The sequence below is a fragment of the Pseudomonas sp. Sample_21 genome, from assembly GCF_004307525.1.
GTDB lineage: Bacteria > Pseudomonadota > Gammaproteobacteria > Pseudomonadales > Pseudomonadaceae > Aquipseudomonas > Aquipseudomonas atacamensis.
On record NZ_RCNZ01000078.1, the window covers coordinates 1 to 45,993 of the forward strand.

Annotated in this window: 39 protein-coding genes and 1 pseudogene; 18 read left to right on the forward strand and 22 right to left on the reverse strand. The window is 60.8% G+C overall.

Annotated elements, in window-relative coordinates:
* Nucleotides 1-365 (forward strand): annotated as a pseudogene (locus tag D8U71_RS13640) (SAM-dependent methyltransferase); the annotation flags it as partial.
* A 133-nt stretch (nucleotides 366-498) separates the two neighbouring features.
* Here D8U71_RS13640 and pcsA read toward each other — a convergent pair.
* Nucleotides 499-1,221 carry a phosphatidylcholine synthase gene (gene pcsA / locus D8U71_RS13650; RefSeq protein WP_016775154.1) on the reverse strand — a complete coding sequence of 241 codons (723 nt, stop codon included), beginning with the start codon at nucleotides 1,219-1,221 and terminating at the stop codon, nucleotides 499-501.
* A 409-nt stretch (nucleotides 1,222-1,630) separates the two neighbouring features.
* On the opposite strand from pcsA, the gene ligD reads away from it, so the two are divergent.
* Complete coding sequence (ligD, locus tag D8U71_RS13655; RefSeq protein WP_130887967.1) at nucleotides 1,631-4,255, forward strand: DNA ligase D; 2,625 nt, start codon at nucleotides 1,631-1,633, stop codon at nucleotides 4,253-4,255.
* Here the strand turns inward: ligD and D8U71_RS13660 are convergent, their stop codons facing one another.
* Complete coding sequence (locus tag D8U71_RS13660; protein WP_174823844.1) at nucleotides 4,256-4,657, reverse strand: hypothetical protein; 402 nt, start codon at nucleotides 4,655-4,657, stop codon at nucleotides 4,256-4,258. It abuts the gene before it with no gap.
* Nucleotides 4,658-4,737: 80 nt separating this feature from the next.
* Nucleotides 4,738-5,052, reverse strand: coding sequence for a DUF2388 domain-containing protein (locus tag D8U71_RS13665; RefSeq protein ID WP_016775151.1), 315 nt, complete (start codon nucleotides 5,050-5,052; stop codon nucleotides 4,738-4,740).
* A gap of 161 nt (nucleotides 5,053-5,213) precedes the next feature.
* Between D8U71_RS13665 and D8U71_RS13670 the strand changes: the two genes are divergently transcribed.
* On the forward strand, nucleotides 5,214-5,867 hold the full coding sequence (locus D8U71_RS13670; RefSeq protein ID WP_130887968.1) for a DUF2238 domain-containing protein: 654 nt from the start codon (nucleotides 5,214-5,216) through the stop codon (nucleotides 5,865-5,867).
* Between the two features lie 4 nt (nucleotides 5,868-5,871).
* Here D8U71_RS13670 and sodC read toward each other — a convergent pair whose 3' ends face one another.
* The gene (sodC, locus tag D8U71_RS13675) at nucleotides 5,872-6,393 is read right to left on the reverse strand and encodes a superoxide dismutase family protein (protein ID WP_110600990.1); all 522 of its coding nucleotides are present in this window, start codon (nucleotides 6,391-6,393) and stop codon (nucleotides 5,872-5,874) included.
* Between the two features lie 243 nt (nucleotides 6,394-6,636).
* On the opposite strand from sodC, the gene D8U71_RS13680 reads away from it, so the two are divergent.
* Complete coding sequence (locus D8U71_RS13680) at nucleotides 6,637-8,250, forward strand: methyl-accepting chemotaxis protein (protein ID WP_130887969.1); 1,614 nt, start codon at nucleotides 6,637-6,639, stop codon at nucleotides 8,248-8,250.
* 159 nt (nucleotides 8,251-8,409) lie between these two features.
* Here the strand turns inward: D8U71_RS13680 and D8U71_RS13685 are convergent, their stop codons facing one another.
* Nucleotides 8,410-8,841, reverse strand: coding sequence for a nuclear transport factor 2 family protein (locus D8U71_RS13685; protein ID WP_024013304.1), 432 nt, complete (start codon nucleotides 8,839-8,841; stop codon nucleotides 8,410-8,412).
* A gap of 529 nt (nucleotides 8,842-9,370) precedes the next feature.
* On the opposite strand from D8U71_RS13685, the gene mqo reads away from it, so the two are divergent.
* A complete protein-coding gene (gene mqo / locus D8U71_RS13690; RefSeq protein WP_024013303.1) occupies nucleotides 9,371-11,017 on the forward strand; it encodes a malate dehydrogenase (quinone) in 1,647 nt (548 codons plus the stop codon).
* Nucleotides 11,018-11,086: 69 nt separating this feature from the next.
* On the opposite strand, the gene D8U71_RS13695 is transcribed toward mqo, so the two are convergent.
* On the reverse strand, nucleotides 11,087-11,515 hold the full coding sequence (locus D8U71_RS13695; protein ID WP_024013302.1) for a nuclear transport factor 2 family protein: 429 nt from the start codon (nucleotides 11,513-11,515) through the stop codon (nucleotides 11,087-11,089).
* A 486-nt stretch (nucleotides 11,516-12,001) separates the two neighbouring features.
* On the opposite strand from D8U71_RS13695, the gene D8U71_RS13705 reads away from it, so the two are divergent.
* Complete coding sequence (locus tag D8U71_RS13705) at nucleotides 12,002-12,760, forward strand: OBAP family protein (protein WP_016775145.1); 759 nt, start codon at nucleotides 12,002-12,004, stop codon at nucleotides 12,758-12,760.
* A gap of 1 nt (nucleotide 12,761) precedes the next feature.
* On the opposite strand, the gene D8U71_RS13710 is transcribed toward D8U71_RS13705, so the two are convergent.
* Entirely contained in the window at nucleotides 12,762-13,628 is an 867-nt protein-coding gene (locus tag D8U71_RS13710; protein WP_125926928.1) for a CAP domain-containing protein, read from the reverse strand.
* 250 nt (nucleotides 13,629-13,878) lie between these two features.
* The gene (locus D8U71_RS13715; protein ID WP_125926929.1) at nucleotides 13,879-14,649 is read right to left on the reverse strand and encodes an alpha/beta fold hydrolase; all 771 of its coding nucleotides are present in this window, start codon (nucleotides 14,647-14,649) and stop codon (nucleotides 13,879-13,881) included.
* Nucleotides 14,650-14,760: 111 nt separating this feature from the next.
* Here D8U71_RS13715 and D8U71_RS13720 point away from each other — a divergent pair, with 111 nt between their 5' ends.
* Complete coding sequence (locus D8U71_RS13720; protein ID WP_177434906.1) at nucleotides 14,761-15,720, forward strand: aldo/keto reductase; 960 nt, start codon at nucleotides 14,761-14,763, stop codon at nucleotides 15,718-15,720.
* 6 nt (nucleotides 15,721-15,726) lie between these two features.
* Here the strand turns inward: D8U71_RS13720 and D8U71_RS13725 are convergent, their stop codons facing one another.
* Nucleotides 15,727-16,620: a LysR family transcriptional regulator gene (locus D8U71_RS13725; protein WP_125926930.1), complete on the reverse strand. Its 894-nt coding sequence runs from the start codon at nucleotides 16,618-16,620 to the stop codon at nucleotides 15,727-15,729.
* Nucleotides 16,621-16,716: 96 nt separating this feature from the next.
* Here D8U71_RS13725 and D8U71_RS13730 point away from each other — a divergent pair, with 96 nt between their 5' ends.
* Nucleotides 16,717-17,193, forward strand: coding sequence for a cupin domain-containing protein (locus D8U71_RS13730; RefSeq protein ID WP_125926931.1), 477 nt, complete (start codon nucleotides 16,717-16,719; stop codon nucleotides 17,191-17,193).
* Nucleotides 17,194-17,530: 337 nt separating this feature from the next.
* Here D8U71_RS13730 and paoC read toward each other — a convergent pair whose 3' ends face one another.
* The 4 genes from paoC to D8U71_RS13750 form a co-directional block, all read right to left on the reverse strand.
* Nucleotides 17,531-19,729, reverse strand: coding sequence for an aldehyde oxidoreductase molybdenum-binding subunit PaoC (gene paoC / locus D8U71_RS13735; protein ID WP_125926932.1), 2,199 nt, complete (start codon nucleotides 19,727-19,729; stop codon nucleotides 17,531-17,533).
* Nucleotides 19,726-20,682 carry a xanthine dehydrogenase family protein subunit M gene (locus tag D8U71_RS13740; RefSeq protein WP_125926933.1) on the reverse strand — a complete coding sequence of 319 codons (957 nt, stop codon included), beginning with the start codon at nucleotides 20,680-20,682 and terminating at the stop codon, nucleotides 19,726-19,728. The genes paoC and D8U71_RS13740 overlap by 4 nt, the downstream gene beginning before the upstream one ends.
* Complete coding sequence (paoA, locus tag D8U71_RS13745; protein WP_016775137.1) at nucleotides 20,679-21,302, reverse strand: aldehyde dehydrogenase iron-sulfur subunit PaoA; 624 nt, start codon at nucleotides 21,300-21,302, stop codon at nucleotides 20,679-20,681. Before paoA ends, D8U71_RS13740 begins: the two co-directional genes overlap by 4 nt.
* Before the next feature lie 269 nt (nucleotides 21,303-21,571).
* Nucleotides 21,572-23,326, reverse strand: coding sequence for an L-lactate permease (locus D8U71_RS13750; protein WP_056789178.1), 1,755 nt, complete (start codon nucleotides 23,324-23,326; stop codon nucleotides 21,572-21,574).
* A 244-nt stretch (nucleotides 23,327-23,570) separates the two neighbouring features.
* Between D8U71_RS13750 and D8U71_RS13755 the strand changes: the two genes are divergently transcribed.
* Nucleotides 23,571-23,777, forward strand: coding sequence for a hypothetical protein (locus D8U71_RS13755; protein WP_016775135.1), 207 nt, complete (start codon nucleotides 23,571-23,573; stop codon nucleotides 23,775-23,777).
* A gap of 51 nt (nucleotides 23,778-23,828) precedes the next feature.
* On the opposite strand, the gene D8U71_RS13760 is transcribed toward D8U71_RS13755, so the two are convergent.
* Nucleotides 23,829-24,110: a hypothetical protein gene (locus D8U71_RS13760; RefSeq protein WP_125926934.1), complete on the reverse strand. Its 282-nt coding sequence runs from the start codon at nucleotides 24,108-24,110 to the stop codon at nucleotides 23,829-23,831.
* Nucleotides 24,111-24,390: 280 nt separating this feature from the next.
* On the opposite strand from D8U71_RS13760, the gene D8U71_RS13765 reads away from it, so the two are divergent.
* Nucleotides 24,391-25,413, forward strand: coding sequence for a hypothetical protein (locus tag D8U71_RS13765; RefSeq protein ID WP_125926935.1), 1,023 nt, complete (start codon nucleotides 24,391-24,393; stop codon nucleotides 25,411-25,413).
* 90 nt (nucleotides 25,414-25,503) lie between these two features.
* A complete protein-coding gene (locus D8U71_RS13770) occupies nucleotides 25,504-26,124 on the forward strand; it encodes a TetR/AcrR family transcriptional regulator (RefSeq protein ID WP_024013291.1) in 621 nt (206 codons plus the stop codon).
* A 202-nt stretch (nucleotides 26,125-26,326) separates the two neighbouring features.
* Here D8U71_RS13770 and preA read toward each other — a convergent pair whose 3' ends face one another.
* From preA to hydA, 3 genes are all read right to left on the reverse strand, one after another.
* Entirely contained in the window at nucleotides 26,327-27,601 is a 1,275-nt protein-coding gene (gene preA / locus D8U71_RS13775) for an NAD-dependent dihydropyrimidine dehydrogenase subunit PreA (protein WP_125926936.1), read from the reverse strand.
* Nucleotides 27,602-28,969 (reverse strand): NAD(P)-dependent oxidoreductase, encoded by a 1,368-nt coding sequence (locus D8U71_RS13780; RefSeq protein WP_130887970.1) that lies wholly within the window; start codon nucleotides 28,967-28,969, stop codon nucleotides 27,602-27,604. It lies immediately after the preceding gene.
* A gap of 164 nt (nucleotides 28,970-29,133) precedes the next feature.
* Nucleotides 29,134-30,573 carry a dihydropyrimidinase gene (gene hydA / locus D8U71_RS13785; protein ID WP_122698661.1) on the reverse strand — a complete coding sequence of 480 codons (1,440 nt, stop codon included), beginning with the start codon at nucleotides 30,571-30,573 and terminating at the stop codon, nucleotides 29,134-29,136.
* A 624-nt stretch (nucleotides 30,574-31,197) separates the two neighbouring features.
* Here hydA and D8U71_RS13790 point away from each other — a divergent pair.
* The 4 genes from D8U71_RS13790 (at nucleotide 31,198) to D8U71_RS13810 (ending at nucleotide 36,198) form a co-directional block, all read left to right on the forward strand.
* Nucleotides 31,198-32,682 (forward strand): NCS1 family nucleobase:cation symporter-1, encoded by a 1,485-nt coding sequence (locus D8U71_RS13790; protein ID WP_125926938.1) that lies wholly within the window; start codon nucleotides 31,198-31,200, stop codon nucleotides 32,680-32,682.
* 136 nt (nucleotides 32,683-32,818) lie between these two features.
* Nucleotides 32,819-34,102, forward strand: coding sequence for a Zn-dependent hydrolase (locus tag D8U71_RS13795; RefSeq protein ID WP_125926939.1), 1,284 nt, complete (start codon nucleotides 32,819-32,821; stop codon nucleotides 34,100-34,102).
* A gap of 201 nt (nucleotides 34,103-34,303) precedes the next feature.
* Nucleotides 34,304-35,800, forward strand: coding sequence for a helix-turn-helix transcriptional regulator (locus D8U71_RS13805; protein WP_016775127.1), 1,497 nt, complete (start codon nucleotides 34,304-34,306; stop codon nucleotides 35,798-35,800).
* A 140-nt stretch (nucleotides 35,801-35,940) separates the two neighbouring features.
* A complete protein-coding gene (locus tag D8U71_RS13810) occupies nucleotides 35,941-36,198 on the forward strand; it encodes a DUF1652 domain-containing protein (RefSeq protein WP_123442222.1) in 258 nt (85 codons plus the stop codon).
* A 995-nt stretch (nucleotides 36,199-37,193) separates the two neighbouring features.
* Here D8U71_RS13810 and D8U71_RS13820 read toward each other — a convergent pair.
* From D8U71_RS13820 to D8U71_RS13835, 4 genes are all read right to left on the reverse strand, one after another.
* Nucleotides 37,194-37,961, reverse strand: coding sequence for an SDR family oxidoreductase (locus D8U71_RS13820; RefSeq protein ID WP_024013283.1), 768 nt, complete (start codon nucleotides 37,959-37,961; stop codon nucleotides 37,194-37,196).
* 37 nt (nucleotides 37,962-37,998) lie between these two features.
* Nucleotides 37,999-39,066 carry a phosphotransferase family protein gene (locus D8U71_RS13825; protein ID WP_122698659.1) on the reverse strand — a complete coding sequence of 356 codons (1,068 nt, stop codon included), beginning with the start codon at nucleotides 39,064-39,066 and terminating at the stop codon, nucleotides 37,999-38,001.
* A gap of 163 nt (nucleotides 39,067-39,229) precedes the next feature.
* The gene (locus tag D8U71_RS13830; protein WP_125926941.1) at nucleotides 39,230-40,198 is read right to left on the reverse strand and encodes a 2-hydroxyacid dehydrogenase; all 969 of its coding nucleotides are present in this window, start codon (nucleotides 40,196-40,198) and stop codon (nucleotides 39,230-39,232) included.
* A 156-nt stretch (nucleotides 40,199-40,354) separates the two neighbouring features.
* The gene (locus D8U71_RS13835) at nucleotides 40,355-40,738 is read right to left on the reverse strand and encodes a tautomerase family protein (protein ID WP_123442224.1); all 384 of its coding nucleotides are present in this window, start codon (nucleotides 40,736-40,738) and stop codon (nucleotides 40,355-40,357) included.
* A 227-nt stretch (nucleotides 40,739-40,965) separates the two neighbouring features.
* On the opposite strand from D8U71_RS13835, the gene D8U71_RS13840 reads away from it, so the two are divergent.
* The 3 genes from D8U71_RS13840 (at nucleotide 40,966) to D8U71_RS13845 (ending at nucleotide 42,915) form a co-directional block, all read left to right on the forward strand.
* Entirely contained in the window at nucleotides 40,966-41,160 is a 195-nt protein-coding gene (locus D8U71_RS13840) for a hypothetical protein (RefSeq protein WP_130887971.1), read from the forward strand.
* 52 nt (nucleotides 41,161-41,212) lie between these two features.
* Entirely contained in the window at nucleotides 41,213-41,383 is a 171-nt protein-coding gene (locus D8U71_RS28380) for a hypothetical protein (protein WP_016775119.1), read from the forward strand.
* Between the two features lie 251 nt (nucleotides 41,384-41,634).
* Nucleotides 41,635-42,915 carry an HAAAP family serine/threonine permease gene (locus D8U71_RS13845; RefSeq protein ID WP_024013278.1) on the forward strand — a complete coding sequence of 427 codons (1,281 nt, stop codon included), beginning with the start codon at nucleotides 41,635-41,637 and terminating at the stop codon, nucleotides 42,913-42,915.
* A gap of 190 nt (nucleotides 42,916-43,105) precedes the next feature.
* On the opposite strand, the gene acnB is transcribed toward D8U71_RS13845, so the two are convergent.
* Nucleotides 43,106-45,715 (reverse strand): bifunctional aconitate hydratase 2/2-methylisocitrate dehydratase, encoded by a 2,610-nt coding sequence (gene acnB / locus D8U71_RS13850; RefSeq protein ID WP_024013276.1) that lies wholly within the window; start codon nucleotides 45,713-45,715, stop codon nucleotides 43,106-43,108.
* Nucleotides 45,716-45,993: the final 278 nt, after the last annotated feature.

A 45,993-nucleotide genomic window follows, 5' to 3' on the forward strand; every position in this document is an offset into this window, starting at 1 on the left:
CGGAGGGCTTCGTCGGGCAGATGTTCAAGATTCTCGGCCAGCATCTACCACCGCCCGCGGTTGCTCAGCCGCCATCGAACTGGGGCTCGGATGCGTGGCTGCACAAGCATTTCGATGACCGCGATTTTGTCGTACGCGTGACCCGCAGCCACTTCAATTTCCGCTACCGCTCGGCGGCGCATTTCATTGACATCTTTCGCCACTGGTACGGGCCGGTGCACAAGGCTTTTGCGGTGTTGTCGGCGGAGGCCGGACAGGCGCTGGAGGATGATCTGACGGAGTTGCTCAACCGGTCGAATCGCGCCGGGGAGGCGTCGCTGGTGGTGCCGAGTGAGTATCTGGAGGTGGTGATTACCAAGCGCTAGCCCACCTCGGATCTCCTGATCGATGAAGATCTCTGTGGGAGCGAGCCTGCTCGCGAAAGCGGTGTGCCAGCCAACCTTTATGTTGATGGAACCACCGCATTCGCGAGCAGGCTCGCTCCCACAGGGGATGTGCTTATTTCAAATGGCTGCGATCAAACCACTCCAGCGCCGTGCGCCAGATGCAGATCCCCAGGAAATAAGCCGACATCAGCAACCACAAGCCCATCACCAGCGGGTTGATCACCGGGTGATTGAGCACCAGTGACAGGCTGCACAACAGCCAGATCGCCGTCACCGCGATATTGATTGGCATGAAACGCCGCACGCGGAACGGGTGCAGGAATTTCATCCGCGTCACCGTCAGCAATGCCAGCCCGATCACGGTGAGAAAGGTAATCCACGGCCCCGGGCCAATGATGTACAGGCACAGCGCAACCACGTTCCAGGCCGCGGGGAAGCCGACAAAATAGTTGTCCTTGCTCTTCATGTTGACGTTGCAGAAACAGAACAGCGACGACACCAGAATCACCGACACCGTCAGCAACAGGGTGTAATCGGGCAGGGGAATGTAGCGGTAGATAAACAGTGCCGGGATGAATACATAAGTCAGGTAATCGATGACCAGATCAAGGATCGAACCGTCGAAACTCGGCAGCACCGATTGCACATTGACCTTGCGCGCCAGTGCGCCATCGAGGCCGTCGACAATCAGCGCCACGCCCAGCCACATCAGGCAATGAATCGGCTGGTTTTCCAGCAGGGCGAGGGTGGCGAGGAAGGCGGTGACCACGCCAGTCGCGGTAAAACCATGGGCGCCCCATGCTTTGAGCCTGGCGATGTGTACGGTGGATATCACGGGGGCGTTCTCCAGAAAGTGAAGCAAGCCGGGTATCGCCCATCGTCAGAAAGGGCGTCGGCAAACCGGGTCGGGTTGCAGCTATCGACCGGTTTGGCCGGGATAAGGTTCACCACCCATGAATCTTAGCTGGCTCGCGGAAAATTTCTCGAGTGCGATTTCATCGGTTACCCGGCGTCAGCCCAACGGTGCTGGCGCTATGGCTGCGTCGGTCTATCGTTGCCAGACGCAATCAGGCCGGAAAAGCCTTAGCGTCTGCACTCTGTTTAGCCAGCCCCAGCCAATTACTGGATGTGTCGTTACAAGCCCCGGCCGCTCCATCCGTCCGGGGCTTTTTGACCTCGATTGAATTTTTCCGCCGCCGTGTCGCTCTTCTGCATAACAGAACCCGTCTGCCATCGGTGTGCTCATGAACAGGAACCTCGACGATTACAACCGCATGCGTGATTTTTCCGCGACGTCGGAGCCGGCCGCAGTCAAGCGCTCGGGCCGTAAGTCGGCCAAGGATCATGCTTTGCAGTTCTGCATCCAGAAGCACGACGCTTCGCACCTGCATTACGACTTTCGCCTCGAACTCGACGGCGCCCTGAAGAGCTGGGCGGTGCCGAAGGGGCCGTCGCTGGACCCGTCGGTCAAGCGTCTGGCGATTCATGTCGAGGATCATCCGCTCGATTATGCGACGTTCGAAGGCAGCATTCCCGAGGGGCATTACGGCGCCGGTGATGTGATCGTCTGGGATCGCGGCGTGTGGATTCCGCTGGACGATCCGCACAAGGCCTATGCCAAGGGCCGACTGAAGTTCGAGCTTCAGGGCGAGAAGCTCGGCGGCGTTTGGAATCTGGTGCGTACGCACATGCCGGGCAAGAAAGAACAATGGTTCCTGATCAAGCATCAGGACAACGCCGCGCGACCGCAGGATGATTTCGACGTGCTGGTCGCCGAGCCCGACAGCGTGCTCAGTGAGCGCACGATTGTCGGCAAATCGGCGGCTGCTGCCGATAAAGCCAAACCGGTAAAAAAGGCCCCGGCCAAGCCGCGCAAGCAGGCGTCCGGGCAGCTCACCGGCGCGCGCAAGGCCAAGTTGCCGGCACTGATCAAGCCGGAACTGGCGACGCTGGTCGACAGCGCACCCGAAGGGCAGTGGAGCTACGAGATCAAGTTCGACGGCTACCGGATCATGGCGCGGATCGATCACGATGAGGTGCAGCTGTTCACCCGCAATGGCCACGACTGGACGCACAAACTCCCGCAGCAGGCCAAGGCACTGGCGGCGTTGGGTCTGGAATCGGCATGGCTGGACGGTGAAATGGTCGTGGCCAATGAGCAAGGCGTGCCGGACTTTCAGGCGTTGCAGAATGCTTTTGATGCCGGGCGCAGCGGCAACATTGTTTATTACCTGTTCGACGTGCCGTATCTGAATGGCGTCGACCTGCGGGACGTGCCGGTGGAAGAACGCCGCGCCGCGCTGAGCACCATCCTCGGCGCACAGAAAGAATCGTCAACGCTGCGCTTCTCCGAAGCCTTCGAAGAAACCCCGGACGCGCTGCTCAACAGCGCCTGCCAAATGCAGATGGAGGGCCTGATCGGCAAGCGGCTCGGCTCGCCTTATGTGTCGCGGCGCAGCGGCGACTGGATCAAGCTCAAGTGCAAACATCGCCAGGAATTCGTCATCGTCGGCTACACCGATCCGAAAGGCGCGCGCAGTGCCTTCGGTGCCTTGCTGCTCGGCCTGCACGACGCTGACAGCGGCGAGTTGCGCTATGCCGGCAAGGTCGGCACCGGTTTCAACGAAACCACATTGAAAAGCATCCTCGCCCAACTCAAGCCGTTGCAGACCAAAAGCGCCGCAGTGGTCAATCCGCCCAGCGGTTTCGAGGCCAAAGGTGTGCACTGGCTCAAACCCAAACTGCTGGCCGAAGTGGCATTCGCCGAGATGACCAAGGACGGCTCGGTGCGCCACGCCGTATTCCATGGTTTGCGCGATGACAAACCGGCCAAGGACATTACCGAGGAGCGAGCGAAGCCTGTGAAAGCTGCCAAGTACGAAAAGAACGAAAAAACCGAAAAGACCAAAACCGCCGACAAGCAGCCGGCAAAGAAAACCGCCGCCAGCAAAAAAGCCGAGACCGCACCGTCGCAATCAGGACTGGCCGGCGGCAAGGTACGCATTACCCACCCGGATCGGGTGATCGACGCCGTCAGCGGCACGACCAAAATGCAACTGGCGCAGTATTACGCCAGTGTCGCCGAATACATCCTGCCGCAACTCAAGGATCGCCCCGTGGCGTTGGTGCGTGCACCGGACGGCATTGCCGGCGAATTGTTCTTCCAAAAGAACGCCGAACGCCTGGCTATCCCGGGGATTACTGCACTAGACAAGGACATCACCGGCCAGCCAGTGATGATGATCAACAATCCCGAAGCGCTGGTCGGCGCGGTGCAGATGAGTACCGTCGAGCTGCACACCTGGAACGCTACAAAGGTGGATCTGGACAAGCCCGATCGTTTCGTCCTCGATCTCGACCCGGATCCGGCGCTGCCATGGAAAAGCATGGTTGAAGCCACCGCGCTGACCCTCACCGTGCTCGATGAGCTGGGCCTCAAAGCCTTCCTGAAAACCAGTGGCGGCAAAGGCATTCACTTGGTGGTGCCGTTGACGCGCAAGCATGGCTGGGACGAAGTGAAGGACTTCAGCCACGCCATCGTCAGCCATATGGCCAAGTTGCTGCCGGATCGTATTTCAGCGGTGTCCGGGCCGAAAAACCGCGTCGGGCGGATCTTCATCGATTACCTGCGCAACGGCCTCGGCGCCACCACCATTTGCGCCTACGCCGCACGGGCGCGGGAAGGCATGCCGGTGTCGGTGCCGCTGTACCGAGAGGAAGTCGCTGAAATCAAGGGCGGTAATCACTGGAACATCTACAACGTTCACGAGCGTCTGACCGAAGTCGGTGATGAGCCTTGGGCGGACATGAAGAAAACCCGCCAGACCATCACCGCCGAGATGCGCAAACGCGTCGGCATGAAAAAGTGATCAGGTGTCGCGCAGCAAGTCGTGGGCGTTGAGCAGTTCGAAGGCGATTTGCGGGTGGTTTTCCAAGCCCTTGCGAATCGCCGCCGGAATTGCCGCGCGAGTCTTGCGACACAGGCCTGGCAGCTCGTCGATCTGAATGGCGATACCGCGCATGGTGCGCACTTCGTTGAAACCGGGGGCGACGTCGACACGGATGCCGAGTTGCTCGTACATACGCTGTTGCAGGCGTTTGAGGTCGGCGAGGTCTTTGAGTTGTTCCAGGCGCGCCAGAAGAATTTTTTCCTCAGCGCGAGTCAAGCGCAGGATGCGCACATCCGCGCCGGGCGTTTCCAGCAACGGATCGCGCCCGCAGATGCAGGCGCCGGGAGGGCAGGGTGAGCGCAAGGGCACGGTCGTCGTCATGGCCTCCATCATAGAGGCCGTCGGACATGTTTGCCTATGCGCACTCAGCGGCCGTCCATCGGCCGCTGCGTCCCTCGTGCCTACTGCTGCACGCCTTCGTATTGCACCAGAATGGCGTTGGCCAGGTCTTCATCACTGGCGTTCAAGCCAGGGTTGGCCTGACGCACCTGTTGCAGTACCGACTCAAGATAAACCCCACGAATGGCCCCGCCGCTTGCAACGAACGCAGACACGTCGTCACGGGCCGGAATCACCATTTTGTCGTCCTTGAAGGTCGAGTACAGCGACGCGGACACACCTGCCGAAGTGGCGACATCACCCGCGTCAACGCGGGCCAGCGCCGAACCGACCGGCAGGCAAAGCATAAGAGAAGAAATCAGGACTAACTTGCGCATGACGTGTTCCTCCACAAGCGCTAAGCAAAAAGGGAAGGGACTACATAACCTCAGAGGTGAACGGCGCGCGGGAGTTCCGTAGGCCGCAAAAACGTAGCGGCGAGGAACCGGGCAAAACCGGCAAGGGTCTACCGCTTGCCTGTATTGCCGAGAATCGACCCATGCTCGTCAGAGTCAGCGACAACGTTGCCCAACCGGCAGATACGCGAATCGAAGCGCTTTTGCTCGCTGGATTTATCTGCCTGACCATCGCGCTCGGCCTGTTCCCGCGCAGCCGCGTCGACTGGCTATTGGAAAATATCCTGGCGTTGGCGCTGGTGTTGACCCTGCTGCTGGCGCATCGGCGTTTTCGCCTGTCGACGCTGTCGCTGGGGATGCTCTTCGCCTTCCTGTGCATTCATGAAGTCGGCGCGCATTACACCTATTCGCGGGTGCCTTACGATCAGTGGGGCACGCTGTTGGCCGGGGTGAGCGTCAACAAAGTGCTGGGTCTTGAACGCAATCACTATGATCGGCTGGTGCACCTTAGCTATGGATTGCTGCTGGTCTGGCCGATTCGCGAAGTGCTGCTGCGCCTGACGCCGTTGCGCGGCGCGTGGCTGGCGCTGTTGACCCTGAATGTAGTGCTGGCGACGTCGGCGTTGTACGAATTGATCGAATGGGTCGGCGGCGCTTACCTGGGCGACGACACTGGCCAGGCCTTCGTCGGTGCGCAGAATGATCCTTGGGATTCGCAGAAGGACATGGCCCTGGCGCTGTTCGGCGCCGGGCTGTCCTTGCTGGTATTGACGCGCTGGCGCCGAGCGCCGCGGTGAGGGATCAGATCACCCCACAGGCCATGCGATCACCGCCACCGCCCAGAGGCTTGGGCATGTCGGAATGGTTATCGCCGCCGGCGTGAATCATCAGGGCGTGGCCCTTGATCTCGGCGATCTTCTTCAGGCGCGGCGCCAGCACCGGGTAGTTGGCGACACCATCAGCCATCACATATACCGCCGGCAGATCGCCCAGATGCCCGTTGGCGTAAGGGCCAAGGTGCTTGCCGGTTTTCGCCGGATCGAAGTGTCCGCCAGCGGCCAGTGCTGCGCCTTTGACGCCATCCTTGGTGCCCGCTTCGCAGCTGCCGTTTTCATGGACATGGAAACCGTGAATACCCGCTGGCAACGATTTCAAGTCCGGGGTGAACAACAGGCCGTACGGCGTCTCGCTGACAGTGACCGAGCCGATCGCCTGCGGCGCGCCGTCGGCGCTGACCAGATTGATTGCGACTTTCTCCGTTGCTGCCTGTGCGGTGCCGATTGCCAACGTGCCGAGCAGACCAAACCACAGTGCGCGTTTCATAAGCGTTTCCTTCAGCTGCATGAATGTTCGAAGCGCTGGATTGATAGCCTGCCGGGGTTAACCGGCGATGAAGGCAGTATCCAGCGGCGCTGCAAGGTGTGACCGGGTTCACGCTTGAAAAGTTTTGCCGGATTCAAGTCGCCGCTGACATCAGCCGATACGCTCTGTGTCGGCAGTTCCCTGCACATAGGCTTAACTGAAATCCGACAAGCGCAATCCAGCGTGCCCACGGGAGATTCAACGGTGTCGATCAAACTGCGTTTGGTGTTGCTGATTGCGACCAGCCTGCTGACGGCGCTGATCGTGAGTCTGGTCAGCTACGTCGGCAACCTGCGAATGGCCACGGCGGTCGGCGATAACACGGTGAGCATGAGCGCGCTGCGCAATCACATGGAAGCGGACATGATGCACGACGCCCTGCGCGCCGATGTCTATTCGGCGATGCTGGTCGGCCTGGGCAAAAGCACCGCCACCGCCACCGAGGTGCGCGATTCGCTCACCGAGCACGCCGGGCATTTTCGTGAAGTGCTGGATGACAACCTGAAGCTGCCGATCAACCCGCAGTTGCGCACGGCGCTGGAGCAGATCAAGCCGAGCCTCGATACCTACATCAAATCCGCCGAGCAGATCGTCGGCGTGGCGCTGGACAAGCCGGATGCCGCCCAACAGCAGCTCGGCACGTTCAATAGCGCGTTTACTCAGCTCGAAGAGCAGATGGGCGCGCTCAGCGAACTGATCGAAAACAACACCCTGCACACCAGCGAAGGCACCGAAGCGGCCATCCGCCACGCCAATCTTGCGCTGGCAGTGGTGCTGGTCGTCAGTCTGTTGCTGCTGCTGATTCAGGGGCGCTGGGTGATCCTGAGTATCATGGGGCCGCTCAAATCCGCCAGCCGCATCGCTGAAAGCATTGCCCATGGCAATCTCAGCGAACCAATTGTCGAGCCCGCCGGCAAGGACGAAGCCAGCGTTTTGATACGCACATTGGCGACCATGCAGCGCGATTTGCGCAACATGATTGACGTGGTCCGGCGCAACGCTCACGGCGTCAGTGGCATGAGCGAGCAGCTCAGCCAGGGCTGCCATCAGGTCGCCGACAGCAGCCAGCAGCAAAGCGTTGCCGCCGGCACCATGGCGGCCGCCGCCAGCCAGATGACCGCCAGTATCGAAGAAATCACCCGCCACGCCGAACGTGCCCTGAGCATGGCCAATCAGGCCGAAAACCTGGCCAAGGAGGGTGGCGGGGTGATTCATCAAGTGGTCAGCGACATGGACGACATCGCCCGCTCGGCACAGCAGTCGGCGCAGGTGATCCGCACGCTGGATCAGGAATCCGAGGCAATCTTCAACATCATTCAGGTGATCAAGAGCATCGCCGACCAGACCAACCTGCTGGCGCTCAACGCGGCGATCGAGGCAGCGCGGGCGGGTGAACAGGGCCGTGGTTTTGCCGTGGTCGCCGATGAAGTGCGCAGTCTGGCCGCACGCACCAGCGCTTCGACCCAGGAAATCGCCGCCATGGTCGCGCGCATCCAGAACAGCACGCGCGAGGCGGTCAGCAGCATGGAGGCGGGCGTGGCGCAGGTCGACAAGGGCATGGCGGTGACGGCGGAAGTCGAGCGGGCGATTCGCGAGATCCTCGACGCCACGCTGAACACCACGCAACTGGTCAACGACATCACCCGCACGATTGGCGAACAGAGCCAGGCCAGTAACGAGATCGCCCATCAGGTGGAAATGATTGCGGGAATGAGCGAGGGCAATAGCCGGGTGATCGGGCAGACGGCGACGACTACGGATGAGTTGTCGAATCTGGCGGGGCAGTTGGCGCGGTCGGTGGATCGGTTTCGGTTGTGATGTTGAGGTAGACCAGCTGGTTTTCCATTGCCTGAGCCAGCGCTTTCGCGAGCGGGCTCGCTCCCACAAGGTTCGCCAGTGTCGAGTCCTTTGTGGGAGCGAGCCTGCTCGCGAATAGGCCAGCTCGGGCAACACTGAATCAGGCCAATGTGCCCTCAATCAAAACCTGAACGCCTGCCGCCCAACCAACAACCATTTCCCACCCTGTTTCTGCCAGATCTGGAAATTCTCGATCTCGGTCGGAATCACCTCGGTCCCTTTCAACGCCTGTGCGGAGAAGTGGTGGCGCACTAATGCGGTATCGCCGGACATCGTGATGGTCTGCTTTTGCATCTCCAGGGTCTTGAATGCGCTGCGGCCGGTTTCGATGTCGGCGATGAATTCCTGCTTGTCCTGAATCTTGCCGCTGGAGTGGCCGTAGGTCAGGTTCGGCGCGGTCAGAGCGTTCAACTCGGCGATGTCTTTATGCAGCATCGCCTGAGTCAGGTGATCAACTGCTTGGGCAACGTCCTTTTCCGCTGGGGCAGGGGCGGCCATGGCACAGGCGCTGAACGCGCAGAACAAGCCAATGAGGAGGCAGGATTTGGTCATGTTGGTTCCTTGTTGTTATTGGGTTTGGATGACTGGTTTATTTCGTCAGTCATCGTACAACTTAGCAGGTAATTTTCTGCATGAACAACGAGCGGTTGGCACTGATTTATCAAGTTGCGAAGCACATCGCGCAAAAAAGTTTGCAGGCCGATGCCTGATCGCCATCATGTTTGGTGCCCGATGGCCGATAAGCCCCTGAGCGGAAAAAGACGTTCAAGTCGGGAACAGACGCGCGGGTTCGCCCTGACGTGATATTCTCCGCGCCAAATTTGCTTTGACTTAATTCGGTTGGCTGGCCTTTCGGGCGGGCCGACGGGATCCCTGTCGCTCAAGCAGCTGAAGCCAATAACGATAAGAAGTCAGTTCAGAAGGGACATTAACTGAGGTCGATGCCACATGTCGGCCTTGTGTGCCCACCCGTCAATATTGAAGTGTGCCGGATTGCGCGACGCCAGCCTGAGCGTCAACACAGCGCAACGCAGACTGATAACAACGACGGGCGGAAGGCGTTTTATCATAGGTGCAACAGATGTTTAAGAAAGTGAACACAGCCTTGCTCGGTCTGGCTTTGGCGATGGGGATGTCGTCTGCCAATGCTGCCGAAGCCAAGAAAGTTGACGTCCTGCTGATCGGCGGCGGCATCATGAGCACCACCCTGGGTGTGTGGATCAATGAGCTGGAACCGACCTGGTCGATGGAAATGGTCGAGCGCCTCGATGGCGTCGCCCTGGAAAGCTCCAACGGCTGGAACAACGCCGGTACCGGTCACTCGGCTCTTGCCGAGCTGAACTACACCCCGGAAGACGACAAGGGCAACGTAACGATCCCGAAAGCTGTCGAGATCAACGAAGCGTTCCAGGTTTCCCGTCAATTCTGGGCCTGGCAGGTTCAGCAGGGCGTGCTGAAGAACCCTCGCTCGTTCATCAACACCACACCGCACATGAGCTTCGTGTGGGGCGATGACAACATCAAGTTCCTGAAAAAGCGCTACGAAGCCCTGCAGGCGAGCCCGCTGTTCGCCGGCATGCAGTACTCCGAAGACCCGGCGGTGATCAAGAAGTGGGTACCGCTGATGATGGAAGGGCGTGACCCGAACCAGAAAATCGCGGCCACCTGGAGCCCGCTGGGTACGGACATGAACTTCGGCGAAATCACCCGCCAGTTCGCCGCTCACCTGCAAACCAAACCCAACTTCGATCTGAAGCTGTCGAGCGAAGTCGAAGACATCACCAAGAACGCCGACGGCACCTGGCGTGTGAGCTACAAAAACCTCAAGGACGGCAGCAAGACCGAAACCGACGCCAAGTTCGTGTTCATCGGCGCTGGCGGCGGTGCCCTGCACCTGCTGCAGAAGTCGGGCATTCCGGAAGCCAAGGAATACGCAGGCTTCCCGGTTGGCGGTTCGTTCCTGGTGACCGAGAACCCGACGATTGCCGAGCAACACCTGGCCAAGGCCTACGGCAAGGCTTCGGTTGGCGCGCCACCGATGTCGGTTCCGCACTTGGACACCCGTGTTCTGGATGGCAAGCGCGTCATTCTGTTTGGCCCGTTCGCGACCTTCAGCACCAAGTTCCTCAAGGAAGGTTCGTACTTCGACCTGCTGACCAGCACCACCACCCACAACATCTGGCCAATGACCAAGGTCGGCATCAAGGAATACCCGCTGGTCGAGTACCTTGCCGGTCAGTTGATGCTGTCGGATGAAGACCGTCTGAACGCGCTGAAGGAGTACTTCCCGAACGCCAAAGCCGAAGACTGGCGTCTGTGGCAAGCCGGCCAGCGCGTGCAGATCATCAAGCGTGATGAAGCCGCTGGTGGCGTGCTGAAGCTGGGCACCGAGATCGTTGCTTCGCAAGACGGCTCGATCGCCGGCCTGCTGGGCGCATCGCCGGGCGCGTCGACCGCTGCACCGATCATGCTGAGCGTGCTGCAGAAAGTCTTCAAAGACAAAGTCGCATCCCCTGAGTGGCAGACCAAGCTGCACCAGATCGTGCCGAGCTACGGCACCCAGCTGAACAGCGATCCGGCCAAAGTGGCTGCAGAGTGGGCTTACACCGCGAAAATCCTCGAACTGCCGACGCCTCCAGCGATCGGTCAGGTAGCTGCTCCGGCGGCACCTGCGGCTGACAAAGCCGTAGCGCCGAAGGAAAACGCTGCACGTGACATGGCTCTGTAAGCAGAACCCTGACACACAAAAACCCACTGAACCGGCGACGGTCAGTGGGTTTTTTTATGCAGGGTGGATTCAGGCTTTTGCGGACGCGAGATAGGCACCGAGGCGCCGACCCATTTCTTCGCCCAGTGCCTGCAAGCCGCTCAGCGGCCGCACCATCACTTCGAACTCGACAATCTTGCCGTGTTCATCGAAGCGAATCATGTCGATGCCCTTGAGTTCCTTGCTGCCGACCCTGGCGCTGAATTCGAGAATCACATTCAGGCCATCCGCCGTCGCCAACTCGCGGTGATAGGCGAAATCTTCAAAGACTTCGAACACGGTGTTGAGGATCATCGCCACCACCGGCGCGCCGGGGTAGGGCGTGTGGGCCATGGGCGAGCGGAACACAGCTTGCGGATCGAGCAGTTCGGGCAGGGCTTTGAGATTGCCGCTGCGGATCATCCCGTGCCAGCGCTCGAGGGACGCGGCGACGTTGGGCTGCAAGGCGAGGTCGGGCATGGTCACTCCGGTTTTTTATTGTTGTCGGTCGGCATGACTGTAGATCAACCGCGCCGAAAGTGGATCCTCAAGTCTCAGCCTGAATACCGCTTCATGCCCGAAGCGGATCAGATGCGCATCTGATCCGTATTTTTCTGTTTCATCTGCCTCTGTATTCAGTACAGCCACAGGCTCAGAATGCCCCGGCAGTGTGGCCAATCACCCTCCGACCTCATCCCGCAGCGTCCGGTGCACCGCACACCCAGCCTCAAGGAGCGCAACATGTACAAGATGGCGATTTTTCTCGGCGGCTTTCTGACCTTGACCATTCTGATCGGCGTGCTGGCGACGATCTCTCCAGTCTGATCCGCACGCAGCTTTTTCGAACTCTGCCGATCTCCTGCTTTCAGTTGCAGAACAGGGCCAGCACGCGCCCGTCACTGAAAGTTCGAGGAGTGAAACATGCGTACGACAACCTCACAGGGACGTTGGGTTCCTATCGGTTTGATGGTCGCCGCATTGACCGGTTGCGCCATGAGCAACACCGATTCGCCGGTGCAGACACCCGGCCAGGCCAAGGCGTCCGACACGGAAATGCTCGAAGTCGGCGCACAGTGGTTGCAGGACAAACCGCCGATCCGCGCGTTGAACATGTACCTCGATGGTTTCCATTTTTACAACGGTCATCCCGGCGCGCAGATGGAAGCGCACCACTACTGCTCGGCGCTCAACGAAGAAGTGTTCCAGTGTGTGATCTACGACGGCAACACCGCTGAAGCCAAGCTGATGGGCGTCGAATACATCATCAGCCAGCGCCTGTTCACGCAATTGCCGGCAAAAGAGAAAGCCTTGTGGCACAGCCACGCTCACGAAGTCAGTTCTGGCCAGTTGGTCGCGCCGGGCATCCCGCAAGTGGCAGAAACGCGCTTGATGGAAAAACTCGCCAATACCTACGGCAAGACCTGGCACACCTGGCACACCGATCAGGACAAGCAACTGCCGCTGGGCGTGCCGCAGCTGATGATGGGCTTTACCGCTGACGGTCAGGCCGATGCGCAAATGATCCGCCAGCGCGATCGGCGTCTTGGCATTGATAGCGCCGAAAAGAAAAAGGCCCGCGCCGAGATCAAACCGGCGCCTGTCGCAACGGGGGCTGATGCGTGGCAGAAGGGTAATGTCATCCAGCTCAACGACCCGACCGGCCATCAACACGTCATGCCGCGCCCGGCCACGCCAAGCGATGAGAATGCCCGGAGTCAGCCGTGATTTACGGCGCGCCGAACAGCATCGTCCAGTAAACGCCGTCGTCGCTGCGCGCTTCGCTGGCGAAGCCGGCGCCGACCTGAGTGAACATCGGGTTCATCAGGTTGGCGCAGTGGCCCGGGCTGGCCAGCCAGCCGGCCATGGCTTTGCCTGGTGAGCTTTGCCCGGCAGCGATATTTTCCCCGACCTGGCGGCCGCGATAACCGGCAGCACGGGCGCGGTCGGCCGGCATGTCACCGTCGGGATCGCGGTGGGCGAAATAATTGCCGTAAGCCATGGCTTTGCTGTGGCCCTGAGCCGCTGCGCCGAGGGCGGCATTCCAGCTCAATGGCCGCGCGGCGGCAAAGCGCTGGCGGCCGCACATACGCGGCCGGGCGCGGGCAGCGTTGACCTCGGCGAGCAGCGCCTTGCCGACGCTGCGGTTGTCACCGACGCGGCTGTCGAGCACCGGTTGCGCCAGCACCACCTGCCATTGATTGCGCGAATGGCTGATGCCGATGTCGGCGTAGTTCGCATCCAGCAAGGCGCCGCAATAATCGCTCTGCAACTGATCGAAGGCCTCGTCGGCGTCTTCGGCTCCGATAATGCGGATGCTGCGCACCGTGATTGCTGAATAGCCGGAAGACTTCAACGCCTCGCGCATGCCGCCGCCGTAGCGATAGCCGATCGGCAAGGCCAGATTCGATTTCAAAGCCAAAGGCGCCAGACGCTGCGCAGGGCGACGGTCGCAGCGCTGCGGATGGGCGCGGTAATCATTGATGGCGGCCACCAGCTCGCGCTCCGCACTGGCGTGGGCGGATTCAGTGAACAAAGGAAACAGGATCAGCAGGCACAGAGAAACGAAGCGAGACGAACGAACGGCGTGGCGCATGGGACGGACAGCTCTGAAAGGGGACAGCGCTAGAGTGAGGGAGCCGTGTGTGGCGGCGCGGATAGGACTGGGTTTTTTGGACTTGGTTCAGTGGCGGCAATGCAATTGAATTGCTGTTGTTTGAACCGCTGCCTTCGCGAGCAGGCTCGCTCCCACATCGCGCTTACGGCGTACTCGGAACAACTGTGGGAGCGAGCCTGCTCGCGAAGACGCCGCCCCGGTCGACCCCTCTATCACTGGCAAACAACCACTAGCGATTCAACACATCCCCCATCCACCGCAAATACTCCCCCCGCTCGGAAATGGAGTTATGCCCCGAGTCCGGCACCACCTTCAGCGTCGCCACGCCCGCAGGAAAACTCTCGAACAAGCGCTGCGTGCTGCTGCGCCCAATCACGTCGTCATCGCTGGCCGCCAACAGCAATGTCGGCGTGCGGATATGCGCCGCGTACTTGCCCGATTCAAAACGATCCTTGAGCAACCATTTCACCGGCACCCATGGGTATTGCCGTGCGGCGATTTCCTCGAGGCTGTTGAACGGCGTCACCAGAATCAGATTCTGCACCGGCCGCTGACTGACCAGGCGCACCGCTACCCCCGAACCGAGGCTGCGTCCAATGACTGCAATCTGCGGGTGGCTGGCATAGACCTGATCGAACAGTGCCAGCGCATCTTCGGCAATCGCGGCTTCGGATGGCGAGCCGGTGCTGCCAGCAAAGCCTCGGTAATGCAGGAAATACAGCGCGTAGCCAGGAAACGCCTCAGTGAATTCCGGCAGATTGCGCGAGACGTCCTCGGCATTGCCGCCGAAATAGATCAGCGCGCGCGATCCGCTGCGCTCTCGAGTTGTCACCCAGACCTCGGCATCCGGCATCGACAGTTTCATTCGCGAGTCCGCTGCAACCACGGCGGCAGGCTGGGGAAACCAGATCAGCGAGCGCTGAAACACGAACAGCGCGGCGCACAGCACCAGGTACACGGCAATGATGAAAACGACGAGTGACATCAGGGTTCGGGACATTCGGCTACTTTTAACGGGGAGAAAGGTTGGCTGTGGCAGTGTAGTTCAGCGACTGCGCCTGACAGCCGGCGCACACACCGTGCAACAGATCCGCGCAGCAGGAGGACTCGCATGCGCCACACTGAGGGTTACTCACGTCGCCGCTTGCTCACGCTGGCTGCCCAAGCTGCGGCGCTGCTCACCATTGATCGGGCATTGGCCGGCAGCGTAGCGCCGACCGCCACTGCGCCGCCCACGGCAGGAGACCAGACCATGCAGACCCGCGCCATCCCTTCCAGCTCCGAGGCACTGCCCATGGTCGGGTTGGGCACCTATCGCGGTTTCGACGTCGCGCCGGGCGATCCGGTTTACCGGCAGTTGCCCGCCGTCCTCGAAGCGCTGTTCAGGAAGGGCGGCACGCTGATCGACAGCTCACCCATGTACGGCCGCGCCGAGCAGACCACCGGTGAACTGCTGTCGATTCACGAACCGCGCTCGCCGGCGTTCCTCGCCACCAAGGTGTGGACGCGCGGGCGCGAGGAGGGCATCGCGCAGATGGAGCAGTCGTTCAGACTGCTGCAAACCGAGCGCATCGACCTGATGCAGATTCACAACCTGCTCGACTGGCAAACCCACTTGCCGACCCTGCGCGAATGGCAGGAGCAGGGGCGGATTCGCTACATCGGCATCACCCATTACACCTCGTCGGCCTATGACGATGTCGAAGCGGTGCTGAAAGCCGAGAAGCTGGATTTTCTGCAGATCAACTACGCCCTCGATGATCGTGCGGTCGAGAAACGCATCCTGCCGCTGTGCCGCGAGCGTGGGGTGGCGGTGATTTGCAATCGGCCGTTTGGCGGCGGTGGTTTGCTCGCCCGGCTCAAAGGCAAGTCGCTGCCGGCGTGGGTCTCGGATGTGCAGGTCAACAGCTGGCCGCAACTGGCACTGAAATTTCTCCTGGCGCATCCGGCGGTGACCTGCGTGATTCCCGGCACCAGCAATCCGCGCTACATGGTTGACAACGCCGGAGCCGGTTTTGGGCCGATGCTGACCGATGCGCAGCGGCATCAGTTGATTGCGTTGCTGGGCTGAGCCGGGTCAACCGCGATAGCGCAACGCCTCCAGCAACAACGCAAACGCTGGCGCTGCCTGGCGCCGGCTCGGGTAGTACAGGTGATAACCGGAAAATGTCGGGCACCAGTCTCCCAGCACCTGGACCAGGCGACCGTCCGCCAGAAAGGGCGCGACGACGTTTTCCGGGATGTAGCTCAGCCCGAAACCGTCCAGCGCGGCGTCGAGCAATGGGTACACGCCATTCAGGGTGATCTGCCCGGCAACGCGCACCTTCAGGCTTTCACCGTCCTTTTCGAACTCCCACGAATACAGCCCGCCATTGGTTGGCAGGCGCAGGTTGTTACAGGCGTGGTCGGTCAGGTCGCGCGGGGTTTGCGGCGGATCGCGCCGGGCGAAATAGGCGGGGGAGCCGACTACGGCCATGCGCATGTCTGGACCGATACGGGTGGCGATCATGCCTTGGGCGACGTCTTCGCCCAGGCGCACACCGGCATCGAAGCCCTGGCCGGCGATGTCGACGAAACCATAGTCACAGCAAACCTCGACGGACACATCCGGGTACTGCGGCAGGAAATCCTGCAACACCGGACGCAGGATCCAGTTCAGCGAATGGTCGGTGGCGCTGATGCGGATCTTGCCCGCCGGGGTTTCACGCAGGTTGCTCAGGGCGGCCAGTTCCACCTCGATTTCCTCGAAGCGCGGGCCGATGGTTTGCAGCAAATGTTCGCCGGCCTCGGTCGGCGACACGCTGCGCGTGGTGCGGGTCAGCAGGCGCAGGCCGAGTCGCGCCTCGAGACTGCGAATGGTGTGGCTGAGCGCCGATTGCGACACGCCGAGTTTGGCTGCGGCCTTGGTGAAACTGCGTTCACGGGCGACGGCGAGAAAGGCGAGCAGGTCGGTGGCGTTTTCCCGAAGCATTGATGATTGTCCTGCATAAGTTTTTTCGGATTCTAGTCGATTATCCAAAGAGTGCGGATCGCTACAGTGGTTGCATCATTTATTGGAGGAAATGCCATGAACCCGATTGCCGCTTCCGCACTGACGCTCTCGCTGCTGGCTGGTGAGGTGCAGGCCACCGAAAATCCCCGTGTCACGGTCACACCGAATGGCTCGCAACCGTCGGCCAAAGGCCCTGCTGACTGGTTTACCGGCACGGTGCGGGTGGATGCGCCGTTCAAAGGCACCGATGAGGCGCGGATCAGCGGCGCGACCGTGACGTTCGAGCCGGGCGCGCGCACTGCATGGCATACCCATCCGCTGGGGCAGACATTGATCGTCACCTCGGGGGCAGGCTTCGTGCAGGAGTGGGGCCAGCCGGTGCGTGAAATCCGCTCGGGCGATACCGTGTGGATTGCCCCGGGCGCCAAACATTGGCACGGGGCAGCACCGACGACGGCGATGAGTCATATCGCGATCGCCGAAGTGCTGGATGGCAAGGTGGTGGACTGGATGGAGCAGGTCAGTGATGAGCAATATCCAAAGTTCGAGTGAAACCGCGCCCCTCACCCCAGCCCTCTCCCGAGGGAGAGGGAGCCGATTGGGGGATGCTCGAGACGTTCGGCATTCTGCAAGCGTGGTGGTGAATCCACTCGACCCCTAGCACCCCATGCAGGTGCGCTAACAGCATGCCACTCACCCCAGGCGTCTCCCGGGGGAGTGGGAGCCGACCGAGGTGTCTTGCGATGTGCATCGACCTGAACTTGCCGTTGCGATTATGGATACACAGAAGACTTTCACGTCGCTGCACATCCTGAATATACCCGGATCGGTCCCCTCTCCCTTTGGGAGAGGGCTAGGCGGGCGGCGTTCCGATGAGGGGCTTTTCGCTTCAGATCATCTCCGGCAACGAATCAAGAATCTTGTCCAGCGTAATCGGATACTCCCGCACCCTCGCGCCGGTGGCGTTGTAGATCGCATTGGCCACCGCTGCACTCACGCCGCAAATCCCCAATTCACCCACGCCCTTGGCCTTCATCGGCGACGAAATCGGATCGGTTTCTTCGAGGAAGATCACTTCCTGATGCGGAATGTCGGCGTGCACCGGCACTTCGTATCCAGCCAGGTCATGGTTGACGAAAAAGCCCAGGCGCTTGTCCACCGCCAGCTCTTCCATCAACGCCGCGCCGACGCCCATGGTCATCGCGCCGATGACCTGACTGCGCGCCGACGTCGGGTTGAGAATTCGCCCCGCAGCGCAAACCGCCAACATGCGCCGTACGCGAACTTCGCCAGTGGCGGCATCGACGGCGACTTCGACGAAGTGCGCGCCGAAGGTCGATTGTTGATATTTCTCGGCCAGATCACCGAACTCGATGCTGTCCTCGCCGACCAGCGCGCCGCCTTCAGCCGCGTTGCGCAGCGGCAGGCTCTTGCTGCCGACCCGCACCTGGCCATCGGCAAACTCCGCCTGATCCGCCGCCAGCTCCAGCTTCTTCGCCACCGCTTCGCGCAGTTTCACGCACGCAGCGTAGACCCCGGCGGTCGAGCAGTTGCCGCCGAACTGGCCACCGGAACCGGCCGACACCGGGAAGTCCGAATCGCCCAGACGCACCACCACATCATTGAGGCCAACGCCCATCATCTCCGCAGCTGTCTGCGCGATGATCGTGTAGCTGCCGGTACCGATGTCGGTCATGTCCGTTTCGACAACCACCTTGCCGTCGCGCTCCAGGCGTACGCGGGCGCCGGACTTGACCAGTAGGTTGTTGCGAAACGCCGCCGCCACGCCCATGCCGATCAGCCACCGGCCTTCACGACGGCTGCCCGGTTGCGCCTTGCGCTGATCCCAGCCGAATTTCTCCGCGCCGATCTGCAGGCATTTGACCAGTTGGCGTTGGGAGAACGGCCGCTCGGTTTTCACCGGGTCGACTTGTGTGTCGTTAGCGATGCGGAACAGCACCGGGTCCATCTTCAGTTGTTCGGCCATTTCGTCCATGGCGATTTCCAGCACCATCAGCCCCGGCGCTTCACCCGGCGCGCGCATGGCGTTGCCTTCAGGCAGGTCGAGCGGTGCGAGGCGCATGCTGACGCGGCGGTTTTCTGCGGCGTAGAGCAACTGGCTCGGTTGCGCGGCCAGTTCGACCTTGCCGTCAGCGAGGTTGCCTGACCAGCCTTCATGGGCGATGGCGGTCAGTTTGCCGTCCGCCGTGGCGCCCATGCGGATGCGCTGAATCGTTGCCGGGCGATGGGTGGTGTTGTTGGCCATTTGCGGGCGGGCGAGGGCGACTTTCACCGGCCGCCCCGCCATGCGCGCGCCGAGAGCGGCGAGGATCACGTCGGCGCGGATGAACAGCTTGCCGCCGAAACCACCGCCGATGTACGGCGAGACCAATCGGACTTTTTCCTTCGGCAGGCCGAGGGTTTTCGCGATGTCACCGACACTCCAGGCGACCATCTGGTTCGAAGTCCACACGGTCAGATGATCGTTTTTCCACGCGGCGAGTGTGGCGTGCGGTTCCATCATCGCGTGGGACTGGTCTGGTGTGGTGTAGGTCTGATCGAACTGCACCGGCGCGGCGGTGAAGGCCTTGTCGAAGTCGCCGTGATTGACGTCCGGCAGCTCGTCTTTCGGCTCGACGCCGAGGTCTTTGACGCTGGCCAGATCGAACTTGCCTTCGCTGGTCTCGTAATCGACCCTGACCAGTTGCGCGGCGGCGCGGGCCTGTTCGAAGGTTTCGGCAACCACCAATGCAACGGCTTGCTGGTAGTGCTGCACTTCGGGACCGGCGAGCAGATGCGCGGCGTTGTAATCGCCTTTGTCGAGCTTGCCGGCATTCTCGGCAGTGACGATTGCGAGTACGCCGGGCGCGGCTTTGGCTTCGTCGAGATGAATGGCTTTGATCCGCCCTTTGGCGATCGCCGAATCGACCATGAATCCGTAGGCCTGATTGGCCGCCGCTTCATGTTGTTCGTAGGCATAAGTGGCCTGGCCGCTGGTTTTCAACGGGCCTTCGATGCGCTCGGTGGGCTGGCCGACGACCTTCAGGCGGTCGATGGGATTGGTGGTGGCGGGCGTGTCGAATTTCATGCGGTTTCCCTCGCTTGCGCCAACACCGAAGCCAGCGTGCGCTCGACCAGTGTCAGTTTGAATTGGTTGTCATCGGTGGGTGTAGCGCCTTCGAGCAGGCGTTCGCTGACCGCTTTGGCGCCCTTGGGCAACAGCGCTTCAGCGGCTTCGACCCGCCACGGTTTCGGCGCAACGCCGCCGACGGCGACACGGCCCGTGCCGTCCTTTTGCAGGATCAGACCGACTGAAACAAGGGCAAACGCGTAGGACGAGCGATCCCGCACCTTGTGATAAATGTGCGTGCCGCCGACCGGTGCCGGCAGGGTCACGGCGGTAATGAATTCGCCGGGCGTAAGGCTGGTTTCGATATGCGGCGTGCTGCCCGGCAACTGATGGAAATCGGCCATGGGAATGCTGCGCGTGCTGCCGTCAGGCTTGACCGTTTCGATCTGCGCATCCAGCGCGCGCATGGCGATGGCCATGTCGCTCGGGTGGGTGGCGATGCAAGCGTCGCTGACGCCGATTATTCCGAGTTGCCGGGTCACGCCACCGATCGCCGCGCAGCCACTGCCGGGGTTGCGTTTGTTGCAGGCTTGATGGGTGTCGTAAAAGTACGGGCAGCGGGTGCGTTGCAGCAGGTTGCCGGCGGTGGTCGCCATGTTGCGCAACTGCCCGGAGGCCCCGGCGAGCAAGGCGCGGGAGAGCAGGGCGTAGTCCTTGCGCACGCGCGCGTCGGCGGCCAGATCAGTGTTGCGCACCAGCGCGCCGATGCGCAGTCCGCCTTCGGGTGTTGCTTCGATCTGGTCCAGGCCGAGGTGGTTGATGTCGATCAGGTGTACCGGGGTTTCGATGTCGAGTTTCATTAGGTCGAGCAGGTTGGTGCCGCCGGCGATGAACTTGGCGCCCTCGACTTGCGCAGCCTGGGAAGCGGCTGCGGCAGGCGAGTCGGCGCGGCTGTAATTGAAGGCTCTCATGCCGGCACCTCCGCGACTTCAGTGATGGCTTCGATGATGTTCGAGTAAGCGCCACAGCGGCAGATATTGCCGCTCATGCGCTCCTGCAGTTCGGCGGCAATCAGTTTCGGCGGCTCGGTCAGGCTCGGGCTGACGTGGCTGGGAATGCCGTCGCGGATTTCTTTGAGCACAGCGACCGCCGAGCAGATCTGCCCAGGGGTGCAATAGCCGCACTGGTAACCGTCGTGCTTGATGAACGCGGCCTGCATCGGGTGCAGCTTGTCCGGCATGCCGAGGCCTTCGATGGTGGTCACCTCACTGCCGTCGTGCATCACTGCCAGGGTCAGGCAGGAGTTGATCCGCCGACCATCGGCGATCACCGTGCAGGCGCCGCACTGGCCGTGGTCGCAGCCTTTCTTGGTGCCGGTCAGGTGCAGGTGTTCGCGCAGGGCGTCGAGCAGGGTAGTGCGGGTGTCTACTTCGAGGGTTTGCGGTTTACCGTTGACTTGCAGGGTCACTTTACTCATGGCCGGTTGCTCCAGACTGGCCGCGTAGGCCTTGAGGCTGATAAAGGGGGGCATGGCGAACGCCGTCGCGGTTACGGCGCCGAGGATCATGAAGTTGCGTCGGGAAATCGGCATGGTTCGATTCCTTTTCTCTCATCGGGCGGCAGGATTGCAAAAGGCCCAAACGGGCGCGCCGGCATGCATGCCAGTCTCGTAAAAGGAGTGACCGCAGCGGGAGGGAAAAGGTTTTGTCGGATTTGCGCTAAAGAGTTATGTGCGCAGCTCATCAATAGACCCGTGGGAGCGAGCCTGCTCGCGAAAGCGTCGGGTCAGACCCAGCCGCTGCTGGATGTGCCGACCTCTTCGCGAGCAGGCTCGCCCCACAGTGGAGTTGTGTTTTGCAGTTATGGCCCACCCACCACCATCGAGGTAAACGGTGCGACATACGCCTGCAACGTCACCAGCCCGCCGACCAGGATCGCCAGCACGATCGAGTGGAAGAACACATAACGCAGAATCTCGCCCTCATGCCCATACCAACGGGTCGCGGTGGAGGCGACGACGATCGACTGCGCGTCGACCATCTTGCCCATCACCCCACCGGAACTGTTCGCTGCCGCCATCAGCACCGGACTGATACCCAGCTGTTCCGAGGTCACCCGTTGCAAGCCGCCAAACAGCACGTTTGACGCGGTATCGGAACCGGTCAGCGCCACCCCCAGCCAGCCGAGCAGCGTGCCGAACATCGGATAGAAAATCCCCGTCGCCGCGAACGCCAGGCCCATGGTCGCATCCAGCCCCGAATAGCGCGTGAGGAAGCCCAGCGCGAGCATCGCCGCAATCGTGATCAACGAAAATCGCACCACCCACAACGTGCGCAGGTACTGCTTGATCAGTTGCGGGATCGAATAACCCATCAGCAGACCGCCAACAATCGCCGCCAGCAAAATCCCGCTGCCGGTCGCGGTCAGCCAGGTGAACTTGTAAATCGCTTCCTCGGCTTTCGGCGCCGCGACAACCGGCGGTACTTTCTCGATTTGCAGATGCAGACCGGTGAAGGTCACCGCCGGGGCGAAAATCGGATTGGCCTCGCGCACCGGTTTGCCTTGCGGGTCGAGCTTGGCCGATTGCGTGACCGGGTCGATCACCGGTCGCGTATCGAACATGTTTTTGAAGCCCTGCGTGCCCCAGGCAAACACGAACACCGTGAGAATGATCCACGGCATCCACGCACGCATCACTGCCGGGCGCGCCTGATCGCTGAACGCGGCGCTGGCGGTGACTGTTTCTTCGTCGACCTTGGAGTTGTCGACGCGCCCGGACAGCGCTGCCGAGGTGTGGATGGTTGCCGGTTTCCACACCTTGAGGAACAGCGTCAGGCAGGCCATGGAAATCAGCGCGGCGATGACGTCCACCAGCATCGGCCCGTGATAGTTCGAGACGAGAAATTGCGGGATGGCGAAACTCACTCCAGCCACCAGAATCGCCGGCCACACCTCGAGCATCTTGCGCCACCCGGCAAACGCCCAGATCAACCAGAACGGCACCAGCACCGAGAAGAACGGCAACTGCCGCCCGACCATCATCGACAGCTCCATCTCGTCCAGCCCGGTGACTTTGGCCAGGGTGATGATCGGCGTGCCCAGCGCACCGAAAGCCACTGGCGCAGTGTTGGCGATCAGCGCCAGGCCCGATGCGGCCAATGGCGAAAAACCCAGGCCGATCAGAATCGCACCGGTCACCGCCACCGGCGTGCCAAAGCCTGCCGCGCCTTCGAAGAACGCACCGAAACAGAAGGCGATCAGCAGCAATTGCAGACGTCGATCATCGGTGATGCGCGCGAGGGAATCCTGCAGCACTTTGAACGAACCATTCTCCGTAGTCAGGCGATGCAGGAAGATGATGTTGAGCACAATCCAGCCGATCGGCAGCAAGCCGTTCGCCGCGCCGAACAGCGCCGCCGAACCGGCCATGCCCGCGGGCATGTCGAAGGCAAAAATCGAGATCAGCAGGGCCGACGCCAGCGCCAACAACGCCGCCAGATGCGCCTTGACGTGAAAGAACGCCAGCGCCGCGAGCATCACCACCACCGGCACTGCGGCCATCAGCGTGGAGAGTACCGGGTTGCCGAACGGGTCGTAGATTTGCTGCCAGACCATGATCCACCTCTGCTTATTGTTATTGAGGGCGCAGATCCATTGCATGGGGGTAGGTTGCAAGCAGTATAGGTGGCGTTACGCCGCTGTTCGGCTGCGACGAACGAGCCGACAAACGGTCGATAGTGGCCAGTGAATCAACGCGCTTTTGCCCGGTCGTATCTGCGGCTGCGCGTACTGCGTCCCGAAGACGCGGGCAGCGTGGCGATTTCCGTCGTCAAGACCTTGGGTTTTAGGGAAGTGTTGAATGAAGCAAGCGACAACCATGCTGCTCACTGTGACCGCCGCCGTATTGCTCAGCGGCTGTATTGCGGATTTTGATGATGACCACCGGCATGGCCGGCACTACGACCGCGACCACGGCCGCTATTACGACCATGACCGGCGCTGGGACGACCGCGATGACGACCGCCGCGATGGCCGTCGTTATCACCGTGATCGCGATGATGACTGATTGAATGAAGAGGGCGTTCCCGTCAAAGGAACGCCCTCTGTGCATCAGCCTTCAGCTGAAAAAACGAGCGTTCGCCTGGACGCGGGATCGCGCAGGCACCGGGGCCTCGTGATCGAGCAAATGGGTGGCGAGTATGTCGCTCAGAAAACGGAACTGATCGTTGAGGCCGACCACTTCATTGCTGAAATGGTTGCTGGCGGCGGGCATCAGCAGATCGTCGAAATCCTTGTTGAACACCAGCGTCTGCGCCTTGCGCGGCACGACGTGCTGTTGGTAGTAGTTGCTGCCGAACACCGGGAAACTCACGGAGAGGGTGACTTGGGTGTGGATCATGGTGTGAACGCCTCGTTGTGTTTCGGATGAGTCAATCGTGCCTTTCATCATGGGAGGGCGGAAGGCAATCGTGGCGATGGTGGATATCGATGGTGGTGATGGTTGAGGTTTGTGGTGCTGCTGTTGGCGCCTTCGCGAGCAGGCTCGCTCCCACAGGTGCAACACATTTCAAATGTGGGAGCGAGCCTGCTCGCGAAGAGGCCGGAACCCTCAGCATCGAAATCGACTGACCTGCCTATACTCAAACCTGCACCTCCCCAAGCCAAAGGACACCGCCACCGTGAACCCGCGCGCGCTGGTCGTTGCCGCACTGCTTTTGCTGGCCGGCTGCGCCTCCTCGGCTCGGGCGCCGGTGAGTGCGCCGCAGGCGGTGGTGGTGTCGGCGCAAACCTGGCAGCAGATCGACCGCGAGATCCTCAGCGCTTCGCAGCAGGCCACCGAGCAGGTCAAGCTGTTCGCCCGTGGCTCGATGGAACATTGGCGCACTCGGGTCTATCAGCAAACTGAAGAAATTTTCATCCCCTGGTTCAGCAGCTACTGGACCCAGGAATGGCTGTCGATGAAGGTCAGTTGGTACACGATCAGCGCCGGCGGCGAGCAGGACGCTTCGGCGAAACGGCTGGCGGCGTATCTGCTTGAGCAATATCAGGAAAAGGTCCTCGCGCCGGTTGCCGTGGAGATTGATCCGGATGCGATCCTGGCGCAGGCCACGGCGTTCTATGCGCAGTTGATGGCGCAGCAGATGCCGCTCATCGCCCAGCGTCACGGTGTGCCGATTGCGCAGCTCAACGGCCGCTTGCAGAAGATCCCGGCCATCGCCCTGGGCCCGCCGCCGGCGCGGGATGCGTCGCTGTTCAAAGTCATCAGCACCGAGCCGCTCAACACCCTCCCGGCGTACGCCGCACTGATCGACAAGATCCACACCGACGGCGGCGCCAAGGGCATTTCCTCCACCGACGCGGCGATGGCCCCGGTGGCCAAGCGCGCCAGCCAGCGCATCGAAGCAGAAATGGCCCCGCGCGGCGCCGCCAGTGCGGTGGCGGCAGCGGCGGGTAAACTCGCCGGGGCGATGATTTCGGTCGGCGTGGCCGGCATACGCGCAATCATCCAGGCCAACGACCGCCCCGACAGCGAAGCGCTGATCCGCAGCAGCCTCGGCAACACCTTCGACAAGGCCTGGCAGAAGCTGCTGCAGAATCCGACAACGGGGGTGATGGCCGGCACGCTGCACATGGCCGGGCAGGTCGAAGGTAATCTGGGCGTGAGTGAACCAACGTCTATCGGTGTGAGCGCTGTGCCATAGCGCTTGTACCTGCGAAGTTTTGTTGGCGGCGGTCGCGCCCGGATCAGAGCGGATGCTAGTCTTGCGCAACGCTGTTGTCAGGGAGCCCACATGGGCAATCACAAGATCGAAATTCGCCGCAGTAACGTCGAGAAAATCCTGCTGGCGGCGGAAAAGGTTTTCGCCGAAAAAGGCTTCGGCAGCACCGCCATGGCGGACATCGCTGCCGAAGTGCAGTTGCCGCGTTCCAATCTGCATTACTACTTCAGCACCAAGAGCGAGCTCTACAGCGCAGTGCTGTTCGATCTGCTGGAAGTGTGGAAGCAGGACGCGCTGTGCTTCGAGATGTTCGACGACCCGCGCGTGGTGCTGAGCAGTTACATCCGCGCCAAGATGAACCACTCACGCAGCCGGCCCTATGGCTCGAAAGTCTGGGCCAACGAGATCATCCACGGCGCGCCGACGCTGGGCGAGGCGCTGGATGCGAGCCTGTATGACTGGGCGAAGATGAAGGAGGCGAAGATTCGCCAGTGGGTCGAGGACAAGCGGATTCTGCCGGTGGAGCCGTCGGGGTTGCTGTACATGATCTGGGCGTCGACCCAGCACTACGCCGACTTCGATCATCAGGTGAACATTCTCAATGATCACCAGCCGTTGTCGGATATGCAGTTCGAGCGGGCGGTGCAGACAGTGACGGGGGTGATTTTGCGCGGGATCGGGCTGGAGCCTTGAAGAGCACCATCAAGGGCTTACCCTCACCCCAGCCCTCTCCCAGAGGGAGAGGGGGCCGACCGAGGTGTATTGAGAGGTACATCGACCTGAAAGACCGTGTCGATTATGGATTCACAACAACTCTTTCAGGTCGGCGAAGTTTGTCAGCATCCCCCAATCAGTCCCCTCTCCCTTGGGGAGAGGGCTAGGGTGAGGGGGTTTTTCAGACTGCGACGTGGTAGGGGTTGCGCGGATCATGATTCCAGTCCAGAAACGGCTTGCCCGTGTCCATCGGCACCATCTCGATGCAGTCGGCCACGGGGCAGGTGATCTGGCACAGGTTGCAGCCCACACATTCCTCATCGATCACTTCATATTTATGCGTACCGTCGGCCTGTATCAGACTGCCGATCGCCTGGTGTGAGGTGTCCTCACAAGCGATGTGGCAACGCCCGCAACCGATGCACGCCTCCTGGTCGATCTTTGCGATGACCTGGTAGTTGATATCGAGGTACTTCCAATCCGTGGTGTTACCCACGGCGCGCCCGGAAAACTCGGCGATATTGGCGTAACCCTGGCTGTCCATCCACCGCGACAGGCCATCCTTCATCTCTTCGACAATGCGGAAACCATGCAGCATCGCCGCCGTGCACACCTGCACCGCACCGCTGCCCAGCGCCATGAACTCAGCGGCGTCGCGCCAGCTGCCGATGCCGCCAATGCCGCAGATCGGCAAGCCCTGGGTCTGCGAGTCACGGGCAATTTCCGCGACCATGTTCAGCGCAATCGGCTTGACCGCCGAACCGCAATAACCGCCGTGAGTGCTTTTGCTGCCGACGGTGGGCAGGGCGACCATGTGGTCCAGGTCGACGCTGGTGATCGAGTTGATCGTGTTGATCAGCGACACCGCATCGGCGCCACCACGATGCGCCGCCCGGGCAGCGACGCGGATGTCGGTGATGTTCGGGGTGAGTTTGACGATCACCGGCAGCGAGCAGTACGTCTTGCACCAGCGCGTCACCTGCTCGACATACTCCGGCACCTGGCCGACCGCTGCGCCCATGCCGCGTTCGGGCATGCCGTGGGGGCAGCCGAAGTTGAGTTCGATGCCGTCGGCGCCAGTGGCCTCGACCAGCGGCAGGATGTGTTTCCACGATTCCTCGACACACGGCACCATCAGCGACACGATCAGCGCGCGATCCGGCCAATCCTTCTTCACTTGGGTGATTTCGCGCAGGTTGATTTCCAGCGAGCGGTCGGTGATCAGTTCGATGTTGTTGATGCCCAGCACTTCGCGATTGGCGCCGTAATGCGCCGAATAACGCGAGGAAACGTTGACCGCCGCCGGATCCTCACCCAGGGTTTTCCAGACCACGCCACCCCAGCCCGCTTCGAAGGCGCGGACCACGTTGTAGGCCTTGTCGGTGGGTGGCGCAGAGGCCAGCCAGAACGGGTTGGGCGCTTTGATACCGGCGAAGACTATCGAGAGATCGGCCATTTACGCAGCCTCCACGTTGAGCATCAGTTGAGCGTTGATCGCCTCGGCGGCGCGTTTGCCATGCTGCACCGCTTGCACGGTAAGGTCCTGATCGAGGCTGGTGCAGTCGCCGCCGGCATACACGCCGGGGACGCTGGTGCGCAGGTGTTCATCGACCTCGATGCGTTCGCCCTGACGTTTGAGCTCGCGCGCCAACGGATCGCTAAGGGTGCTGTCATCGAAGCTCTGGCCGATCGCTTTGAAGATCGCATCGGCAGCCAGCTCGAAGGTTTCTCCGGTGGTTTGCAGACGCCCTTCAACCAGATCGGTGCGGGCGAAACGCATGCCGCGCACGCGGCCCTGATCATCGAGCAACACTTGCTCCGGCTGGGCCCAGGTCAGCAATCGCACCTGATTGGCTTTGGCGATGTCCTGCTCATGGTGGGTGGCGCCCATGTCTGCGGCACCTCGGCGATACACCAGATTGACGTCGCGCGCGCCGAGGCGGGCCATTTGCACGGCCATGTCGATCGCCGTGTTGCCGGCGCCGAGAACGATGCAGCGTTCAGCCAAGGGCAGTTGCGTGAGGTCATCGGCCTGGCGCAGTTCGCGGATGTAGTCGGTGGCGGCGAGCAGGCCCGGCGCGTCTTCGTGGGCCAGACCGAGTTGCTTGCTGGCATTCAGGCCGAGGCCGAGGAATACCGCGTCAAACTGCTGATGCAGTTCGCTGAGAGTAAGATTTGCACCGAGTTTCTGGCCGTGGCGGATTTCTATCCCGCCAATCTGCAGGAGAAAGTCCAGCTCCTTCTGCGCGTAGTCATCGACCAGTTTGTACTTGGCAATGCCGTACTCGTTGAGCCCGCCGGCCTTTTCCCGTGCTTCGAAAATCACCACGTCATGCCCGTGCATCGCGCTGCGATGGGCGCAGGACAACCCGGCCGGCCCGGCGCCGACCACGGCGATACGTTTGCCTGTGGCCGGGGCGCGCTGGAACGGATGTTCGGCGAAATGTGCGTTGTCCACGGCATAACGTTGCAGCAGACCAATCAGCACCGGCGCACATTCCTGCGCGTTGTTGCGCACGCAGGCCTGCTGGCAGAGGATTTCCGTCGGACAGACCCGCGCGCAACTGCCGCCGAGGATGTTTGCCGAAAGGATTTTCTGCGCCGCGCCTTGGACGTTGTCCTGATGGATGTTGCGGATGAATGACGGGATGTCGATTTCGCTGGGGCATGCATTGACGCAAGGCGCGTCGTAGCAATACAGGCAGCGCGAGGCTTCCAGATGCGCCTGCCGTGAATTGAGCGGCGGCGCCAGATCAGTGAAATGGCCGGCGAGGGCGGCCGCGCTTTCGTGCGGGTGGGGAAGGTGGTTCAGGGTCTCGATCACGGTTTATGGCCTCATGGCTAATTGAGGTGCTGCCTCTGGTGGGCAGTGGTTGATCGTTCCCATGCTCTGCGTGGGAATGCCTCAAGGGACGCTCTGCGTTCCAATGGGACGCAGAGCGTCCCGGGCTGCATTCCCACGCAGAGCATGGGAGCGATCACTAGGGGTCAGCGTTTAACGGCAGTCGGTTTATGCAACTCCGCCCGCTTGCTCAACAAATCAAACACCGCCGGGTAGGCCGGCCGTTCGATGTAGCGTCCGGCGCCGCGTTCGGCGCGCAGGTCGCCATCGGCCCAGACCACGCGGCCCTGGCTGACGGTGTGGCTCGGCACGCCGCGCACGGTCTTGCCTTCGAAGATGTTGAAGTCCACCTGCTGATGGTGGGTCTTGGCGGAAATGGTCCGTGTGCCTTGCGGATCCCACAGCACCAGATCGGCGTCGGCGCCCACGCGGATCGCACCTTTGCGTGGATAGAGATTGAATATCTTCGCGGTGTTGGTGGAGGTCAGCGCAACGAAATCCTGCATCGACAATCGTCCGGAGTTGACGCCTTCATCCCACAGCACCGCCATGCGGTCTTCGATACCGGCGGTGCCGTTGGGAATCTTGCTGAAGTCGTCGCGGCCGGCGGCTTTCTGCTCGGCGCAGAAGCAGCAATGGTCGGTGGCGGTGGTGTGCAGATTGCCGTTCTGCAGCCCGTGCCACAGCGCCTCCTGATGGCCGCGTGGACGGAACGGCGGGCTCATCACGTAGCCGGCGGCGGTTTGCCAGTCCGGGTGTTGATAGACGCTGTCGTCGAGCAGCAAGTGCCCGGCCAGCACCTCGCCGTAAACCGGCTGGCCCTTGCTGCGGGCATAGGTGATTTCGTCGAGGGCTTCCTTGGTGGAAACGTGCACCAGGTACAACGGCGTTCCGATGGTTTCGGCGATACGGATCGCCCGGCTCGCGGCTTCACCTTCGACCTGCGAAGGTCGCGACAGCGGATGCGCCTCCGGCCCGGTAATGCCCTGGGCCATCAGCTTGCGTTGCAGGTGATAGACCAGCTCGCCATTTTCCGCGTGCACGGTCGGCACCGCACCGAGTTCCAGACAGCGCTCGAAACTCGCCACCAGAGTGTCGTCGGCGGCCATGATCGCGTTCTTGTAGGCCATGAAATGCTTGAAGCTGTTGATGCCGTGGTGGCTGACCAGCTCGGCCATTTCCTCGCGCACCTGCTCGCTCCACCAAGTGATCGCGACGTGGAAGCCATAGTCCGACGCAGACTTTTGCGCCCAGCCGCGCCACTGATGAAACGCTTCCATCAGCGATTGCTGCGGATTGGGAATAACGAAGTCGATGATCGAGGTAGTGCCGCCGGCCAGGCCGGCAGCGGTGCCGCTGTAGAAATCCTCGCTGGCAACGGTGCCCATGAACGGCAGTTGCATATGCGTATGCGGATCGATGCCGCCTGGCATCAGGTACTGGCCACTACCGTCGAGCATTTCTGCGCCGGCGGGAATGTCGAGATTTTCACCAATGGCTTTGATCACGCCGTCAGCGCAATAGACGTCGGCGCGGTAACTTTCATCATGGGTAACAACGGTGGCGCCACGGATCAACAGAGACATTCCGGATTCCTCGCAGGCATGACCGACTTGTGCCGGTTCTAAATGTTTTATTGAGGTACAGCGGCGAAGTTCGTATTCCTGTCATCGCTGTCAGGAATAGAAACTAGTCGCGATTTCAAGAATGATCAAGAATATTTTTTATAAGCTTATAGCTGTTTCAAGCTATTGATAAATAAAGATAAAAACGATAAATCACCAAAATGGTGAGGCCGTTCACCATTTTGACGCACTTGACAGGATGGAAATATGAGCAAGATTTCCTATGTGAAATCAGCCGCTTGAAGTTGTGCTGCGGTTGCGGGTTCACCGACAAAAATAAATGCAGTGCACCAGTTTGAGTCCTGACACTTCGGACAACTTGCCCGACGTTTAGCCTGAGCGTTCAGACAAGTTTTCCCGGACTCATCGAATATTCAATTAAAACTGATAAATATCAGAAAGTTGCAAAGCATCCAGTGCACCGCCCAAGCGTTAAGCGCGAGAACCGGCACGTTTATTGATGCCGCCGCTGACACCATGGCCGGTGCATGAAAGTTGTCAGTTCCTCCGGCCATCGTCCGGCTGGCGTCGTATGCGCCAGCCGCCTGATGAGCAAAAAATAATCAGAAGAACAGTGGAGCGGCCATGCAACAGACCAGATCACAAGTGACCGAGCGCGACGGCTTGTACGAGCTCGAAGCCGGCAGCGACGTCCTCGACAGTCCCCGTTACAACCACGACATGGCACCGACCAAGGTGCGCGAACGCACTTGGAACAAATGGCACATCACCGCGCTGTGGGTCGGCATGTCGATTTGCGTGCCGACCTACACTCTCGGCGGCGTGCTCACCGCTTATTTCGGCTTGAGCGTCGGCGAAGCGCTGTTGGCGATTCTGTTTGCCAACGTCATCGTGTTGATTCCACTGACCCTCAATGCTTTCCCCGGCACCAAGTACGGCATTCCGTTTCCGGTGCTGCTGCGCTCGTCGTTCGGCATTCTCGGTTCCAACGTGCCGTGCCTGATCCGCGCGTTGGTGGCGTGTGGCTGGTTCGGCATCCAGACCATGTTCGGCGGACTGGCGATTCACCTGTTTCTCGGCTCGGTGTTCGAGGGCTGGAAATCCCTCGGCGGCACCGGCGAGGTGATCGGTTTCATGGTGTTCTGGGCGCTGAATCTGTGGGTGGTGATTCGCGGTGCCGAGTCGATCAAATGGCTGGAAACCTTGTCGGCGCCGTTGCTGGTGGCGGTGGGCATTGGCCTGCTGGTGTGGGCGATGCCCAATGTGTCGATGACTGAGTTGCTGGCGATCCCGCCCAAGCGTCCGGAAGGCGCCAGCGTGGTGAGTTACTTCGCGGCAGGGCTGACGGCAATGGTCGGGTTCTGGGCCACGCTGTCGCTGAACATTCCCGACTTCAGTCGCTACGCCAAGAGCCAGAAGGATCAGATCCTCGGGCAGATTTTCGGCCTGCCGCTGACCATGTTCCTCTTCGCCGCGCTGGGCGTGGTGATGACCGCCGCATCGGTGAAAATGGTCGGCGTCACCGTGTCCGACCCGGTCACGCTGATCGGCCATATCCAGAGCCCAGTGTGGGTCGCTGTGGCCATGGCGCTGATCATCGTTGCCACACTGTCGACCAACACCGCCGCCAATATCGTCTCGCCAACCAATGACTTCCAGAACATCGCACCGAAGGTGATCAACCGCACCAAAGCGGTGTTGCTCACCGGTCTGGTCGGGCTGGTGCTGATGGGCCATGAACTGCTGAAAAAGCTTGGCCTGATCGTTTCCGACATCAGCCTGGAAACCGTGTATTCGAACTGGCTGCTGGGCTACTCAAGCCTGCTCGGGCCGATCGCCGGGATCATGGTGGTGGATTATTTCCTGATCAAGAAACAGCGACTGGACCTCGCCGGGCTGTACCGCGATGACGTGTATCCGGCTTGGAACTGGGCGGGTTTTCTCGCCTTTGGCGTGCCGGTGGCGCTGACCTTGCTGTCGCTGGGCAGCGACGCGTTCAGCTGGTTCTACAGCTATGGCTGGTTCACCGGCTCGGCGTTGGGCGGAGTGATTTATTACGGGTTGTGTGTAATGCGGGCGCAGCCTTCTGCCGTGAAAACAGCGGTGTAACACATGATCGTTCCCACGCTCTGCGTGGGAATGCAGCCCGGGACGCTCCGCGTCCCAACAGCGGACGCAGAGCGTCCATGGATGAATGCCCACGCAGAGCATGGGCACTATCGGCATCAGCATTGAGGAGATCCCCATGAACGCAGCCGTAGACGTTCTGCAATCCACCCATCAGCACATCAACCGCGATCGCCTCTGGGCCTCGCTCATGGAACTGGCCAGACTCGGTGCCACGGTCAAGGGCGGCGTCTGTCGCCTGGCCCTGACCGACCTCGACCGCCAGGCCCGCGACCTGTTCGTGCAGTGGTGCAAGGACGCCGGTTGCAGCGTCACGGTCGATGCCGTGGGCAACATTTTCGCCCGGCGCGCCGGGCGCAACCCGAACCTGCCGCCGGTGATGACCGGCAGCCACATCGACACTCAACCCACCGGTGGCAAGTTCGACGGTTGCTTCGGCGTGCTCGCCGGCGTCGAAGTGCTGCGCACCCTCAACGACCTCGGCGTGGAAACCGAAGCGCCGCTGGAAGTGGTGGTCTGGACCAACGAAGAGGGCTCACGCTTCGCCCCGTGCATGATGGGCTCCGGGGTCTTCGCCGAGAAATTCACCCTCGAAGAGACTCTCGCCAAGGTCGACGCCGACGGTGTCACCGTCGGCGAAGCGCTGAATGCCATCGGCTACGCCGGCCCGCGCAAGGTCAGCGGGCATGCAGTCGGCGCCTATTTCGAAGCGCACATCGAGCAAGGCCCGATCCTCGAGGACGAAGAGAAAACCATCGGTGTGGTACTCGGCGCGCTCGGGCAGAAGTGGTTCGACCTGAAATTGCGCGGCGTCGAAGCCCACGCCGGCCCGACGCCGATGCACCTGCGCAAGGATGCCCTGGTCGGCGCTTCGGTGATCGTCGGCGCCGTCAACCGCGCCGCCCTCGGTCATCAGCCCCACGCCTGCGGCACGGTCGGCTGCCTGCAAGCCTATCCCGGCTCGCGCAACGTGATCCCCGGCGAAGTGCGCATGACCCTCGACTTCCGGCATCTGGAGCCGGCGCGGCTGGATTCGATGATTGCTGAGGTGAAGCAAGTGATCGAGGCGACCTGCGAAGAGCACGGCCTCACCTATGAACTGACCCCGACCGCCGACTTCCCGCCGCTGTACTTCGAAAAGGGCTGTGTAGAGGCGGTGCGCGGCGCCGCGAAAGGGCTGGGTCTGTCGCACATGGACATTGTCAGTGGCGCCGGGCATGACGCGATTTTCCTCGCCGAGTTAGGCCCGGCGGGAATGATTTTTGTGCCATGCGAGGGTGGGATCAGCCACAACGAAATCGAAAATGCAGCGCCGGATGATCTGGCGGCGGGGTGCGCGGTGTTGCTAAGGGCGATGCTCGCGGCTTCGGCGATGGTGGCGGCCAGCGAGCGTGCCGCCTAAGGTAAACACACCAAGCAAACCTGTGGAAGCGAGCCTGCTCGCGAATGCGCCGGGTCAGGCACCGAATGGCCTATCTGACACTGCGCTTTCGCGAGCAGGCTCGCTCCCACAGGGGATTTCTGGCGATTTTGAGGCCGTGGCACGATCCCGAGCCGCTGCGGTCGTACTCTTCACCTAGCCGCATCACAGTGTGGAGATCCAATGAGCCAGGAAGTCCTGACCACCGAAACCAACCGTCGCCAGTTGCAGCAGATCATCGCCGGGCTGTCGGACGGGGTGATTCTGCTGGAACTCGACAAAAGCATTCTCTGGGCCAACGAAGCGGCGCTGACCATGCACGGTGTCAGCACCATCGGTGATCTGGGCAGCAACGCCGACGAGTACGCCAAACGCTTTACGCTGCGCTATCGCAACAATCATGTTTTGCCGCCGGACAACTACCCGATCAGCCGTGTCGCCCGCTGCGAGGCGTTCAATGATGTGCTGATCGAAGTCTCGTCCGTGGACGACCCGGAGCGGGTCTGGGTGCACAGCGTGCGCAGCATGGTGCTGACCGACCGCGTCGGCCAGCCCGAGTCGCTGGTGCTGATCATGAGCGACGTTACCGACTGGGCCAACGCCGAGCAGCGTTTCGAAAAAACCTTCAACGCCAACCCCGCGCCGGCAGTGATCTGTCGTCTCAGCGATTTGCGCTACATCAAGGTCAACCCGGGCTTTCTGGAAATGACCGGCTATACCCGCGATCAGGTGATCGGCACCTCGGCTTACGAAATCGATATCTTCGAGCAGGCCGATCAGCGCGATCTGGCTGTTCAGCGCTTGCGCGATGTCGCGACCATTCCGCAAATGCAGGCGGAACTGCGCCTTCCCGACGGTGGCAGTAAACAGGTGATCGTTGCCGGTCAGCCGTTGCTGCTCAATGACGAGAATTGCATGCTGTTCTCCTTCGTCGACATGGAGCCTCGGCGCCGGGTCGAAGTGGCCTTGCGTCAGAGCGAGGAGCGCTTTGCCAAGGCTTTTCGTCTGACTCCGGTGCCGATTCTGATCTGCACCGCTGAAAAGCAGGAGGTCATCGACGTCAACCAGGCATTCCTCGATACCCTGGCCTATGACAGCGATGACGTACTCGGCAAAACCGTGACGCAATTGAGCTTCATCCACGATGACGGCGCGCGCACCCGGTTATTGTCGGCGTTGGCGAAGAACGGTCGGGTGGATCGGGTCGATGTGCCGGTGCGCAAGAAGGACGAGGAGTTGCTGGAATGTGCGGTCTCGGCCGACACCGTGAACATTCACGACACGTCCTGCTATTTGCTGGTGCTGATGGACATGACCGAGCGCAAGCGCACTGAACTTGAGCTGGTCGCGGCGATTGAAGAGGTGATGAAGGATGCGTCGTGGTTCAGCCGGACGCTGATCGAAAAGCTGGCCAACGTGAAGAAGATCAACTCGCCGCAGCTGCCAAGTGCCTCTTTCACTGACCTGACGGCCCGTGAGCGCGATGTGCTGGGCTTGATCTGTGAAGGACTGGCGGACAAGGAGATCGCCGCGCGGTTGAAACTGGCGCCCAATACCGTGCGCAATCATGTTGCCACTGTGTACTCGAAAATCGATGTGCATAGCCGCAGCGAGGCGATCGTCTGGGCTCGGGAGCGCGGTTTGTTTTCGGGAGAGTGGGGCACCAAGGGCCAGCGTTGAGGGGTGCAAATGCACTAGTTACAAGGGTGCAAATTCATGTATTGGCCAAGGCGTTGTGTTCTTAGGCTGGTGGGGTGCGGTGTAGACCATTTCGGGTTTGCGATCGTGCCCCTTTTGAAACAGTCATAGGAACAACGTCAATGATGAATCTTGCGCAGTTGCGCGCTCGGCTCGAGCACAGTTTTGCGCCGCTGGCTTGTGAGTGTTCGGTGGATGGTGATCATTCGCTGACGGTCAAGTTGTATCACCGGGATTCGGGGCAGGTGGATCTGGTGATCAGCGGGCTGGATCTGGCTTCGCTGCGTACGCCTGGGGCGGTCGAGGCGTTGGTGGGGGAGTTGCGGTATGAGCTTGAGAGCAATTCCTTGCGTTCTTCGCGGGATCCGGATTTGGCTTAAGCGCGCTTTGGTCTTGGCGACCTTTGGGCCGGCCATGCTCTGGGGGGGGTGGGTGTATATCCGTTTCTGCGGGTGTTGCGGCTGGCGGTTTCGCCCTTACGGCGAGTCACCTTTTCCAAACGCGGAAAAGGTAACCGAAAAGGCTTGCTCCTGCGTTCGGCCCTCGCAGGCTCGGGTTCCTTCGCTCCGGGACTGATCCGGGCGCAGCGGCTACGGTTTGCTTCGCTGCACCTCCTTCCGCTGTGTACGACTGCGTCGTACGGTCGCTGCGCTCCCACGCCCGGATCAATCCCTCCACTCAGCCTTCCGACGTCGCCTGTGAATCAAGATCAAAAAGCGGTACTCGAGCTAACGCTCATCGTGTTGGGTGGTGGGGTGGCTTGCTTATTTGATTTTGCTTTTCTGTGGGAGTGAGCCTGCTCGCGATGAGGCCCTCGCCGACAACAATGATCTCAATCCAGCCCTCTGCCGGAAAATCCCCGCAAAACCGACAGCCAATCCCAGCCAATCTCCCCAATCCACTGGCGCTAACAAGGTGCTCAGCTATAAAGAATGAGTGGTCAGGTCTTCCGCGGCCGGTTGGGTTGCGGGAGTTTGTCTCTCATTACCGCGGGTCGTCCTATGAATAATCCTGGGAAACGCGTATTACCGTTGGCTTTTCTTGCAGTGTTGTTGGCCGGTTGTTCCAGTCCTCCACCGCCTGCGCCTGTCGCGCCGCCGCCTCCGCCGGAACGTCGGTGTGAGGTGCTGGAGAATACTGAGGTTGCCGGGGATATGTATGTCGATGGGCAGGTGACGCGCCACATCACCACTACCCGGTGCATAACCCAATAAGACTCGCGATTCCTCGATTGCACGAGGCCTGGAACCCAGCAGTGAACCTGTGGGAGCGAGCCTGCTCGCGAATGCGTGGTATCAGTCAAAACACAGCTGACTGACCCAACGCTTTCGCGAGCAGGCTCGCTCCCACACGGGTTAGCAATTTGCCCTGGAAATCAGGACAGGAATCCGCCATCCACATTCAGCGCCACGCCGGTGGTGTAGCTCGACGCATCGCTGGCCAGGTACAACACTGCGCCGGCCATTTCGCTTGGGTCGGCTACGCGTTTGAGCGGGATCTGCGTCAGTGCCTGTTTCAGAATCGCATCGTTCTTGACCAGCGCCGAGGCGAATTTGGTGTCGGTCAGGCCGGGGAGCAGGGCGTTGCAGCGGATGCCGAATTGCGCGCATTCCTTGGCGAAGACTTTGGTCATGTTGATGACCGCCGCTTTGGTCACCGAATAGATGCCCTGGAAGATACCCGGGGAGATGCCGTTGATCGAGGCGACGTTGATGATGCTGCCGCCACCGTTTTCGCGCATCAGCTTGCCGGCTTCGACCGACATGAAGAAATAGCCACGAATGTTCACATCGACGGTCTTCTGGAACGCGCCCAGATCGGTGTCGAGTACGTTGCAGAATTGCGGGTTGGTCGCGGCGTTGTTGACCAGGATGTCGAGGCGGCCGAATTGTTCCTTGATCCCGGCGAAGACCTGGCTGATCTGCTCCATCTCACCGATGTGGCAGGCCACGGCTGTTGCCTTGCCGCCGGCGGCGGTGATGGCGTCGGCGACGTGTTGGCAGCCTTCGAGCTTGCGGCTCGAGACGATCACATGGGCGCCTTGCTGGGCCAGCAGTTTGGCGATGGCTTCACCGATGCCACGGCTGGCACCGGAGACGAAAGCGATTTTGCCGTCGAGGTCGAACAACTGAGTCTTGGACATGGGTTTCCCTTGTTGGAAGTCTTGTTATTGGCCCGGATCAGAGGCTGGATTTCTGGATGACCTGCAGGCTCATCTGCTCCAGCAGTTTGTTCATGTGAATGAACTGCGCGAAGCGTTTGTCCTGCGTCTGGCCATGGTAGAAGCGGTAGTAGATCTGCTGCACGATGCCGGCCAGGCGGAACAGGCCGTAGGTGTAGTAGAAGTCGAAATTGTCGATGCGGATGCCCGAGCGCTCGGCGTAGTAGTCGACGAATTCGCGGCGGGTCAGCATGCCCGGTGCGTGGCTTGGCTGGCGGCGCATCAGTTGCACCGGTGCCGGGTCGCCGGCTTCGATCCAGTAGGCGAGGGTGTTGCCCAGATCCATCAGCGGGTCGCCGAGGGTGGTCAGTTCCCAGTCGAGCACGCCGATGATCTGCATCGGATTGGCCGGGTCGAGGATGACGTTGTCGAAGCGATAGTCGTTGTGGACGATGCTTGAGGTCGGGTGGTCGGCCGGCATCTTGTCGTTGAGCCAGGCTTTGACTGCTTCCCAGTGCGGCGCGTCCGGGGTCAGGGCTTTTTCGTAGCGCTCGCTCCAGCCCTTGATCTGCCGCGCGACGTAGCCTTCGGGCTTGCCCAGGTCGCCGAGGCCGCAGGCGTTGTAATCAACCCGATGCAGTTCGACGAAGCGGTCGATGAAGCTTTTGCAAAGCGCTTCGGTTTTCGCCGAATCAAGGCCCAGTTCCGGCGGCAGTTCGGCGCGCAGGATGATGCCCTTGACCCGTTCCATCACATAGAACTCGGCGCCAATCACCGATTCGTCGGTGCAGTGCACATACGCTTTCGGGCAATACGGAAAGCCGTCGCGCAGTTGGTTGAGAATGCGGAACTCACGGCCCATGTCGTGGGCGGATTTGGCCTTGTGGCCGAACGGCGGACGGCGCAGAACGAATTCTTGCTCAGGGTATTCCAGCAGGTAGGTCAGGTTCGACGCGCCGCCGGGAAACTGGCTGATCTGCGGAGTGCCGGTCAGGCCGGGAATGTGCGCCTTGAGGTACGGATCGATCAGGCTGGCATCGAGTTCTTCGCCCGCGCGGATCCGGGTGGACTGGTCAGTAAGCGCCATGCTTATCCCTTCTGCTTATTTTGGAGGCCAGACATCATTGGCTAATCTAATGGCGCGCTCGGGTGCTCACAAGCGCGGGTCGGTCTTATAGGTTAGCGTGTTGCTGGATAATCAACTTTGAGAATGGGGCGAGCAGCGGCGCAGACCGAGGATCCTGCGCGCCTTAATGCACGCGCTGGTTGCTCAGTTTCGGTGGCAGGGCGACAGGCGTCAGCACCGGTTGCCCGGAGAAAAACGCCATCAGGTTTTTGCCGACCAGTTCGACAGTGCCTTGCGTGGCTTCAGGGGAAAGCCCGGCGACGTGTGGGGTCAGCACAACGTTGCTGAGGTGTTTCAGGGCATCAGGCACTTCCGGTTCGTGATCGAACACGTCCAGCGCTGCGCCGGCGATACGACGTTGTTCGAGTGCAGTGATCAGGTCTGCCGTTGCGATAACGCTGGCGCGGGCGATGTTGACGATAAATCCCTTGGGGCCGAGGGCATCGAGCACGGCTCGCGTCACCAGATGTTGAGTAGCAATGCCACCAGGCGTGGCAACGACCAGAAAGTCCGAAGCTCGCGCCAGATCGGTCGGTGTCGAGCAGAACGCATAAGCGACGTCGCTGCGCACCTGGCGGTTGTGGTAGCTGATCTGCATGTCGAAACCCAGCTCCGCACGCTTGGCAATCGCCATGCCCACGGCGCCCAGCCCGAGGATGCCCAGACGCTTGCCGGCCAGCGACGGGCGCATGATTTTCGGCCATTCACCGCGGCGCACGGCGGCATCGCAGCGCGGGATGTCGCGGACCAATGCCAGCAGCAATGCCATCGCATGATCGGCCACTGACGAGGCGTTGACACCGGCGCCATTGGTGACGGTGATCCCGCGGTCGCTGGCCGCTTGCAGGTCGACCTGTTCATAACCGGCGCCGATCACCGTGATGATTTTCAGGGCGGGCAGGGCGCTGATCTCTTGCGCAGTCAGGCCCAGCGGGCCACGAGTCAGCACGGCGTCGACGCGACTGCCATGGGTGGCGATGGCTTGCGCGCGTTCGGCTGGCGTTGGTGCAAGGATCAGGTGGAATCCCTGATGCTCAAGAATCGGCAGATAGTCATTGATCGTTTCAACCAGTACCAGAACGGTTGCGGGCATTGCGCGGCTCCTGTGATTGGCGGCGGGTGGGTCGCGAAAGTCGACTCAGAGTGCTGAATCCGCAGCGGCTTGGCAATCGTTGCATTCAAGCAGTGGTGCTTTGATTCTGGACGGGTTCGTGGAACAAGCAAGTACGCAGGCATGGCGCACGCCCCATCAGCTGACGTATTGCGCAACACCATTACCGAACGACCAGTTCTCTTTCTTTACCTCCAGCAGATTGATGAACACATCCTCCAGACGAATACCCAGTTGCGCATGCAGGCTCTCGGCAATGGTTTTGAACAGCAATTGTTTCTTTTCCACGCTGCGCCCTTCGCTGATGGTGATCTGGATGAACACCACGCCGTCGCTGCGCTGGATGCCGAGGTATTGCGGGTCATAAACGAAATGCTGGGCGTCATGCTCGTTGAGAATCTGGAAGTTGTCGTGCTCGGGCACATCGATACAGCTGCGCAGGGCGGCGTAGATCTGTTCGCCGATGCGCCTGGCAAAAGTGGGGTCGGGGTTTTGCTGGATGTCGACGCGGACCAGTGGCATGGGAGGCTCCTTGGGTTATGGCTTCTCACACGCTAGATCAAGGGCAGGGTTCTGGCAGGTAATTGGTCTGGAATATTGCAAATACCGTGTATGAGGAGGCTTACGTGACTCGCGGATTTTGCCTACGGGAATGGCAGATGCGTCTGCTGGTCAACACCCGTATGGATGCGAAATCATCACGCCTCAGAGCAGCTTGCGCGATAGCTGCCACCAGCCAGGGAAGGCGAATGCTTCAAAACGATCGGGAAAACCTCGAACTGGACAAGCTGATCAATGAAATACGCAAGCTTGTGGCCGAGAGGAAAAAACTTGTGGCGGAAGAAAAAAAGATGAAATGGGAAACCTATTTCTACCCGGTTGCGGTAGTGGCCGGAATGTTGACCGCGACAGCGGCCTTCATCGGCCTTTCGCTCAAGTTATGAATGTGCGCGTTTCGCTCTATCCAACCCGTTACCCGCGAAAAAGGAAATCACCATGAGTACGTTCGACCGCCAAGCCATGATTGACCGTTCCGATCGAGAGCACGACGAGTACGTAGAAAGGTTACGCCTCAAGCAGCGAGGCGACATCGTTCCGATCCTCGCATTGCTGAGTCTTGCCTTGCTTTGCATGTCGTTTGGCTTTCTGGTCGCTCGATTGATCTGATCGTTCCGGCTGCGCACGGTGCCGGAAAAACTGCCAGAAAACGACATGCAGCGTAGCTGGAAACGGCAAAAAGCATTCCGAAAACGACTCCCCATCGGTCTGCTCCGCACAACCATTCCTCAGCTAAGTCTTTGCTTGCATTGATTTATCACGGAGAATCGCGCCCCTGTTTCGGCCGGAGCATGTCTGTCGGTTTTTTCCGACGCGTCCTGACCGAGTGGCAAGTGACCGGAATGCGGAGATCCGACCGGATGAATGATCAGGCCAATAGCCTCGAAAAGCGCTTCGACGCAGCAGCACCCGCTGAACTTTCGAGCTGGAATCGCCAGGACACCACCTGGATGCTGGGACTGTTTGGGACGGCCATTGGCGCCGGCACCCTGTTTTTGCCGATCAACGCAGGGCTGGGGGGCTTTTGGCCGCTGGTGATCCTCGCGCTGCTGGCCTTCCCGATGACGTTTTACGCGCACCGTGGCCTGACCCGTTTTGTGCTGTCCGGTCGCGAAGGTGCCGATATTACCGAAGTGGTCGAGCAGCATTTCGGTATCAAGGCCGGTGCCTTGATCACGCTGCTGTACTTCTTTGCCATCTTCCCGATCCTGTTGATCTACAGTGTCGGCCTGACCAACACGGTCGCCAGTTTCCTCGAACACCAACTGCACATCACGCCGCCGCCGCGCGCGTTGCTGTCGTTCGTGCTGATTCTCGGGCTGCTGGCCGTGGTACGTTGCGGTGAGCAGGCGATCGTCAAAGCCATGAGCCTGATGGTCTATCCGTTCATCGTTGCGCTGCTGTTCCTTGCCGTGTACCTGATTCCGCACTGGAATGGCGGCATCCTCGCCACCGCGTCGCAAGTGCCGGCGCCGTCAGCGCTGCTGCACACGCTGTGGCTGGCGATTACGGTGATGGTGTTCTCGTTCAACCATTCGCCGATCATCTCGGCGTTCGCGATGGACCAGAAGCGTCGTTACGGTGTGCACGCCGACGAGCGCAGCTCACAGATCCTCGCGCGCGCTCATGCATTGATGGTCATTTTGGTGCTGTTCTTCGTATTCAGTTGCGTGCTGACCCTGTCGCCGGAGCAACTGGCTGAGGCGAAAGAGCAGAATCTTTCGATCCTGTCGTACCTGGCCAACCACTTCAGCAACCCGACCATCGAGTTTGCGGCGCCGTTGATTGCGTTTGTGGCGATCTCCAAGTCGTTCCTCGGTCATTACATCGGGGCCAGCGAAGGCCTCAAGGGCCTGATCGTCAAGAGCGGCAGACGTCCGGGCGCCAAGGCGCTGGATCGCATCGTGGCGGCGTTCATGCTGGTGATCTGCTGGATCGTCGCAACGCTTGATCCGAGCATCCTGGGCATGATCGAAACCGTCGGTGGGCCGGTGATTGCGGCAATCCTGTTCCTGATGCCCATGTACGCGATTCGCAAGGTGCCAGCGATGGCGCGCTATCGCGGTCAGGCGTCGAACGTGTTTGTTACCGCGGTGGGACTGGTGGCGATTTCGGCGCTGGTTTACAAGTTGGCTGTCTGACCTGTCACTGATGACTGATCGTTCCCACGCTCTGCGTGGGAATGCCTCTTGTGACGCTCTGCGTCACGCTTGGGGACGCAGAGCGTCCGGGGCTGCATTCCCACGCGGAGCGTGGGAACGATCAGAACGATCAGCATAAAAAAACGCCGCTCATCTCACGATGGGCGGCGTTTTTTATTGCCTTGCAGCGTTAGGCTTGAACGACCGGTATCTTGGCGTTCGCAGCAGCTTCACGGAACTCGGCGATCTGGTCGAAGGACAGGTAGCGGTAGACATCGGCCGCCATGCTGTCGATCTTGCCAGCGTATTCCATGTACTCCTCGACGGTCGGCAGGCGACCCAGGATCGAAGCAACGGACGCCAGCTCGGCCGAGGCCAGGTAGACGTTCGCGCCGTCGCCCAGACGGTTCGGGAAGTTACGGGTCGACGTGGAGACCACGGTGCTGTTCGGCTCAACGCGAGCCTGGTTACCCATGCACAGCGAGCAGCCTGGCATTTCCATGCGTGCGCCAGCCTTGCCGTAGATGCCGTAGTAGCCTTCTTCGGTCAGTTGGTGAGCGTCCATCTTGGTCGGCGGCGACAGCCACAGACGGGTTGGCAGCTGACCCTTGACCTGATCCAGCAGTTTACCGGCAGCGCGGAAGTGACCAATGTTGGTCATGCACGAACCGATGAACACTTCGTCGATCTTCTCGCCAGCAACGCTGGACAGCAGACGGGCGTCGTCCGGATCGTTCGGCGCGCAGAGCACAGGCTCGTTGATCTCGGCCAGATCGATTTCGATGACTTCGGCGTATTCGGCGTCGGCATCGGCTTCCATCAGCTCAGGATTGGCGATCCAGGCTTCCATCGCTTGAGCACGACGTTCCAGGGTACGCGCATCGCCGTAGCCTTCGCCGATCATCCAGCGCAGCAGGGTGATGTTGGACTGCAGGTACTCGGTGATCGACTCTTTCGACAGCTTGATGGTGCAACCGGCAGCCGAACGTTCGGCCGAGGCGTCGGACAGTTCGAACGCCTGCTCCAGGGTCAGACCTTCCAGGCCTTCGATTTCCAGGATGCGGCCGGAGAAGGCGTTTTTCTTGCCTTTCTTCTCGACGGTCAGCAGACCGTTCTGGATAGCGAAGTACGGAATGGCATGAACCAGGTCACGCAGGGTGATGCCAGGTTTCATCTTGCCCTTGAAGCGCACCAGGATCGATTCCGGCATGTCCAGTGGCATTACACCAGTGGCTGCAGCGAACGCGACCAGACCGGAACCGGCCGGGAACGAGATGCCCATCGGGAAACGGGTGTGCGAGTCACCACCGGTACCGACGGTGTCCGGCAGCAGCATGCGGTTCAGCCACGAGTGGATGATGCCGTCACCCGGACGCAGGGAAACGCCGCCGCGGGTCATGATGAAGTCAGGCAGGGTGTGGTGGGTGGTCACGTCGATCGGCTTTGGATAGGCCGCGGTGTGGCAGAACGACTGCATCACCAGATCAGCGGAGAAGCCCAGGCACGCCAGGTCTTTCAGTTCGTCACGGGTCATGGGACCTGTGGTGTCCTGAGAACCCACGGTGGTCATCTTCGGTTCGCAGTAGGTGCCAGGACGCACGCCCTGGCCTTCTGCCAGACCGCAGGCCTTGCCGACCATTTTCTGCGCCAGGGTGAAACCCTTGGTGCTTTCAGCTGGAGCTTCAGGCTTTTTGAACAGATCGAACGCTGGCAGACCCAGTTCGGCGCGAGCCTTCTCGGTCAGGCCACGGCCGATGATCAGCGGGATACGACCGCCGGCACGGACTTCGTCCAGCAGCACCGGGGTTTTCATTTCGAAAGTGGTGATGACTTCGTCGGTACCGTGCTTGCAGACTTTGCCAGCGTGCGGGTACAGGTCGATCACGTCGCCCATGTTCATGTTCGACACGTCGAACTCGATCGGCAGGGCGCCGGCATCTTCCATGGTGTTGTAGAAGATCGGAGCGATCTTGCTGCCGAAGCAGAAACCGCCAGCGCGCTTGTTCGGCACGTACGGGATGTCGTCGCCGAAGAACCACAGCACCGAGTTGGTGGCCGATTTACGCGAGGAACCGGTACCGACCACGTCACCGACGTAGGCGATCGGGAAGCCCTGGCCGCGCATTTCTTCGATCTGCTTCATCGGGCCGGTCTTGCCTTGCTCGTCCGGAACGATGCCGTCACGGGCCATTTTCAGCATGGCCAAGGCGTGCAGCGGAATGTCAGGACGCGACCAGGCGTCTGGCGCAGGGGAGAGGTCGTCGGTGTTGGTTTCGCCGGTGACCTTGAATACGCGCAGGCTGATCTTGTCGGCCAGGACCGGGCGCTTCTTGAACCACTCGCCGTCAGCCCAGGATTGCAGCACGGCCTTGGCGTGAACGTTGCCGTTCTTGGCTTTTTCAGCGACGTCGTGGAAGGCATCGAACATCAGCAGGGTGTGCTTGAGTTCTTCGGCGGCGACTGGCGCCAGCTCGGCGTCGTCCAGCAGTTCAACGAGGGTGACGATGTTGTAGCCGCCCTGCATGGTGCCGAGCAGTTCTACAGCGCGTTTCTTGTCCAGCAGAGGGGAGGTGGCTTCGCCCTTGGCCAGGGCAGACAGGAAACCGGCCTTGACGTAGGCGGCTTCGTCCACTCCAGGTGGTACGCGATTGGTGATCAGGTCAACGAGGAAAGCTTCTTCGCCAGCCGGAGGGTTCTTCAGCAGCTCGATCAGGCCTGCTGTTTGTTCGGCGTTAAGCGGCTGGGGAACGATACCCAGGGCTGCACGCTCTTCGATATGTTTGCGGTAGGCTTCAAGCACAGTTATTACCCTCATCAGTGGTCCCAAATGGGTGTCCGGGACGCTCATCCCGAAATTGCCGTACTCATGCGCCTCACGACGTTGTGGGTCGTTCGGCCAGAATTACCGGCAATTCCTTACAGAAGCTGCTTTCAAAGTTTTACGCCTGCAGAACGGGGAGCTGATGAGGGTTGGCGTTGGGCTTTTCCCCGCTGGAAAAACCCTTCGCCAACACCGCTCTGAAGGAACGACTGTGCTCGTGACGCTTTGAAAACAGCTTCTAACGGACATTGGCGCCT

Excerpts from the sequence above, each read along its gene's own strand:
- D8U71_RS13770 (WP_024013291.1), top strand. The coding sequence starts at position 25,504 with ATGGGCAATCACAAGATCGAAATTCGCCGCAGTAACGTCGAGAAAATC.
- D8U71_RS13670 (WP_130887968.1), top strand. The coding sequence starts at position 5,214 with ATGCTCGTCAGAGTCAGCGACAACGTTGCCCAACCGGCAGATACGCGA.
- D8U71_RS13790 (WP_125926938.1), top strand. The coding sequence starts at position 31,198 with ATGCAACAGACCAGATCACAAGTGACCGAGCGCGACGGCTTGTACGAG.
- D8U71_RS28380 (WP_016775119.1), top strand. The coding sequence starts at position 41,213 with ATGAGTACGTTCGACCGCCAAGCCATGATTGACCGTTCCGATCGAGAG.
- D8U71_RS13825 (WP_122698659.1), bottom strand. The coding sequence starts at position 39,066 with ATGGCGCTTACTGACCAGTCCACCCGGATCCGCGCGGGCGAAGAACTC.
- D8U71_RS13715 (WP_125926929.1), bottom strand. The coding sequence starts at position 14,649 with ATGTCCCGAACCCTGATGTCACTCGTCGTTTTCATCATTGCCGTGTAC.
- D8U71_RS13725 (WP_125926930.1), bottom strand. The coding sequence starts at position 16,620 with ATGCTTCGGGAAAACGCCACCGACCTGCTCGCCTTTCTCGCCGTCGCC.
- D8U71_RS13810 (WP_123442222.1), top strand. The coding sequence starts at position 35,941 with ATGATGAATCTTGCGCAGTTGCGCGCTCGGCTCGAGCACAGTTTTGCG.
- D8U71_RS13830 (WP_125926941.1), bottom strand. The coding sequence starts at position 40,198 with ATGCCCGCAACCGTTCTGGTACTGGTTGAAACGATCAATGACTATCTG.
- D8U71_RS13720 (WP_177434906.1), top strand. The coding sequence starts at position 14,761 with ATGCGCCACACTGAGGGTTACTCACGTCGCCGCTTGCTCACGCTGGCT.
- D8U71_RS13710 (WP_125926928.1), bottom strand. The coding sequence starts at position 13,628 with ATGCGCCACGCCGTTCGTTCGTCTCGCTTCGTTTCTCTGTGCCTGCTG.
- D8U71_RS13750 (WP_056789178.1), bottom strand. The coding sequence starts at position 23,326 with ATGGTCTGGCAGCAAATCTACGACCCGTTCGGCAACCCGGTACTCTCC.
- D8U71_RS13685 (WP_024013304.1), bottom strand. The coding sequence starts at position 8,841 with ATGACCAAATCCTGCCTCCTCATTGGCTTGTTCTGCGCGTTCAGCGCC.
- D8U71_RS13740 (WP_125926933.1), bottom strand. The coding sequence starts at position 20,682 with ATGAGAGCCTTCAATTACAGCCGCGCCGACTCGCCTGCCGCAGCCGCT.
- sodC (WP_110600990.1), bottom strand. The coding sequence starts at position 6,393 with ATGAAACGCGCACTGTGGTTTGGTCTGCTCGGCACGTTGGCAATCGGC.
- ligD (WP_130887967.1), top strand. The coding sequence starts at position 1,631 with ATGAACAGGAACCTCGACGATTACAACCGCATGCGTGATTTTTCCGCG.
- D8U71_RS13795 (WP_125926939.1), top strand. The coding sequence starts at position 32,819 with ATGAACGCAGCCGTAGACGTTCTGCAATCCACCCATCAGCACATCAAC.
- D8U71_RS13755 (WP_016775135.1), top strand. The coding sequence starts at position 23,571 with ATGAAGCAAGCGACAACCATGCTGCTCACTGTGACCGCCGCCGTATTG.
- D8U71_RS13695 (WP_024013302.1), bottom strand. The coding sequence starts at position 11,515 with ATGCCCGACCTCGCCTTGCAGCCCAACGTCGCCGCGTCCCTCGAGCGC.
- D8U71_RS13660 (WP_174823844.1), bottom strand. The coding sequence starts at position 4,657 with ATGACGACGACCGTGCCCTTGCGCTCACCCTGCCCTCCCGGCGCCTGC.
- D8U71_RS13665 (WP_016775151.1), bottom strand. The coding sequence starts at position 5,052 with ATGCGCAAGTTAGTCCTGATTTCTTCTCTTATGCTTTGCCTGCCGGTC.
- D8U71_RS13840 (WP_130887971.1), top strand. The coding sequence starts at position 40,966 with ATGCTTCAAAACGATCGGGAAAACCTCGAACTGGACAAGCTGATCAAT.
- D8U71_RS13705 (WP_016775145.1), top strand. The coding sequence starts at position 12,002 with ATGGTCGCCGCATTGACCGGTTGCGCCATGAGCAACACCGATTCGCCG.
- hydA (WP_122698661.1), bottom strand. The coding sequence starts at position 30,573 with ATGTCTCTGTTGATCCGTGGCGCCACCGTTGTTACCCATGATGAAAGT.
- paoA (WP_016775137.1), bottom strand. The coding sequence starts at position 21,302 with ATGCCGATTTCCCGACGCAACTTCATGATCCTCGGCGCCGTAACCGCG.
- mqo (WP_024013303.1), top strand. The coding sequence starts at position 9,371 with ATGTTTAAGAAAGTGAACACAGCCTTGCTCGGTCTGGCTTTGGCGATG.
- D8U71_RS13730 (WP_125926931.1), top strand. The coding sequence starts at position 16,717 with ATGAACCCGATTGCCGCTTCCGCACTGACGCTCTCGCTGCTGGCTGGT.
- paoC (WP_125926932.1), bottom strand. The coding sequence starts at position 19,729 with ATGAAATTCGACACGCCCGCCACCACCAATCCCATCGACCGCCTGAAG.
- D8U71_RS13805 (WP_016775127.1), top strand. The coding sequence starts at position 34,304 with ATGAGCCAGGAAGTCCTGACCACCGAAACCAACCGTCGCCAGTTGCAG.
- preA (WP_125926936.1), bottom strand. The coding sequence starts at position 27,601 with ATGGCCGATCTCTCGATAGTCTTCGCCGGTATCAAAGCGCCCAACCCG.
- D8U71_RS13845 (WP_024013278.1), top strand. The coding sequence starts at position 41,635 with ATGAATGATCAGGCCAATAGCCTCGAAAAGCGCTTCGACGCAGCAGCA.
- D8U71_RS13835 (WP_123442224.1), bottom strand. The coding sequence starts at position 40,738 with ATGCCACTGGTCCGCGTCGACATCCAGCAAAACCCCGACCCCACTTTT.
- D8U71_RS13820 (WP_024013283.1), bottom strand. The coding sequence starts at position 37,961 with ATGTCCAAGACTCAGTTGTTCGACCTCGACGGCAAAATCGCTTTCGTC.
- D8U71_RS13760 (WP_125926934.1), bottom strand. The coding sequence starts at position 24,110 with ATGATCCACACCCAAGTCACCCTCTCCGTGAGTTTCCCGGTGTTCGGC.